Consider the following 57671-nt stretch of genomic DNA (forward strand, 5'->3'; position numbering starts at 1 on the left):
TCGGCGGAAATCGACTCCAAAGCCAATTTAAAAAGCCTGGTGCTGGTCGATGCGGCGCTGCGCATCGAGTGCAATGGCAACCAGGTACAGGTTCAGGCCTTGTCCAATAATGGTGCCCAGCTACTGCCTTATTTGCAGCAACACCTAAGCGATGCCAGCACAGAGTTGCAAAATGACACCCTGAATATTTGCTACCCAAGTGTTAACCAAAACCTTGATGAGCATGCCAAGCTCAAGGCCGCTAACGCTTTTGATACCCTAAGACAATGTATTGAGCGTATCGACAGCAACGGTGACAACCCCTTCTCGGTGTTTCTCGGTGGCGTAATGGGTTATGACATGGTCGCCAATGCGGAGGCTTTACCCAGCGTGCCCACCAAGGAAAACACCTGTCCCGACTATGTTTTTTATCTGGCAGAAACCCTGGTGGTGATTGACCATCAACAACAAAGCACAGAAATTATCGGCAATGTCTTTAATGGCCCCGAGGTTCATGCCAATTGTTTTGAGGTTGGACAACAGGTTGAGCGCCTTAATGCGCTCTGTGACGACCTGAACGAATTCACGCTAGCGAGTACAACAAATCCCTTATCGCCAAGCCAGGCTCAGGTCGATATTGACGACGCCCTTTTTATGGCCCAGGTTAGCCAATTGCAGCAGCATATTATCGATGGCGATATTTTCCAGGTCGTGCCTTCGCGCACCTTTACCCTGCCCTGCACTGAGCCGCTGGCCGCCTACGCCAGATTGAAGCAGCAAAACCCCAGCCCTTATATGTTTTACCTGCGCGATCAGGATTTCAGCCTGTTTGGCGCTTCGCCTGAGTCAGCACTGAAATATTGCGCCAGCAGCAACCAGGTTGAGGTCTACCCTATTGCCGGTACCCGACCACGTGGTAAAAACGCCGACGGCAGTATCAATCTCGACCTCGACTCACGTATCGAGCTGGATCTTCGTGATGATGCCAAGGAACGCGCCGAGCATATTATGCTGGTTGATTTGGCTCGTAACGATGTCGCCCGCATCAGCAAGGCTGGCACCCGCTATGTTAAGGAGCTGCTTAAGGTCGACCGCTATTCTCATGTGATGCACCTGGTATCGCGCGTTGTCGGTCAATTGAAGGATGATTTAGATGCCCTGCACGCCTATCAGGCCTGCATGAATATGGGCACCCTGGTCGGCGCCCCCAAAGTCAGCGCCGCCCGTCTTATTCGTGAGGTAGAGCAAAAACGCCGTGGCAGTTATGGCGGTGCCGTTGGTTATCTTACCGGCGATGGCTCCATGGACTCCTGTATCGTCATTCGCAGTGCCTTTGTAAAAGACGGCTATGCCCATGTCCAAGCTGGTGCCGGCGTGGTGTTTGACTCAGACCCACAAAGCGAAGCAGATGAAACCCGTGCCAAGGCCAGTGCCGTGCTAAGCGCTATTGCGGCTAGTCAATCTGCTCGCGAAAAGGAGACAAGGGCATGAAATATAAGATTTACTTCTTAGATAATATCGACTCATTCAGTTATAACCTGGTAGATGAGTTTGCCCAGCTAGGACAAGACCTGGTGGTGTATCGCAATACCGTCGATGCCCAGAGCATTTATCAGCGCATGTGCGCCGAAACCCAGCCCGTGGTGCTGGTGCTCTCTCCCGGCCCGGGCGCGCCAAGCGATGCCGGTTGCCTGATGGCCTTAATTGAGCTGTGCCGTGGTCAATTTCCCATACTTGGCATTTGCCTTGGCCAGCAGGCATTGACTCAGGCCTATGGCGGCACTGTCGGTCACGCCAAGGAAACGGTACACGGTAAGTCATCGGCTATTTCCTTGGCACCACATCCGGCGTTTAGCGGCTTTGGCGATACCCTGGTGGTAGCCCGTTATCACTCCTTGGTGGCAACCAGCGTACCGACCCAGCTTGAAGTGATCGCCGAGTACGACGGCATGACCATGGCCATTTGCCAGGCGCAGGATAAGGTGCTCGGGTATCAATTCCACCCGGAGTCGATCCTCACGCCCAATGGCGCCCAATTACTGCGCCAAAGTCTAGACTATTTGACCGCTAAGGAGTAAGCCATGGACCTGTTAGCACAACTATACCAACAGCAGGACCTGAGCTTTGCCCAGGCAGAAGCGCTGTTTAACGACATTATGCAAGGACGTGTGGACGATATTACCCTGGCGGCCATCCTCACGGCACTCAAAATCAAGGGCGAATGCAGTGACGAAATCGCCGGTGCGGCCTCGGCCATGCGCGCCAATGCGGTGCCCTTTCACACCCAGGCCAAGGACTTAATCGACAGCTGCGGTACCGGCGGCGATGGCGCCAATACCATAAATATCAGCACCACCGCCTCTTTAGTAGCCGCAGCCTGTGGCCTTAATGTGGTCAAACACGGTAATCGCAGCGTCTCCAGCAACAGCGGCTCTTCCGACTTGCTTGCAAGCCTGGGCGTCAATATTAATATGACCCCAGAGCAGGCGGCTAATTTGCTTGAGCAAACCGGTTTTACATTTTTATTTGCGCCCCTGTACCACAGCGGTGTAAAACACGCCATGGCGGTGCGCACCACCTTAAAAACCCGCACCCTGTTCAACCTGCTTGGTCCCTTGGCAAACCCGGCCAAACCTCAGGCGCAACTGCTTGGCGTGTACGACCCGGCCTTATGCCTGCCGATGGCAAAAACCCTAAAGCAACTGGGTTGCCAACGCGCCATGGTAGTGCACGGCAGTGGGACCGATGAAATTGCCCTGCACGGCGACACTAAAGTCGTAGAGCTAAATGATGGCCAGTTGCGCGAATATACCTTAAGCCCCAGCGACTTTGGCTTGGCACACTTTAGCCTGGACGAACTCAGCGGCCAGGGCCCAGAATATAATGCCAAGGCCACGCGCGCGATTTTAGCCGGCCAAGGGAGCGACGCGCATAACGGAGCCATTATTGCCAATGTCGCCGCCCTGTTGGTTATCAATAATAAGGCGAGCAGCTTTAAGGAGGCCGCCGAGCAGGTGCGCCAGGTTTTGGCCAGCGGCCAGGCACAACAGACACTTAATGCCATTATCGAGGTGAGCCATGGCTAATGTTTTAGAAAAAATCGTCGCCGACAAGCGCATCGAAGTGGAAGCGCGTAAACAGGCACGCCCGCTGGCAAGCTTTAACGCGCAAATCGTGCCAAGTCAGCGCGATTTTTATGCCGCCTTAAGTGCGGCGCCAACGAGTTTTATTCTCGAATGTAAAAAGGCCTCGCCCTCAAAGGGCTTAATTCGCGAGGTGTTTGACCTTGATGCCATCACCTCTGTGTACAAGCACTATGCCAGCTGCATCAGTGTGCTGACCGACGAAAAGTATTTTCAAGGCAGCTACGATTATCTGACCAAGGTACGTACCCTTGTTGATCAACCGCTGATCTGTAAAGACTTCTTTATCGACCCCTACCAGGTTTATCTGGCGCGCCTGCACGGCGGCGATGCCATTTTACTCATGCTTTCGGTGCTCGATGATGACACCTATCTGGAGTTGGCTGCGCTGGCGCACTCCTTAAATATGGCGGTGCTGACCGAGGTCAGTAACGAAGAAGAAGTCACTCGTGCTCTGGCCCTAGATGCCAAGATTATCGGCATCAATAACCGTGATCTTAGGGACTTAAGCACGGACTTGGCCACCACGGAGCGCCTGCGCTCACTTATTCCTGAAGATAAATTGGTGATCTCCGAGTCCGGTATCTACAGCCATCAGGATGTTAAGCGCCTAAGCCCCTTGGTGGATGGCTTCCTGGTAGGCAGCTCACTGATGGCCCAGGCAGATTTAGAAGGCGCCTGTCGCAGCCTGATCCTTGGCGAGAATAAGGTCTGTGGCCTGACTCGCATTCAGGATGCTCAGGCCGTGTACCAGGCCGGTGCCTATTATGGTGGCCTTATTTTCTACCCGGGCTCGCCCCGTTATGTGGATATCGACTGCGCCTCGGCCATAGTCGACAGCGCACCGCTGCGCTATGTTGGCGTGTTTGTCGATGCCGATATTGCGCAGGTCAGCGAGTACGCCAATCGCCTTAAATTAGCTGCGGTGCAGCTACATGGTCATGAAGATGAGAATTATATTCGCACCCTGCGTAACACCCTGCCCCTGACCTGCCAGATCTGGAAGGCTCAGGCGGTGGCCGACTCCCTTCCCGAGGGCATTGCTGGGGTAGACAGAGTGCTGTACGACACCTATAGCAAAGCCGCCAAGGGCGGTACAGGCGTGCAGTTCGACTGGAATTTACTCGGTGGCGCCACTGCGCCCTACATGCTCGCCGGCGGCATTCAAGCAGACAATATCGGCAGTGCCCAGCAAACCCAGGCTTTGGGCTTAGATTTAAATTCCGGGGTGGAGTCCTCACCCGGGAAAAAATGTATTAATAAGATTAACGCTGCCTTTGCGGCAATTAGGAATTACTGAGGTAGTTATGAAAAATTCAGCCTATTTTGGCGACTTCGGCGGCATGTATGTGCCGCAACTTTTGGTCCCGGCGCTTAAGCAGCTAGAAGATGAATTTAACAAGGCGCAACTGGATGCCAGCTTCCAGAAAGAGTTCCACTCATTGCTAAACGAATATGCCGGCAGGCCAACGCCACTGACTCTGACCCGCAATCTGGTCAAAAACCCTAAGGTAAAGCTCTACCTTAAGCGAGAAGATCTGCTCCATGGCGGCGCCCATAAAACCAACCAGGTGCTTGGCCAAGCCCTGCTTACCAAGCGTATGGGCAAAAATGAGGTGATAGCGGAAACCGGTGCCGGACAGCACGGTGTGGCCACGGCCCTGGCCTGCGCCTTACTCGGCCTTAAATGCCGCATTTATATGGGCGCTAAAGACGTTGAGCGCCAACAGCCCAATGTGTTTCGCATGCGTTTAATGGGCGCCGAAGTGATCCCGGTCACCGCCGGCTCCGGCACCTTGAAGGATGCGGTTAACGAGGCGCTGCGCGACTGGTCTGCCAACTATAAAACCGCGCACTATCTATTGGGCACAGCGGCGGGGCCGCATCCCTTCCCGACCCTGGTGCGTGAGTTCCAAAAAATGATCGGTGAAGAAGCCAAACAACAGGTATTGGCGGCGGAAGGCCGTTTGCCGGATGCGGTGATCGCCTGCGTTGGCGGCGGCTCAAATGCCATCGGCATGTTTAACGACTTTATCGACGAGCCTGGCGTTAAACTAATCGGCGTTGAGCCTGCGGGTAAGGGCCTGGACAGTGGCGAGCACGGTGCCACCTTGTGTAAGGGCACCAAGGGTGTGCTGCACGGTGCCTACACCTATATTATGCAAACCGAGCAGGGGCAAATTGAAGAGTCCTACTCGGTATCCGCAGGCCTGGATTACCCTGCGGTGGGACCGCAGCACGCCTATTTACATGAAACCGGGCGCGCCCAGTATGTGGGCATTACCGATGATGAAGCCCTGGATGCTTTTAAGGCATTGGCTCGCAATGAAGGGATCATTCCGGCGCTTGAGTCCAGCCATGCCCTAGCCTACGCCTTAAAGTATGCCGAGCAGCAAGAGCAGGACACCATTTTAGTGGTTAACCTCAGTGGTCGCGGAGATAAGGATCTGGCCCATGTCCACACTGTGTTACAAGCAAAAGGAGAGCAGTAATGAACCGCTATAGCACCACCTTCGCCAACCTAAGTGCCAACAACGAAGGTGCCTTTGTGCCCTTTGTCACCATAGGCGATCCCAACAAGGAGCAAAGCCTGGCGATTATTAAAAGCCTTATCGATGGCGGCGCCGATGCCTTGGAGCTGGGTATTCCCTTCTCCGATCCCATTGCCGACGGCCCGGTGATACAACAGGCCAATATTCGCGCCTTGGCGGCAAATATCGATACCGATACCTGCTTCGATATCATCAAGCAGGTGCGCGAGTATAACGCCGATATTCCCATCGGCCTGCTGCTGTATTCAAACCTGGTGTTTGCCAAGGGCATAGATAATTTTTATCGGTTGGCCAAAGAAGCGGGTGTGGACTCCATTTTGGTTGCGGATGTGCCTTTGCATGAATCCAAGGTCTTTCGCCGTGCGGCCATGAGCCAGGGCATAGCGCCTATTTTTATCGCCACGCCCAATGCCGACGATGACACCTTGCGCCAATGTGCCTCCTATGGCCGCGGCTACACCTATTTGCTCTCTCGCGCCGGGGTCACAGGCACAGAAACCAAAGCGCAGATGCCGCCCCAGGAGTTAGTCACTAAGTTGAGCGAGTATCACGCCGCTCCAGCCTTGCTGGGCTTTGGGATCAGCACCCCGGAGGATGTAAGGCAAGCACTGCAAAGCGGTGCAAGCGGTGCCATCAGTGGCTCGGCCGTGGTTAAAATCATTGCCCAGCATCTGGATGATGAAGCGGCCATGTGCCAGGCACTGCGCGAATTTTGCGCCGAGATGAAGGCGGCGACCCGCTAAGCTTGTAATCGGTCTTTAAGTGCCTTGGCGCACTTAAAGGCCACCTTGTTTTGCCCGGCAATTTCAATTTGTTCGCCGGTTTGCGGATTGCGGCCCATCTTGGTCGGATGATAGCTTAAGGAGAAGTTGCCAAATTTGGGAATAAATACCGCATCACCTTCGTGTAATGAACGACTAATGGCATCGAGCATGGCCGTAAGTGCCGCAGCGCATTGCTTTTTCGTTAAACCGCTGTGTTGCCCCATGGCATCAATAAGCTGTTTTTTGTTCACTTGAATCCCTACTAAAAACTATAAAGGCGCGCAGCCTAAAAGCGCAGCCCTTAAATGTCAAACCCAGCCTTTACCCTTGAGCTTAGGCGCCGATGCTGGTAAAACACCTGCTACCAGAAGTAATGGATGTGGCTATGAGCACACTAATCGAATATATCCCGCTAATTTTATTTTTTGCCGTTTATAAAATGGTCGATATCTATTGGGCCACCGGGGTCTTGGTCGCTGCCAGCGCCATACAAATGGCCTACGCCTATTTTAAGGAAGGAAAAATCGGCACCCGCCACTGGGTGTTTTTCGCCATCGCCCTGGTGCTTGGCACCATGACCATCTTGTTTCGTGACGAGCACTTTATTCAGTGGAAGGCGACCTTCATCTACGCCATCTTGGCACTGACGCTTGTTATTTCGCGCTGTTTTTTCAAAAAGAACCTGGTACAAAAAGCCTTGGTTGGGCTCTTAAATTCCGTGGCGGAAAAGCAAAATGACAGCAGTGCCGACAGTAACGCCGGCAGCAGTGATGCCAACAACATCTTGGTACCGCAAAAAGTGTGGGAGCAATTGAATATTTTTTGGGTGGTGTTGTTTAGTGCCATTGCCGCCCTCAATATCTATGTGGCCTATAACTTCTCCCTTGATTTTTGGGTGAATTTTAAGGTCTTTGGGCTGATGGGGATCACCTTTGTTGCCATCATCTTTACCATAGTGCGCGTCTACCCCTATTTTCCTGACGAACAGTCATAACCCTGCCTCAATCCATTGCTACACTTAATGCATCGCGCTGTAGCAATGGAGCGTTTCCTTGACTAATACCCAGTATCGCTGGCTTGAGCTTTTCTGCGTTTTTATCATATTGCCCCTGGTGGGCCTTGGCTTGCGTGAACATTTACAAAACTGGCTGATCCCGGCGCTGATCATTCTCACCGCTGTGTGTTGTTTTATTCTTCTGACCGACCCTCATTTTAAACGCTTTCGTATTACCTCCATGGGCCAGTTTCCGGTAGTGAAAAAGCGCATGGCCACGTTTTTTCTGACCGGCGCCCTGCTCTCTGGGGTCTTGTACGGCATTATCAATCAGGAAAACTGGTTTAGTTACCCACTGCAATCGCCCATGAGCTGGTTGATGCTGCTCATCCTCTACCCCTTGCTCTCAGTCTTGCGCAGGAGTTGATTTTTCGCACCTATTTCTTTCATCGCTATAAACCTATTATTCCCAATAAGACCAAGCGGGTGTGGCTAAGCGCCGCCGTATTTGCCCTGGCCCATGTGGTCTATGGCAATCTGGTGGCTGTGCTGTTGGCGTTTTTTGGCGGCTTATTGTTTTCTTACACCTATGCGCATTCGCGCTCGACTATCGCCTGCGTGCTTGAACATAGTTTATGGGGCTTGTGGATGTTTACGATTGGGGCGGGCAGTTATTTGGATGCGGGCGCCATATAGGCACCCGCGCTTGATTTAGAAACCAAAGATACTTACGGCGAAGAACTTGGTTGCCACGGTATTAATAAAGATCAGCAATAAGATCACTGGGATAAAGGTCGACAGTGAAAAGTTCACGTACTTTTCCATAAAGCTGCCGGCATAGCCGTCAGAGCCTTGTGAAAGCTCTTCGCTTAGCTTGGCCTTCTTCCAGCGATACATAACGAAAATACAGACCATCAGACCGTTGAGCGGCAATATGGTGTCATAAAAAACATCATAAACCACATCGAACATGCTCTTGTCGCTGCCGCCATAATTGGTCAATTGTGTCAGCCAATCAACCATGCCAAACGACAGGGTGCAGCCCACGGTCAGAATACCTATGGCACCGGCTAACACCACAAGCGCTTTTTTACGGCTGTAGCTCTTTTCTTCAATCAAGGTCGCGGTAGGTACTTCAACGATCGACACCAAAGACGTGATGGCGGCGAAGAACACCAATAAGAAGAATACAAAGGCGACGATGGATGCACCCACGTAACCTATATCGGTTTGCAGTGCCAGCAGAATTTTCGGCAGGTAAACGAAAATCATGGATACAGAAGAGTCGGATAACTCGCTTGGATCCGTGTTCGGATTAAAGCTGAAGATAGCCGGAAGCACCATAAGACCTGCGGTAAAGGCCACCAAGGAATCGGTGATCGCCACCATTTTCGCGCCACTGACGATATCATCTTTTTTCGAGATATAAGAGGCGTAGGTCATCAGGATACCCATGCCCAGCGACAGTGAGAAAAACGCCTGAGATAACGCGCCGTTTAGCACACTGGCATTCATTTTAGAAAAATCAGGTACCACATAGTAACGCACCCCGGCCATGGCGTTGTCCAAGGTCAGTACATAGGCCACCAGGGCAATCAATAAAACAAACAGAGCGGGCATTAAAAACTTTGCCGCCTTTTCGATGCCGTCTTTTACGCCACCGACTAGGATAAGGTTGACCACCACGGCCACCACCAGCATATAGGCAAAAACGCTGTATTCATTAATAAAGCGCCCAAAGTTACCCGGATCGGCCAGGGCTTCAAGGTTACCGAAGGCAGTTTGTGCCAGATAGCCGAAGATCCATACGGTGATAACCATATAGAAAACGGCAATCATAAAGGGAGTCAATACAGCTAAAATGCCGGCACCACGCCAACGGGGTGAATTTCCCGATAGCTGGCGATAAGCACCGTAAGGGTCTTTTTGCGCCTTACGACCCATGGCCATTTCCGCCATCATCACAGGAAGACAAATAAAGGCCACAAACAGGGCATAGACGATTAAGAAGGCACCACCACCATTCTTAGTGGCCGATACAGGGAAACCAACCAGGTTACCGATACCAACCGCCGAACCGGCGGCTGCGAGAATAAAGCCCAGTCGCGAGCTAAAGTGTTCACGTTTTTCGCTCATAGAAAAACCTTGTTATTGTTTTAACCCGACTCTAGCAGTGTTAAACCGGCCTTTTCAAGCTTTATAGACGTATTTGCCCGAGTAAATCGGTGTGCATTTGTTTACAGCGTAAATTACGTGCATTCGTGTTAATACATGCCCTTTTATTCGTCAAGCGACTATGTCATTGCACGATAAAAATTTACAAGCGCCCTCAATGCTGGCTATCATAAAAGTAATTCATACCAAATACTTGGTTTTATTTATGTTGTACATGATTTACTCAACCGATGTTGAAAATTCGCTGGAAAAACGCCTTGCTGCTCGCCCTGCTCATTTAGCCCGTTTACAGGAGCTTGATAGCCAGGGTCGCTTGCATGTAGCCGGTCCGCTGCCTGCTGTTGACAGTAACGACCCAGGTGACGCCGGCTTTACCGGCTCACTGGTTATTGCCGAGTTCGACTCGCTGCAACAGGCACGGGAATGGGCCGCCGAAGACCCGTATATCGCCGCTGGCGTTTACGACAATTCTGTGGTTAAACCATTTAAAAAAGTACTCGGCGCATAAGTTCAGTAAAGGTTAATTGGTGTTTCGTATGCTAACCAATATGCCACCGCCTGTAGCTATGCCTACGGCTTAGCCTTTGGGATTATCCTCGGACTAATCCAAAGGATAAACCACAGGTTAACCCATATTAGGTTACCGAAGATTCACCGGGAGCTCTTTGAATCATGTTAAGACTAATCGCAGCCATCTTTATCACATTTACACTGTCTCTCTCTGCGGCCCATGCTGGTTCGCCCGCTAAGGTGGTCGATAAGAAGCAGGCAGTGGCGATTGCGAAAGAAGCCGAAAACGGTAAAGTTTTAAAGATTTCGGAACAAAAGGATAAATTTGTTGTTCGAATCTTAAACCCCAAAGGCCGAGTTATCGACATTATTGTCTCTAAACGCACGGGACAAGTTGAGAAGGAAAATAATTAATGCGTATTTTAGTCATCGAAGACGATTTGCATTTAGCAGATAACTTACGTAGCGCTTTAGAAAAAGAGCGTTATAGCGTGGATTTATGTAATGACGGCGAAGCCGGTTTATTCCACATTTGCGAATACCCGCTGGATATGGCGGTGGTCGACCTGGGTCTGCCAAAAATTGATGGTATCGAAGTAATTAAACAAGCCCGAAAAAACGGCGTTGATATTCCTATTCTAATTTTGACCGCTCGCGACCGCTGGCAGGACAAGGTAGAAGGCCTAGATGCCGGTGCCGACGATTACCTGACCAAGCCTTTCCATGTTGAAGAGTTGATCGCCCGTTGTAACGCCTTAATTCGCCGCAGCGCCGGACAGGCCAACCCGGAAATTAAAAATGGTCCTATCCGTATTCATACCCGCTCGCAGCAGGTCTGGGTTGACGACCGTGAGCTTAATTTAACCGCTTACGAATACAAGGTGTTGGAATACCTTATGGTTAATCCGCAAAAGGTAATTTCAAAATCGGAATTGACCGAGCACATTTACGATCAGGACTTTGACCTGGACTCCAACGTTATCGAGGTATTCGTACTGAGGTTACGTAAAAAGCTTGACCCTGAAGGCACGCTAAACCCTGTTGAGACCCTGCGTGGTCGAGGATACAGGTTGCGCTCCCAGTGGTAGTCAATCAGGTTTCACTGAAAATAAGACAAGGATTTATCCTTGTCTTTTTGTTGATCGTGGCAATGCCAATTCTCTTTGTCTCCATCGGCAATGCCTATCGCGCCTCCTTGATTGAGGCCACCGAGAAAACCCTCGAAGCACACCTCTACTCCTTAATTTCCGAAGTAGAATACTCGGAGCAAGGGGTGGAAATGCCACGCAGTATTCTTGCCCCAGAGCTCAACCGCGTTACCTCAGACACCTATGCGATGATCTACGCCGGTGAGCAACAGCTCTGGCAAAGTGAATCGGCGCTCAATACCGACTTTAAACCGGATCTCTTTATCACAGAAACCGGCAAGTCCGATTTTCGCCTGGTCACCCACAAGGGTAAAAAATATTGGCAGTTATCGCTTACCGGCATTCTTGGCAATCTCGACCAGGATATAGAAGCGCGCTTTATCCTGGTAAAAAGCAATGATGCCATTTTGCGCCTGATGGAGGGCTTTAAACAAACCTCCATTAACTGGATGCTGATCATGGGTGTGGTGATCACTGTATTGATGATTATCGGCTTTATCTGGAGCTCTCGTCCCCTGCAACGTCTGGATAAAGAAATTAAGGCCATAGAAAGCGGCGACAGCATGAGCATTAAGGGCCATTATCCGGTGGAGCTGCAAACCATTAAGGCGGATCTGAATCTGCTACTGGAATCACAGCTGCGACAAAAAGAACGTTATCGCGCTTCCTTAAGCGACCTCGCCCATGCCCTGAAAACCCCATTGGCGGTATTAAAGTCCAGCCCGCTGGCACAAGATAGTGATGCCCAGGAGCAACTCGACCGCATTAATGTGATGATCGAACACCAATTAAAGCGGGCCGCCACCGGCGCCTCCGATACCTGGAAAAAACAAACCCTGATCAAACCGGTTGCTGACTCCATCTTTAACGCCATGAGCAAGGTATATCGCGATAAAAATATCCAATTTAGCGTTGAGGTTAACAATAACCACTTCTTCCTTGGCGATAAAACAGATTTAATGGAACTGCTTGGCAACCTGGTGGATAACGCCTGTAAGGCCTGCGACTCAAAGGTGAGCCTTAAGGTAGTGCAGAAGAAAAAGCGCCTGCGCCTGATTATTGAAGACGATGGTCCCGGCGTTCCAGAGAATAAGCGTGAATTATTATTACAGCGCGGTACCCGCCTGGATAGCTATGAAAGCGGGCACGGTGTCGGTATGGCCATAGTTGCCGATTTGGTCAATGGTTACCATGGTCACTTAACCATAGGCGACAGCCCTCTTGGCGGCGCCCTGTTCGAACTAGAGTTTGATTATCAGGAAACCAGTTAATCGCGGTGACACCCTATACACAGCGCTTTGTAGCTTTCCTGGCCAGCCAAAAACTGGAATAAGCGTACTAGGCCAATAAGTCGATGCTATCTAGCTCGACTTATACCAGTTCTGTTAAGTATGTGATCAGAGATAGCGTTGGATAAATGATATGCTAACAAGGCGGAATTTTTCTTATGTAGTAACTCTACATAGAAAAATTCCAACGCAGTTAGCATGATATTTAGCCCGCTAGAATGATTAGCTATTTAAGTGAATTGGTATTATTGGCAACTTGTGCATCGCTGCCTAACAAGGTGGCTATCCAGCGCCCTTCTTCACTCTCTTCAAGGGCAATCTTCACCACCATGGTCAGCGGCACAGACAACAGCATGCCGACACTGCCAAGCAGCCAACCCCAGAAAATTAACGATAAAAACACCACCAAGGCCGACAAGCCCAGGCCTCGCCCCATAAAACGCGGCTCTATCATGTTACCCATCACAGTATTGATAAGGATATAACCACCACCCACTATGGCTGCGGTCAGCGGACTTTGGGTAATAAGCGCCAGCAACACCGCGGGTACGGCGGCAATAATAGAACCTATATTGGGAATATAGTTAAACATAAAGGCAACCACACCCCAAAGCAGGAAGTAGTCGATATCAAGCAGCCACAGCATAAAGGTGACTAAGATACCAGTGGCCAGACTCACCAGGGTTTTAATCGCCAAATAGGAATTGATAGAGGCAAGAAAGCGGTCTATTTGCGCCATTTTCATGTCCGGATCATCCATCGCCAGGTGGATTTTATTGCCTATGCTTGGCCCTTCAAACAGCATAAACACTACAGTGACTATGATTAAAAACAGGTTCGCCATCACGCCACCGAAGCCGGTGAGCATATTGGTGGCTACATCTATCATTTTGGCCGGGTCGAACATGGCCATAATTTGCGCCTTATCAAGAAAAATATTGTATTGCGCCAGGGTATTGACCAGCCATTCAAACTCGTTTTTTAACTGCTCTTTGTATTGAGGTAATTGCGCCGAAAAGTCATTAACCGACTGCCCTACCAAGCCTGCCAGGCTCAGAATCAAGCCAAAAACCAACATGATCACCAGAACAATGGCCAGCCCTTTAGGAATACGATAACGCCCCAAGGCATTGATCAGGGGGCTGCAGATCACCGCAATAAATACCGAGAGAATAAAGGGCACCACCAAGGGGCTGGCAATTTTAATCCCGGCCAAGACGATCACCAGGGAGGCCAACACCATTAAACTTTTACTTGCTCCAATAAAGCTAGGCACAGTTAATTCCTTTTTGTTTTTCTGGGGGTTAATTTGCGGTTTTTGAGCGCTAAATCGAAACAAACCTGATCGCGAAGCGACCTAGGCCCGTATACATCTTTCTTATTAACGCCTAGTTTAGGCGACTTACTAATGAAAATAAACTCTTGATATGGGACAAAAAATAGACGTAATCGGCACAGAGCCAGAAATGTCCTACACTTGTATAGAGCGGCTTGGCGTTATAGCGACATGAACATTCTTATTACCGGGGCCACCGGACTAATTGGCTCCGAGCTTTATAAACATCTGTTAAACCATCACAGCGTGACGGTACTTACGCGCACGCCCGCTAATGCCTATCTGAAACTTGGGCACCGCATCGAAGCGGTACGCAGCCTAGACAAGGTTGATTTCAATGATACCGATGTGGTGATCAACCTAGCCGGTGAGCCCATAGTCAACAAACGCTGGACGCCAGAGCAAAAACAGCGGGTCTATGACTCTCGTATTGCCCTCACAGAGGAAATTGCCGAGCGTATAAACCAGGCCGAGAAAAAGCCAAAAACCCTGATCTCCGGCAGTGCCATAGGCTATTACGGCCGCCAAGGCGAACAGGTGATTGGCGAAGATTATGAACATTGCTATGACGAGTTCAGCCACCGGCTGTGCAAAGACTGGGAGCAAGCGGCACAAAAGGCACAAACCCGAGTCTGTTTGCTGCGTACCGGCATTGTGCTTTCCGCCCGTGGCGGCGCGCTGACAAAAATGTTGCCGGCATTTCGCTGTGGTCTCGGTGGGCCTTTGGGCGATGGTCACCAGTATATGTCCTGGATCCACCTTGATGATATGGTGCAGGTGATCATGTATTTAATCAAATACGACCATATCAGCGGCCCCATCAATGCCACCGCCCCACACCCGGTGAGTAATGAAGAATTCAGCAAAACCCTGGCACAAATACTGCGCCGTCCTGCCTTTTTGCGCATGCCCAAAGCAGTGCTGCGACTGTTAATGGGAGAAATGGCCGATCTTATGCTGTACGGACAAAATGTGCAGCCCAAACGCATGCTCAAAGAAGGCTTTCGCTTTCGCCATCCCGAACTAAGACCGGCTCTTGCCCAAATCCTCAGCCGCCATTAGCGGCTAAGGCAAAAACAACCCCACTACATGATTTTACGCAGCAAACCACTGGTGTTTTTATTCAGTGTGCGGGCGATCATGGTGTAGCCCAGCACAGCGACAAATAAGGCACCGGATAAGGGGCCAATCAACCAGATATCCGGATGCAGCTTGCCCGGCAGTTCAAACAAGGTGCGCTGTACGATAAACAAGGCAATATCACTACTTAGCGCCGCAACCACACCGGCCACCAAACCGAGCAAGAGAAACTCATACAGGGTTGCATGACGAATAAGTTGTCCGCGAGCCCCCAGGGTACGAAGTATCACCACCTCCTGCATGCGCTCACCCAGACTCGCCTGTACCTGAGAAATAAGCACCAAGGCGCCGCAAACCACAACTATGGCAAGCACAAAACCAATCGCCAAAGAGACCTGCTCTATGGTTGAGCGAATTTGATCGACAAAGTTATCGACATCTATGGCTGTAATGGTCGGATACTGACGCAGCAATTGAGTAAAAGCCTTGCTTTCCCCCTCATCGATGCGCGCCGCGGCTATATAGGTTGCGGGGAAATCCGCCAGTACATCCGGGCTTAAAATCATAAAGAAGTTCGGCTTTAAGGTGGACCAGTTCACCTCGCGGAAGCTGGTAACCTTGGCCTCAAAGCTCTGTGCGCCAATTAAAAAACTCACTGAGTCGCCAAGCTTTATATCCAAACGTTCGGCCATGGACTGCTCCACCGACACCTCGCCGCGGCTTTGCTCGTCAAACCATTGCCCGCCACTTAAGGTATTATGACTTGGCATCTCACTCACCCAGGTAAGATTGAGCTCGCGGCCCACTCCCGAGCGCGCTTCCTCGTCTTTTTTCTCGTTGTCCTCTAACGACACCTCTCGGGCCACGGGCTCGCCATTGATGGCATTAACACGACCGCGAATAGTGGGGTAAAAACGTGACACTTCTATATTCTGGGCCGCGAGGTAATCACCGACCGGCTGCTTTTCTTCCTCTGTGATGTTCACTAAAAAGGCGTTCGGCGCATCCGCTGGCAGCTGAGATTGCCAGTCATTGATCATGTCGTTTTTCAGTACGATTAAAAACAGCAGCAACTTAATGGCCAGTGCAAAACTGATCAGTTGTACCGCATTGGCGTTGGCCCGCTTTTGAATCGAGGCAATGGCCAAAGACCAACTGTTTCCCGGGCTTAAGCCGAGCTTACGGCCACCGCCAAAAATCAGCTTGGAAAGGATAAAGAGCACTAAGACCACCGCCGCCGAGGATAAGAATAAAATGATAGTGATCATAATCTTACCGCTGAACAGCCACATTAAAGCAAAGACGGTAAAGGCAGACAGAGTAAGGTGAATTTTACTCACCAATAAACGGTCACCCAGGTTGCGACGCAAGACCCTAAGGGGGGGAATATCAAAAAGATCCAGCAGTGGTTTAATGGAGAACATTACAGCGCACACCACACCGATAAACACCGCACTTAACCAAGGGCGTATTGACGCCGGGGGCAACTGCACATCCATATTGGCGGCCATGTAATTGCCCGCCGCATACTGCAAGCCATACCCTGCCGCCAAGCCAAGCAGCAGCGAAAAGCCACATACCAAGGCCAGGTGCAGCAGGTAGATATTGCGAATTTGCGAGCGCGCTCCGCCTAAGGTTTTCATCATGGCCACCGGGTCGTACTGGCGCTCACAATAACGCTTTGCCGACACCGCAATGGCCACGGCTGCGAGAATAATGCCAAGCAGGCCCGCCAGCAGTAAAAACCGCTCCGAGCGCTCAAGTGAGTTGGAAATGGGTGACTGTCTGTCTTTAACCCCATACCAGCGTTGATTCTCGGCCAGTTGGGGTTTTAACCACTGATAAAAGGCCTCAATCTTGTTGCTCTCGCCGGCATACAACTGGCGATAAAACACCCGACTTCCGGGCTGGATGACCTTGGTTTTTTCAATGTCTGCTTCGTTGAGCAGCACACGACGACTGCCGGAGAAAATATTAAAGGGCGCGTCCGGCTCTTCACTTAAAATGGCACTGACCGTAAAGGTCGCGGCGCCAAGCTCTACGCTATCGCCCACCGCCAAGTCCAGTGAATACATCACCGACTCATTGAGCCAAACCGTGCCTAGCTCTGGACCGCCCTTGGCCACCTGCTCCTGGGCATCGAAATCCCCTTTTATCAGCAACTCCCCCTTAAGGGGATACGCTTGTGAAGCCGCCTTGATGGCCGCCAATTGCATGCGCTCATTGGCAAACAGCATGGTATCGAAAAAGGTCAGCCGGGCAGTTTGCAACCCCATATTTTGCGCCTGCTCTTGATAATTATCAGGCAAAGCATGGTTACTGGCCAGGGCCCGGTCGGCGGCGATAAAGGCATTGGACTTTTGCAAAATAGCCTGGCCGATACGGTCGGTCACCGACGACAGAGTGAGTACAGTCATCACCGCCAGAGCAATGGCGGCACAGATCACCGTCAGCTCGCCACGGCGTAATTCTCTAAAAAATAATCGTATCGCCAACTTAGCCCACATGCGCGCGCTCCTGTGGCTCACGTAGTTGGGTTAGCTCACCGCCCTCAATATGCAAGATGCGCTCACAGCGATGGGCCAGAGCTTCATCATGGGTTACCAGCACTAAGGTGGTGCCCTGCTGCTGATTAAGCTCAAATAATAATTCTTCAATCAGCTTGCCGTTTTTGCTGTCAAGGTTGGCCGAGGGCTCATCGGCAAAGAGAATTTTTGGAGTGCCGACAAAGGCGCGGGCAATGGCCACCCTTTGCTGCTCACCACCGCTGAGTTGCGATGGGTAATGTTCAATACGATGACTCAAGCCCACTTTTTCAAGCAATGCCAAGGCCTGCTCTTTGGCGTCTTTTTGATTGGCCAGCTCCGCCGGTAACATCACGTTCTCAAGGGCACTTAGGCTTTGTACCAGCATAAAAGACTGAAACACAAAACCGACCTTTTGCGCCCGCAAGGCTGCACGGCCTTCTTCATCAAGACTCTCAAGGGCGTCGCCATCAACAATAATGCTTCCGGATGTGGCTCTATCCAGCCCCGCCAACAGGCTTAGCAAGGTTGATTTACCCGAGCCCGAGGCGCCTACTATGGCCACCGACTCGCCCGGCTTGACATTAAAGCTGATGTCGCTGAGGATCGTTAAATCGCCGTCAAGCGTATTAACGGACTTGGTTAATTCTTTGACTTGAATAATGTTTAATTGAGATAACGCTGACATATGAATGCTTTAATCCTACGTATTTTGCTCGTCCTATTAGTTGTCACTAAACCATTTATGGCCTGGGCTGACAACCAAATCCTGATCCTAGGAGACAGCTTAAGCGCTGCCTATGGTCTAAAACAACACCAAGGTTGGGTGCAATTGTTACAAGATACGTATGAAGAGCAAAAAAAGCCCATTAAATTAATCAATGCCAGTATCAGCGGCGAAACTACCGGTGGCGCACTAAGGCGCCTAGAGGGCATTTTAGCCAGCCACCAGCCCAGCCATGTGCTGATTGAACTGGGCGGTAACGACGGCCTGCGTGGATTCCCTATTCCCAAGATGCAGCAAAATCTCACGGCCCTGATCAAACAAAGCCAGGCGGCCGGTGCCGAAGTGGCGGTGATGGCCATTCGCATCCCGCCCAATTATGGTCCCCGCTACACACAAATGTTTGAGGCCAGCTTCGCCACCGTGGCCGAACAACAGGGCGCTCATCTGCTGCCATTTTTTGTCGAGCAAGTCGCTACCGATGGCTCCTTGATGCAAAACGACAATATTCACCCCAATGCCGAGGCTCAGCCGCTGCTGCGCGATATTATGGCCGAGCATATCGAGACCTGGTTAGCCGCTCCCCAATTAAGTTCAACTAACGCGGCTAAATAAGACGCAAAAAACGCTGTGATAACAGCGCTTTTTCAATAGTGGATAAAAAACCTTATCGATATGAATAATTTATAGGCAAACGATTCAACACCCACTTGCAATTGCAAAAATTATCCGTACTATTGCAGTCCTAGTCGGCATATAGCGCAGCTTGGTAGCGCACTGTCATGGGGTGTCAGGGGTCGCAGGTTCAAATCCTGCTATGCCGACCATTCTTTTCTCTCCCCAGTCAAATCTTAATTCGTTCTCGCACTCAAGGTGCGCTTTATTTCCTAAACAAACTTTTTAACCTCTCAAAAAACATTTTTTCTTAGCGAAAACCTTACGTCCTTGTCTGTGGTTCCGTTTAGCCTTATTCCGAGGTTGTGCCCGTGTGTTGCAAATCCGCACCAGGGTAACGACAAAACAATCCACGCCCTTACGTGATTAAGTTGATACGCTTAAGCGGTCAACTTTACTCCAAGGGGAACCTGATGCGTTTAACTAACTTACTGTTTTTACTGTTAACTCTATTTTTAGCACCGCTGTTTTGCTCGCAGGCTTTGGCCGCAGGCTCGGCACAGCAAGCAAAGGACGAGGCCGCTATTAAAGCCCTCTTTGCCAGCTATATGAATAAGTACAACGGTTATATACAAGGAAAGTCGCTGACGCATGTAGAGCAATTATATATGCCTCAGGTCATGCTCATGTCCAGTGCCAATCCACCAGTGGCAATGCCCGCCAAAGACTTCAGCAAGCAGGTGGTGGGCTTTCTCGACAGCTTAAAATCCAAGGGAGTGGCCTCGGTCAACTGGCAACAGGTTAATGTGCGCCTGATAGATAAAAACATTGCCATAGCCACCAATGTGGCTGTTCGCTATCGCGATAATGGCGAGGTATTCAATAAAGTGGGAGCAACCTACTTCTTGTACAAAACAGATGAAAATTGGCGTATTGCTAGTTTTGCGGTACATGAGCATACTGGAGTGCAAACTCTTTGATGTGATACATGGTTATGGAAGATTGGGATGCATATCGCCTGATACTGGCAATTCACCGGGGCAAGACGCTACGCAATGCGGCAAAAATACTGGCGGTGAATCACACCACGGTGGCAAGACGGCTGGCACAACTCAATCACAGCCATGGCTATACCCTGGTGGAGTCTGCCCCCTCAGGGTACGCACTCACTTTGGCAGGGCATGCCTTATTGCAAACCGCGCAGCAAGTTGAGGCACTGGTACTCGCAGACAGGCATGCACAACGCGCAAAATACCTAGAACACAGCGGTCAAATTACCCTGTCTCTTCCCCCTGCCATTGCCCAGTACCTGCTTCTTGAAGATTTGGGAGCCTTTGCTAAACGCTACCCACAGATTCGCCTGGTGATGCAATGCAATTATCACCTTGTTGATATTGATAACTGCGAGGCGGATATTGTCATTCGCGTCGCCAATGAACCATGTGATCATCTGGTTGGCCATCGCGCCGGCGCCGTGTATTTAAATTACTACGCCCAACGGGATTACCTCCTTAACAAAACCAGTGACGAGTACGCATGGCTGGTTGGCACAGCCGATAGTGCTCAAACAGATTGGATTAAGAACAGTCCATTTCCACACGCACCGGTGAGCTTAGTGATTGATGATTTAATAGTGCGCCATGATGCCGCCAGCAAAGGGCTTGGGCTTATACGCGGAGCCTGTTATATCGCCGATACCATGGAACAACTTACGGTAGTTGGAGATTCTGAGCCCCATGAATTTGCCCAAATGTGGGTTTTAACACATCCATCGCTTGTTGATGTTCCCAGAATCAAATTGCTAATGGGCGAACTCTACACTTTACTTAAGCAAAGACAGCATCAATTAATGGGGCGCGCCGCAAAGTTTATCTCTTAGGACCCTTTATTTATGGGTTTTAACCCAAAGATCGTTAACTAAACTAACAATAAGTCACTTTGCTAACAGGCCTATACAACCTACTATGCTATTGCTCATTGCTTTCGCCGTACTCTCTATCGCCGTGTCGTTTATGTGCTCTATTTTAGAAGCGGCATTGCTCTCCATTACACCTAGCTATATTGCTAAACAAAAATTAGAGAACCCGGTTCGCTATCAGGCACTGAAAAATCTCAAAGAAAGGATTGATCAACCGCTGGCGGCAATTCTCACCCTCAATACGGTGGCGCATACGGTCGGCGCTGCCGGGGTTGGCGCCCAGGTCACGGTCGTCTTCGGTAATGGTTATTTGGGTATCGCCTCAGCGGTCATGACAATTCTTATTCTCGTGCTATCAGAAATTATCCCAAAAACCATAGGCGCCCTGTTCTGGCGCCAGCTAGCCGTGGTATTGCCGCCAATACTCGCCTTCTTAATCTGGACACTCAAACCCTTTATTTGGATTTCGGACAAAATAACCCGTTTACTCGGTGGCAGTGCCAGTGAAGAAGATCTGCGCTCAGAAATTAAAGCTCTGTCCTCTCTTGGCACCGAGCTTGGTAGTGTCGATGAGACCGAGCACAGAGCGATAAGCAACATTCTCGATTTACATACCATCAAGGTGCGCGAGGTTATGACGCCTCGCATCGTCTGTGAAACGCTCAAACCTGACTTGCCCCTTGATGACATTCGCGACAAGGTGCTCAAAAGCCAGTTCACCCGCTTTCCCATCCTGGATGAAGACGAGGCTCCCCACGGCATGCTTTTTAAGTCGGATCTGATTATGGTAGGCGACAAAAAATTCGCGATTGAGTTTGCTCGACCAGCTAAGGTCGTCTCTGACAACACCAGCTTGGAGCAATTGCTTACCCAACTCCTAGAAGATCAGCATCATATGTGTTTGGTGTATGACGAGTACGGCTCGTGGCAAGGATTAATAACCATGGAAGATATTATTGAGACCATTATCGGCCGCTCAATTGTCGATGAAACGGATCAAATTGCCAACATGCGTCGCTATGCCCGACGACGCTGGCAGAAGCAGAAAAAAGCACAAAAGAAATCACAGGAATAATGTTTAAGGCAGGTCATCTCGCCAATTAGCGATAAGTTGTCAATAACTAAAGCGTTTAAAAATAGTATTTTGGGGCGCTGATTTATTGTGCACAAAATTTAAAAAATCTTTTTAAAACAACATTCATCACCTATAGTGTCGTATTCGTTACGTAATGATTTCGGGTGCATGTCGCAACCCTAACGTATTGCTGGAGAGGGTCTATTGCTAATTTGAAGTCCAGTTAGCAAGGAGACCCACAAGATGAAAATGAAAGTAAATGTTCAGGTCATAAAAACCCTGCGTGATAGCCGCTGTTACTCGCAAGAGCAGCTGGCGGAGATGGCAGGATTGAGTTTACGCACGGTACAACGAATCGAAGCCAAGGGCGTTGCCTCATTGGAGTCGATAAAAAGCATGGCCGCAGCGCTGGATATCGATTGCCAGCAATTATTGGCTTTGGATCACAGTGTCCATATGCAAGACAGCGCATGTGCTGCCGGTGCGCCTGAGCACACTCAACCCTCTTCCACAGAGACTGGCTCAGAACCTGTCGCTGTGCAGGCTTCACAAGACCCGACTGCCGCTAAGCCGAAAACCAACAGGCACACCTATCTGTGGAGTATACTATTGGTCATTGCCGCCAATGCCTTCGGCTTTTGGGGCATTTTTGATGCCTACAATGCCGGGCGCATAGATCAGGATACCATGCGTTTACTAAAAAACCTGGTGTCGCTGGCGCTGCTCTTTTCGGTGGGCCTGCTGGCCTACAAGGGCTACAAAGAAGGTATCTTTAAGTAATAGTCGCTTAACCAAAGCATCGGCGTTCTCCTTGCTAACTCCACTTTAACCAAAGGAGAAAACCCATGTTTAACAATAAATTAAATATAAAACTTATCAGCGTAACCATAGCAGCCTTTTTCATATACGTGCTTGTTGCAGGCATAGTATTGGTTCAGTTATGGCTACCCGATGGCATCGCCCAAGAGCAAGCCATGATACTGGCCGAGCAGGACGTAGGCTTGCAAATTCAGAGCATGCTTGCAGGCCTTATTGGTTGTCTGCTTGTTGCTGCGATGAGTGTGCGTTTTGGTAAGGAGCTGGGATATAAAAATACCCTGGTGTGTGGCATCTTCCTCACCCTTTACGGAATCTTAGGAGTGTATTTGCACCCGCAACATGCTCTTTGGGCGCAATTTATAAAGGTGCTGGCACCACTGCCTATTACCCTGCTCACGGCCATGCTGCTTTGCAACATGCGTAAATGCTCCCTCAAAACCGCATAATACTTTATCCGCCCAACTAGGTGGCGACACAAGATGGCATAGCCATGTGTCGCCCCGCTCGCACACCCAGCACCGACGTTAAACTGTAATTCTCGTTCATTCACCGCCAATTGGTTAATTTTAATAGTGAAATAAGGTAAAAAGGCGCAACTTTGCGAATCTAGGAGAGCAATATGTCGCGTATTTTTAGTCTTAGTGCGGTTGCCGCCACACTCTTGAGTGCTCATGTTTATGCAGCAGATTTTAATTTTACTGGCCTAAGCGGCGCAAAAACCTTAGTGGTTATGCAAACCAAAGGGCAAGACTTACCTGCGGGTCAATTATCTGCAGCAACTCAGGCGCAACTGAAAAAAGCAGCGGACGCCGCTCAATTTGATGCCAGCCAGGGTAGTACATTTGAGCTTCTAGCACCTATTGACTCGAACTATGAGCGCATTTTGGTTGTGGGTTTGGGTGACAAGGATGAGTTAAACGCTGCCAATCTGGCAAAACTAGGTGGTGATATTCATGGCCAACTTAAAGCCGATAAAATCACTCAGGTTGACTTGGCCTTTGCCGAGGTACAAGGCCAATTAAGCAATGCGCAACTGGCAGCCCAGTTTGCCCACGGTGCCAACCTTCGCGATCACAGCTTCGATGTCTATAAAAAAGACGCCGATAAAACCACCGTCAGCTATCACTTTAGCGTTGCCAACGCCGAGCGCGCTCAAGCGGCCTACCAAGCCCTGAGTCATATCGAGCAAGGCGTATTTCTAGCCCGCGATCTAACCTCAGAAGTGGCCACAGAAATGACCCCGGTCGAATTTGCCAAAGCCGCTAAAGAGCTTGAGCAATACGGTGTCAAGGTAACCGTACTTGAGCCAAAACAGCTTAAAAAGCTGGGCATGGGTGCCTTAGAAGGCGTTGGCCGTGGCAGTGAGCATGGCGCTCGCCTTGTTGTTGCCCATTACAAGGGGTCAGATGAAGCGCCTATCGCCCTGGTAGGTAAAGGCATTACCTTTGATTCCGGCGGCTACAGCATTAAAAGCGGCCCGTCTATCGCACGCATGAAGTCAGATATGGCCGGTGCCGCCGCGGTACTGGGCACGGTTAAAGCCATGGCGCTGAGCAAGGCCGATGTCAATGTCGTTGCCGTCATGGGTATGGCAGCGAACATGGTTTCTCAATACGCCATTGCCCCGGGTGATGTACTACGCACTGCCGAAGGCTTAAGCGTAGAAGTGGTGAACACCGACGCCGAAGGCCGCCTGGTGCTAAGCGATGCCATGTGGTACGCCCGCGAGCATTATAAGCCCGAAATCATGGTGGATGTAGCCACATTAACCGGCTCTAAGGTACGCGCTCTGGGCGATCGCTACAGCGCCGTATTCTCTGAAGATGATCAGCTTATCAGCGAGCTTACCGCCGCCGGTAAGGTAGTGAATGAGCAGGTATGGCGTCTGCCGCTGGGCTACAAAGACATGCTGAAGTCGGATATTGCCGACTTACAAAATGTCGGCTCGGGCGGTCCGGGTGCAACTACTGCCGCTTCTTTCTTACAACACTTTGCCGGTGACACCCGTTGGGTACATATTGATATCGCCGGGAATGCCCTGTCCAGCAAGGCCAAAGGCGAAGTGAATGTGGGCGGCACAGGTTACGGTGTGCGCCTGCTGAGCGAGTGGATTTTAAAAACCAAATAAGCGCACAGATGAAAAAGGTGGCTAAGGCCACCTTTTTTGTTGGTTGGGTAACCAGCTGGAAAGCCTAGCTAAAAGGCCGGGTTAGAAGAAACCCAAGGCATTGTCTGAGTAGCTGACCAAGAGGTTTTTGGTCTGCTGATAATGTTCCAACATCATCTTGTGGGTTTCTCGCCCTACTCCGGACTTCTTGTAACCACCAAAGGCCGCATGAGCAGGATAATGGTGATAACAGTTAGTCCAAACGCGACCCGCTTCTATGGCGCGGCCCATGCGATAAGCGCGGTTCATATCCCGTGTCCATAAACCGGCGCCCAGACCAAACTCGGTGTCATTAGCGATGGCAATGGCATCGGCTTCATCCTTAAAGGTGGTAACACTCACTACCGGGCCGAAGATTTCTTCACGGAATACCCGCATCTGATTGGTGCCCTTAAACAGAGTCGGCTGAATATAGTAACCCTGACTAAACTCGTTATCGAAACGCTCCGCATCACCGCCAATAAGCACCTCGGCGCCCTCGTCGCGGCCAATGCTAAAGTAGCTCATGATCTTATCGAATTGCTGCTGCGATGCCTGGGCACCGACCATGGTTTCGGTATCAAGCGGATTACCGCGCTTAATTTGTTTGGTCCGCTCGACCACCTTGGCGATAAACTCATCATAGATACTCTCTTGCACCAATAAACGCGATGGACAAGTACAGACCTCGCCCTGGTTGAAAAACGCCAGCACAGCGCCTTCCACACACTTATCGATAAACTCATCCGATTGCTCAAGCACATCTTCAAAGTAGATATTGGGTGATTTACCGCCAAGCTCCACCGTTGACGGGATAATGTTTTCGGCGGCACATTTTAGGATATGCGCACCGACCGGGGTGGAGCCGGTAAAGGCGATTTTGGCGATGCGGGTACTGGTGGCCAGGGCTTGGCCGGCCTCGGCGCCATAGCCGTTAACCACATTAAGTACACCCGGGGGCAGCAAGTCGCCAATTACCTCGACCAGCTTTAAAATCGATGCCGGAGTTTGCTCGGCGGGTTTTAGCACCACACAGTTACCAGCAGCCAGGGCCGGCGCAAGTTTCCATGCAGCCATCAGCAGCGGGAAGTTCCACGGGATGATCTGTCCGATTACACCCAGGGGCTCATAGAAATGATAGGCCACGGTGTTTTCGTCGATATCACCGATACTGCCCTCCTGGGCACGAATACAACCGGCAAAATAACGGAAGTGATCCACCACCAAAGGAATATCCGCATTCAGGGTTTCTCGCACCGCCTTGCCGTTATCCCAGGTTTCCGCCACCGCCAACTGTTCCAGATTAGCCTCGATACGGTCGGCAATTTTCAGCAGCAGATTGCTGCGCTCGGTGACCGAGGTTTTTCCCCAGGCGGCTCTGGCCTGATGCGCCGCATCCAATGCCAGCTCGATGTCTTTGTCGTTCGAGCGCGGCACGCGGCAGAAGACCTCACCGGTAACCGGCGTGGTGTTATCAAAATAATTACCATCCACAGGCGGCACCCAGGCCCCACCAATGTAATTCTCGTATTGGGCGGCAAAAGACACCAGGGCGTCGGTTGAATTAGGTTTTGCATAGATCATTGTTATTGTCCTTCTTTGCTGCAATCCCTTTAACGCTAGACCAATTTGCCGATAAAAACTTGATTGGCATTCCATCTTGCTTGACTCCAAGTACACTTTTTGGCCATGCTAGAGCACGCCTTAAACAAGCTATGGTCATAGCAAAGGAGCCTAGCCATGCCAGCAGCCACACACCCAGATGCAATTGAGCGCCTCGATACCTTGGTCGATCACCGCTCGGTGTTTAACGCCGATGGCGTGCAACTGTGTTTATACGACACCTATGAGCACAGTGACGGTGTGCCCTTTAAGGCAGACGAAATTATGTTTTGCGCCATGATCCAAGGGCGTAAGGTGATGCACCATTCGAGCCTGAGTCAGGGCCAGGACTTTATCCCCGGACAGAGCTTTGTAATTGCGCCACAAGAGCATGTAGCCATAGACTTCCCCGACGCCACCTTGAGCACACCGACCCGTTGTTTGACCATAGAAATAGACACCCAAAAGCTGCATCAGGTAGCCGGGCAAATGCGCCTGCGAAGCGATAGTGAGGCGTCCACGCAAACCGCCACCTTGCAGCTCAATCACAGCGCCAGCACCCAGGGCGTGTATCAAAGATTAATTGAGGCATTTAGTGAAAATGAGAAAGACAGAGGCTTACTCATTGAGCTTGCCAGCACCGAATTACTGGTGCGCTTACTGCGTGAGCAAGAGCATAGCAAGTTACTAAGCTGTGCCCAGCAAGACCCTCAAGCCACCCTCTGGCATGCTGTGGTCGCTCATATTGAGCACAACCTCGGCGGCCTTATTGATGTCGATACCCTGTGCAGCCTGGCCTGTATGTGCCGCAGCAAGTTTTTTAACGCCTTTCGCCAGCGCTTTGGGGTCAGCCCTCAAGCCTATATTCTTAAGCGCCGCTTAGAGCGGGCGCAGCTGTTGCTCAATCAGGGCAAGTCGGTTACCAATGCCTGCTTTGAAACCGGCTTTAACAGCGTCAGTCATTTTAGCCGCAGCTTTAAGGGCCATTTTGGCGTATCGCCGCGGGGCTATCGCCAGCAAGGAGTGAGTTAAACGAAAAAGGCCGCATATGCGGCCTTGTTAGAGAAAATTAGCGCTTGGCTTAGTCAACCAAGTCTTCGGTGCCGACAATCAACCAAGGCGCCGCTTCGCTGTTTTTACGCTCCATATGCCAAATCTCATCGATACGCTCCTTGGCATGGGCAATACGGTCCTGATACTGGCCGCTAAAGTGGATGCTGATAGCCCACACATCATTGTCGCAGCTGGCGCGAACAATATTGGCATCAACAAACAACACTTCGGTGAGTACCTCGCCCTGCTCGGCGCGCAGCGCCTTAAATTCCTCGATAAGCTCGGGAGCCAAATACTCCGACACCACGCCAAAGTTATTGTCATTCCATGCCTGCTGAATGGTGACATAGTGCTCTTTGGCAGCGCGTATAAAGCCGACCTGGTCAAAGTTTGGCGGTAGTTGCATGGGCACAGAGCTAGGTTGCGGCTGAGGCTGAGCCGAGGCGCTGCTTTGCTGCCACAGACCCTGGCTCGCATAGGCCTGGCCATGCGGCGTCGCCATCATGGGACGCGGCTGGTTTTTACGCATCGCCGAGCGAATAAACTTAAAGAGTAAAAATCCGATACCTGCAAGTAATAGAATTTCCAGCAGTTGCACGCCTTCAAAGTCATCACCCATCATGGCGGCAATTAGACCACCGGCCAGCAGGCCGCCAAGCACACCGGCCATAATGCCTTTTTTGCTCGAGGTTTTCTTCGCCGCCACCGTGCTGGTGTCCGTGGTTTGCTGTTTTTGTGTGGTCTGAGTTTGCTCGGTCTTACCGGTCGTGCGTTTCGAGCCAAACTTTTTACGCGCCTGGGCATCGAAGCTGGCGGTAAACAACACGCTCAATAGCGTTAACATAATTACCAGATTTTTCATGGTTATCCTTAAAAATAAATACTGGCGGCAGTGTACCTTAGCCCTAGGCTAAGGCAAGCAATTCGGGATATCAGGCAAGCTATATGCCCAGTTTTTAAGCATAAAAAGGCCCGTAAAATACGGGCCTAAATGCTCTGAAAAACCTAGAAGGAGTTATTCAAAAAACAGCTTAGTACGTGCTTTTTTACCCACTTCCGTCATGGTTTCGGCGTCATATAAACGACCGTTTATCATGGTGTATTGCACCTTATCGGACTGACGAATATCGCTGAGGATATCGCCGTCAATCACAATTAAGTCCGCCAGTTTACCTGCTTCCAAAGAGCCCAGGTTTTTATCCAACCCTAAGGTTTTGGCCGGGTCTATGGTGGCGGTGCGGATCACCTCAAGGGGCGTCATGCCGCCTTGGGCAAACATCCACATTTCCCAATGCGCTGCCAGGCCTTCACGTTGACCGTGGGCACCCACATTCACTAACACCCCCTGGTCTTGCAACTCGCCGGCAACACGGGCGTTATTGAAGTGGTTGTAGTGATGTTCAGGCGCCTTGGTGCGACGCATAGAGCGTGGCAATAACTGGTTTTTAGGGACAAATTTACTTAGACGCGGGTGGTTCCACACCTCGGTTTTATCGTACCAGTAGTTCTCACCCCAGATACCGCCGTAAGCCACGCCAAGCGTAGGCGTATAAGCCACGTCGCTTTGCGACCACAGCTGACGAATATCATCATAGATATTGGCCGCCGGAATAGAGTGCTCTATGGTGGTATGGCCATCGATCACCATGGTGAGGTTATGCTGCAATAGTGAGCCACCTTCAGGTACCACCATCATGCCCAATTCGCGTCCTGCTTCAACCACCTGCTGGCGCTGATCGCGGCGCGGCTGGTTGTAGGATTTAACGCTAAAGGCACCTACCTTCTGCAAGCGCTCAAGATGGAATTTGGCATCATCCAGAGAATCAACGTGCGAGGTGTAACCCGGCATATTAGCACCATAGAGGATAGTACCGGTGGAGAAGATACGTGGGCCCACTATCTCGCCGGCTTTTTGCATTTCGCTGGCAGCGAAGATTTCCGTAGTATCGTTACTTGGATCGTGAATAGTGGTGACACCCAGGGATAGACCGGCCAGGTTTTTCCAGTTCTGCTCGGGAATAATTTCATCACTACCTTGGCCGCCGTGGGCGTGGGCATCAATGATCCCCGGCATAATAGTTTTTCCGGCCACATCAATTATCTTAGCGCCTTCAGGGATCTGCACATCGGCCTGTGCACCTACGGCTTTAATATGCTTGCCATCGGTTAAGACCACGCCGTTATCGATAACCTGCTCACCCTTCATGGTGATCACCTTGGCACCAACCAGGGCAATCATGCCCTTAGGCTCGGCCATGGCTTTTTTGAAACCAATATTTTCGCCGCTTTTCACCTTAAAGTCGGCATCGGCATCGCCTTTAATATTGAACATGCCATCGAGAGAGGCATGGTAAAGCTCAGGGCCCAGGCTCCAGTACAGGCGATCGCTGCTACCGCTCCAGCTGATGTTCTCACCAGCGCGCACAGAAAGCTGTTCAACCGGGAACTGGCTGTCTTTCGGGCCTATACTGATGGTTTTGCCACGCTCAACGAAAGGCGTTACATATACCTTGAAGCGCTCGGCAAACGCCAGGTACTGACCATCGGGCGAGATGCGGAATTCGGTGGCATGCTCGGACTCATACAGCTTACGAATTTTCTTACTCTCTAGCTCAACCACGCTGAAGGTCGGCTTAGGCCAAGGGCTCATCACATAAACGCGGTCATTGTCTTTACCGAATTGCGGCTGATAGCCGTGCTCGGTGATTAGCTCAGGCTTTTTCGGCTTATCTATATTGACCGCATAGATACCCGGTTTAAGCGACCACTCCGGCGCCAGCAAACTGCTGCCGGATGACTTTCTAAAGACCAGGGTTTCACCATCCGGGCTAAATGCCGGTTCCACATATTTGCCCGGCTCTGTGGTTAGGGTATCACCGCGGCCCGAGCGTGCAGAAACAACACGCACACTGCCCTGCTTTTCGTCGTCCCAGGTAACATAGGCGATTTGCTTACCATCACGTGAGAAGGTTGGGAAAAACTCAAAGTGATCGTCTTGCTTGGTCAGGCGTTTAACCTTGCCCGATTCAAGGTCGCGCTTGTAGATATGACCCATGGCCTCGAAAATCGCGGTTTCACCGTCCGGCGACACCTGCACATTGCGCAGCATTTTTACGTCAAATTCATCGGTATCCAGGTTTTGCGTAAAACGCAGCGCCTTTTGAATCGACTTGGTGGTTTCAACCTCAAAAGCGATTTCTTCGCTCTCGCCATTGTCTAGGTCCAGCTTATGGATTTTACCGCCGGCCCAAAATACCAGTGAGTCATTGTCCGGCGTCCAGGCCATGGTTGGATACACGCCGTGAATGGCCCAGGTTTCCTGCATATCACGCTCAAGCTTATCGTACAGCTTGGTTTCTTTACCTGACTCTAAATCATAGAGGTAAAGCGTGCTTTGGAAGTCATCGCGCTTGATATAAGCCAAGGTCTTGCCATCGGGCGATGGCGTTGGACGAATAGCGCCGCCTGTGCCGCTTAGTATGGTCTCAATTTCACCGGTTTCGCGGTCATAACGCTTAATTTTGTAGATGCCTTGCACCGAGTCTTTGGAATAGTGGAAGGTCTTACCTGGGGTGTCGTCCTGAGAGAAATACACATAACGGCCATCCGGTGAAAACGCCGGCTCGCCCAGGTCTTTTTGGTCATTTGGGCGCTCCGTTAACTGCACACCCGAGCCACCGGCCTTGTGATACATCCATACTTCACCGGCACCCAGCGAACGACTGGCGGTAAAGTGTTTACGGGCAACGATAAAGTCGCCGTCCGGGCTCCAGGCCGGGCTATTCAACAGGCGGAAGGATTCTTTGGTCACCTGGGTTTGCTCTGAGCCATCGACCTTCATCACCCAAATATTGTCGCCACCGCCTTGGTCTGAGGTAAAGGCGATATGTTGGCCATCAGGGCTAAAGCGCGGCTGCATTTGCCAGCCGATGTCCGAGGTCAGCTGAGTGGCCTTACCGCCGCTAATCGGCATGGTATAAATATCACCGAGCAGGTCAAATACCAGGGTTTGACCATCAGGGCTGATATCCACGTTCATCCAGGTGCCCTGGTTGACGCTGATTTTCGCATCCAAAAATTCGCCCTGTGGGCTGTCTACTTGCCATTTTTGTTCTTCTTTTGCGGCTTCCTCGGCATAAGCATTTGGCTGCGCCAAGGGCAGAGCCAGGGAAATTGCCAGTGCCAAGGCACTGTATAATGGAGTCTTCATAGAGTTCTCATCGGATTTAGTTATTATCACCCCCTACTAAAACAAAATGTGTGACAAAGGGAAAGTCAGTTGGGGTTAATGGGCGAAAATGAGGGATGGATGTCCCCCCATTGCTCTCATTGCTAGGTTTGTGTTTAATCAAGCTTAGCTTATGCGTCAACTAGCGCTGCCAGTCACTGGGATCAAACTGATAATAGTCTTTAAGGACATTAAAAAGCTCGGCATCAAACTGGCGCATGGCGGCGGGCTTCTCGATAAAGGTTTCGGTGGCTACGGCGAAAAACTCCGCCTCATTGGTGGCTCCATAACCATGCATAACATGAGGCATATTGTAGGCGATATGGCTCTTAAGCTTATTAAAGGCGCGCGAACACACCTCACCCCAACGCTGGTAGCTTTGCCTATTTGCCAATAAAGGTGTGCCATTGGTTTGTCCGGTCACCTGGTCGAGTTGATGGGCAAATTCATGAAACACCAGGTTGTGGCCATCGCCGGGCAAGCGATTGCCCTCAAGCACATCATGCCAGCTTAATACCAGGGTGCCGCCAGGCCAGGATTCGCCTTCACGTACCACCTGATGGTAACTGACCAGACCGGCCATATCACGCTCGGTCACATCGGCATAATAGGCACTGGGGTACAGCAATATCTCTTTAACATTGGGATACAAAGGCCAGGGTTTATTGAGCATAAGCAGACTGGCATTGGCCGCCACTACCAGCTTCATGGCCTCATTGACCCTTAAGCCATCGCGACCTAAAAAACGTTTTTCTCCTAAAAACCAACAGATATGACGCTCCAGCTTAGCCCTATCTGCATCCGTCATGGCGCGATAGATAGGCATGGCCCTTTGCAGTAACTGCTGTTGTGCCTGGTTTAAAGCGGCACCTTGATATTTACGTCGCCATAGACGCAAACGCAACTCGTCCTGGCGCCAATACACAAGCACAAACACCAGCATCAGGCCTATCAATAAGACATTTATCATCTGTTAATTCCTTGACATAGTTACTTGTAAATATGACCCTTAGCCCGCTATTTCAATCTCAACGACACAAATTCACGAATAAAAACACATCATGACGCTTCCCATCTACGCGATAGAGCAGGCCTTTTTAGCCGCCCTAGAACACCACAATGTCATAGTTCATGCTCCCACAGGCAGTGGTAAGTCAACCTGCTTACCCCTTTGGGCCAAAGCTCAGGGGCGCGTTTTGGTCGTGCAGCCTAGACGCATCGCCGCCACTTCTCTGGCGGACTATCTGGCGATGCAAAGGCAACAAAAGCCTGGGCAAGAAATTGGCTTTGCCATTCGCTTTGAGGCCCAACTGAGTGAGCAGACTCAAGTGGTGTTTGCCACTCCAGGGGTGGCCTTGCGCTGGTTTTTCGAAAATAAACTAAGCGATTATGATGTGGTGATGCTGGACGAATTCCACGAGCGTCGCTGGGATACAGATCTGTTATTGGCACTGCTAAAGCAGCATAACAGCCATCGCCTAATCGTCACCTCGGCCACCCTCAATGATGATCGATTGGCCGGCTATTTAGGCGCCAAAACCCTGCACAGTGAAGGCCGAATTTTCCCAATAGACTGTGAATATCTGGCTGACAACAGCCAAAGTATGCCCTCGCGTTTTGACTTGGCCCCACGGGTGCGCCAGGCCTGCGCTTATGCGTTAGAGCACAGCAACAAAGATATCCTGGTATTCTTACCCGGCCGCGCGGAAATTAACAGCTGCCTCAGTGCCTGTCGCGACCTGCCCGCCGAGGGCATTGCCCTGCATGGTGCCAGCCCAGTGAGCGAGCAACGCTGTGCCATGCTAGAAGGCATGCAGCGCCGCATTATATTCGCCACTAACGTTGCCGAAACCTCACTGACGGTACCGGGAATAGAGTGTGTGATAGACTCCGGCCTTGAACGGCGTACCCATCTGCGCAAAGGCAAAACCGTGCTTGGGCTCGATGCCATAGCCAGAGACTCACAGCTACAGCGTAAGGGGCGGTGTGGGCGCACCGCACCGGGTCTTTATATCGCGCTTTTTGGTGAGCATGCACCGCTATTGGCACAGACGCCGGTAGAGATAGAGCGCGAAGCCCTGGATGAGTTGGTTTTGGCCAGCGCCTGTGCTGGTATCGCCATAGATAATCTTGAACTGCTGACGCCGCCGGCACCTTCCAGTCTGACTCGGGCAAAACAGACCTTGAGCAAGCTCGATGCCATTGATGCCCAAGGCCTGGCCACCGAGTTGGGGCGACGCATTTATCCCCTGCCCGTGGATGCAGAGCTAGGTTACCTGATAGAAAAAATGCCCAGCTCCACCTTGCGCCAGGCCATGATAGACTTGGCTGCGGTTATCGCCACACCGGCGCAGCTTTATTCGCTGCCAAACCAAGACACACTTGCCGAGTTAGCCAAGGCCTTGGGTGAGCACCTTAAACACAGTGATATCGCCCTGTGCATTGCCGCGCTGCGCGGTCAGTGCAATGAGCACCTGCACATAGAAGAGACGGCTCTGACTGAAGCACAAACCTACAGCAATTATTTACGCTCGGCCTATCAATTGCCCGAGATTGAACGCTGCGCCCGTTTCGATTATCAGGCGCTGATACAAGCCATAGCCAGGGCGCGCCCGGATTGTATTTTTGTGCGCCGAGATAACCGCCGCGGCGGCTTTGGCAATGGCGAACTGGAAATTCGCCCGGCAAAAAACTCCTTGTTAACCGAGGAACAAGAAGCTGCTCTGGTCCTGGCCACCTTTGCACTGGCGGGCAAAGGCAAAAAACACGCCGATACTTTGGCAACCTTATGCGCGCCTTTGACCTTAAAGCAGGTGTTGGAATTTGCCCCGACCACACCAAGACTCAGCAACTATTACTGGCATCCTGATGAGGTAAATACGGACGAGGGACTGGCGGGTGAAATAAGAGCCACCCTGACATACAGCTACGCCCAAGTTACCCTTACTAGCATGGATACCCGGGTAGACGATGAGCAGCTACTACCTGCGCTAACCGAGCTGATATTAGATGGCACCTTATTTCCCGGGGTTGCTCAGCAGGTGAGCGACGCCCTTGCCTACCATAATCTCTATCTGCTTTATCACCAGCAGGAGCAAGGCCTTGCCACCGCTGGCGAGCATTTACGAGCCAGACTTGTTGAATTAGGAATTCAAAGCCAGGAAGATTTAATGCTTATTGAGGCGGAAGATCTATATTACCAAGGGCTTGAACCCTGGCAGAGCAAGGAGTTTATGGAGCGTTTTCCGCTGCAACTGGTGTTGCCGGGGATGACTCTAGATATTGAGTATTTATTTAAGGCCAAGCGGGTCATAGCCCATTATCACAGCGGTGAGCGCAAAGACCCCCCCAAACGCTGGGAGTTACCCAGTTGGAGCGGTCTGCAAATTCGTTATAAAAAAGCCAGTAAGGTGGTAGATATTCGCTAATACCAATTCTGTTGAGTATGTGATCAGATATAGCGCTGGATAAATGATGTGCTAACAAGGCGGAATTTTTCTTATGTAGTTATTCTGCATAGGCGAGCAGACCGAAGCAATGCTTCGCAGCTTAGCGAGGTAAGCGCATGGATGCGCGATGTAACCAAGCTTCATGGATGAATCTAACCGCAAAGATAAGCAGACCCTAGCTATTTAAGTGAATTGGTTTAAGGCAGCTCTTCGCACAAGAGGTAATCCCTGCGGTGCCCCAGGCAGCGATTGCGTCCTTGCTCTTTGGCCAGATACAAGGCTTTATCGGCGTGTGATAACAATCTATCGGCATTGACCGCGCAGTCGATATCGGCGGCGCCAATACTGACACTGACCTGCAGACCGCGGGCCAGCACCGAGTAATCATAACTGGCTATCTGATGGCGAATGCGTTGTGCCCAGCACAGCGCCCCATCCTCATCAAGGCCTGGGAATAAGATGGTGAACTCTTCACCGCCCCAGCGCGCAAACAGCGCTTGTGGCGGTAAACAGCGGGCGATAATCTGCACCACGGTGGCAATGACCTGATCACCAACCAGGTGCGAATAATGATCGTTAATTTGCTTAAAGTGATCTATGTCTAATAACAGCAGGCTCAGCGGCTGCCCGTCACGTTGCGCTTGGACAAAATGCACCACTAACCACTGGTCGAAGGCACGGCGGTTAGCAATGCCGGTCAGCTGGTCGTGAGTGGCCTGATGCTCAAAGGCCTGCGCTTGCTTCGCCAGCACCTGAGTTTGCTCCTTCACCCGCTTTTTCAATCTCGCTTCGGAGCGTTTAAGGTGATAAAAACGCAGTCGATAAACAAGCAGCAAGAGCAATAACAAGAGCGCCACAACAAATATCTTAAAGCCTAAAGTTTGCCAGACCTTGGGCGCTACTTTAATCTCTACCGCAGCACCGCTTGCTTGCCAGATGCCATAAGGATATCGGGCGCGCACCTCGAAGCGATAACTTCCCGGTGGCAAGTTAGTGTATTCGGTAATATGCAGGTTGCCACGGTCAACCCAGTGTTGCTCGTAGCCCAATAACCGGGTTTGATATTCAATACGCTCGGTCATCACATAACCGAGTCCCGCATAGGTAAAAGAAATACGGTTATGCTCCGGGGGCACATCAACCACGGTATTTTGATAGGCCTGTTGCGGATGGCTATCGAACTGCACCGCCTCTATGCTCACTGGCAACGCCATATTAGCCATACGGGTGAGTTTATTGGGGTCCACCATGACGGCGCCACGCGCAGTGGCTACCCAGACATTATTGTCGTTATGCAAAATAGCCGGATACTGAGAACCGCCATTGGCTTGCGAGCTCAGCATGCCATCCCCCTGATCAAACAAGGTGTATTCCATTTGCCGCGCGGGCTGCTCCATACTGGCGATGATACTTGCACGGCTAACGCGCATAACGCCTCGGTTACTGCTAAGCCAGAAGTAATCGAATTCGTCCACCACCACGGCAAACAGTTTATCAACGGGTAAGCCTTGCTCCTTGCCCACCTTCTGCAATTGTCCGGTCTCGCCGTTATAGCGTACCAGGCCGCGGTCAGTGGCCATCCATACCTGCCCAGGCTCCATTAGAAAGCCAAAGGCATACTCTGTATCGAATTGCTCATCTAACGACAATCGATAAAACTGGCCCTGCTCGAAGTAGCCCAAGCCAACCCCAGTACCAACCCAAATACGCCCCTTATAATCTTCGCTTAAGGCCATAATAAAGTTGCCCGGCAAACCGTCCTCATCGGTAAAGAACTGCAACTGCCCGTGCCTATCTCGGTGCACTAACCCCCCTGCGGTGCCTATCCAAACACCACCGTCATCCTGCTCCAAAACGGCGCGCACTTCATTGCTGGGCAAGCCGGTATCACGGTTTAAATAGCTGGTTAACTTCCGCCCATCGAAATACATCAGGCCGTCGGTATAGGTGCCGACATAAATACCGCCGTCACTGGCCGAGGTCAGACTTAATACCGAAATGGGCGCGCCAGGGCGCTGCCCCAGGGGCGTGGCTCGGCCATTTTGATAGCGATTTAAACCATTGCTGGTGCCAAGATACAGGTATCCGTCGCTATGACTTAACAGGGTTCTTACATAATCGCCGGAGAGCCCCCGCGAGTGGCTTAGAGTGGTAAAAGGAGCCTGACGCAGGCGAAATAGTCCGGCATTGGTGCCAATCCAGATACTGCGTTCCTGGTCTTCTAATAAAGAAAGAATACGGTTGCTCGGCAGGCCAACATTGGCATCGAGTTTTTCTAGGCCAAACTCACTGTAGCGAAACAAACCGTGGTTAATGGTGCCAAACCAAATATCGCCACGGTAATCGACCATCACCGCCGACACAGACTCATGCTTAAGCGCTTTATCCAGCAACTTGAAGCCTCTGTTCTCCTCACGCCAAATGCCCTGCTCAGCACCGACAAGCAAGCGCTGGTTATGATCCAGCGCCAGCTTATAAGTCATGCCATTGAGGGCATTGTTAGTCGTTTCAGGGCGCTGCATTTGCCCGTTTTGATAAACATATAAGCCATCACTGCTGGCCACCCACACCTTATCGCCCTGCTCGAGAACATGGTAAGTGCTGGCTCCGGTGAGAAAATGCAGATCTTGCCCTTGATAGCGACGCACTACGCCTCCGTCTTCAAGCGCCAGCCATAATGCGCCATCGCTTACACGCAGCGCAAAGTTGATCATATAGGCTGCAGCTGGCAAGGCCTGCCAAAAGTTGCCCTTGACGCTGCTCACACCGCCGCGAGAGCCGGCTACATACAACTCATGAGTTTGACTATCCAGGCTCAGGCTGCGTATCCCGGAATCGGGTAAACCCGTTTCCTCACCGCGAGTAAACAAGGTGAATTTACGGCCATTAAAGCGCGCCACCCCTTCCCAGGTACCAGCCCAAATATAGCCATCAGGAGTCTGTGCTAGGGCATTAATACTGTTGTGAGGGAGGCCATCACGGGTATCCCAGGTTTCAGCAAAATAATGACTCAGGGGGACATTTTCAGGGACGTTAACAGCCGCATTAGCAAACACAGGGGCAACTTCAGAGCCGGGGGAGCTCGTAGGGATCTGCTCAACTGCCTGTAAAGACGCAGCAAGAGTCAAAAATACAAAAGTAAATATGCTGAAAATTAACGTCATGGAAATAAAAGTAAAGCGCACCTAGCCTATTTGAATTCTTAATTCTTGGTTTGAGGCAACATTAACATAAGATGAACGTATCACTTTACACGCTTGTGGCGTAATTACAAAGGATTACCTGATCATTTAGCGTCCACCTTCACATTTTTCATGGCTTAACTGTTAACTAGCCGGTTAGGTAGCGCTGCGGATCGCGAAATTTTTGCTGTAATTGTCCAATAAACTGGCCGCTATGCAGGCCATCCATCAGCGCATGGTGCACATCTAAAGATAAGGTCATGCTGCCGGTGCCCTTATCATATTGGCCAAATACCAGCTTAGGCACACCGCTGGCATTACCCTCATGGGTGGCATGAGAAAAGGCGGAAAAGTTAAGCCAAGGCAGCACGGACACATGAATTAAATCACAGCGCCCTTCACTTTCGGCAAAGCCTTCACTAAACAAGGGCTGTTGTAAGGCTCGGGTCTTGGCCTGAGCGTGCTGCTGACAATACTCGCTAAAACCTTGCACCGAAGGCAAATAACTAAAACGGAAGGTGTCATCGTCCGCCAATTGCACCACGCTGATACTGGGGTTGGCACAATGCACCGGACGGCCATCGACAATGCGCAGACCCATGGGCCAATATTCGGCGGCGCTAATATGTGCTAAATAAAGATAGGCTAAGAAAAAAGACTTTTGCTGAACACGACAATAATCGTACAAGGGTTCGGCCCTGAGGCTGACGCACACATTAAAGTAAGGTTGTTGGAAATCTTTAAAAAAGGAAAAGTGCTGCTGCCTTTCCCAGTTATCTAAATCGACATGAGTGTAAGATGTTGACATAAGGTAATTACGTATAAAAAAGGCACGCTCTGGAGCATGCCTTATTCATCATTGCGGCGCAATCTATTACGCGCAAGTAATACCAATTCACTTAAATAGCTAATCATTCTAGCGGGCTAAATATCGTGCTAACTGCGTTGGAATTTTTCTATGGAGAATAACTACATAAGAAAAGTTCCGCCTTGTTATCACATCATTTATCCAGCGCTATATCTGATCACATACTTAACAGAATTGGCATAAGAAAAGATTAAAGCCCGTTGGCAATAATTTCTTCAGCCAGTTCGTCAGCAACCACGTGCGTAGAAACCTGTTCAACGTCTGAACGTTGGAAGATTTCGATCAGGGTATCGTAAATGCCCTCAACGTGCTTGGTAGCCGCTTCTGCGCTGTAACCTTCTTCTTTCGTCTCGTAGTATACGTTGATGATACCACCAGCGTTGATCACGTAATCCGGTGCGTAAAGAACGCCCTTCTCACGCAGAATTTCACCGTGACGAGACTCGGCTAGCTGGTTGTTTGCACAACCGGCAATGATGCCAGCCTTAAGGCGTGGAATGGTATTGTCGTTTACCGTTGCGCCCAGGGCACAAGGTGCGTATACGTCTACATCCAGGTCATAGATTTCATCGATGCCCACGGCAGTCGCATTGAACGCATTAACAACACGGGCAACCGACTCTTCATTGATGTCCGTTACGAATAGCTCAGCACCGGCATTGTGCAGGTGTTTACATAGGTCGTAAGCAACCGCGCCCAAACCTTGTACTGCCACCTTGACGCCCTCAAGGTTTTGGTGACCGTGCTTGTGCTGATACGCTGCTTTAATACCTAGGAATGTACCTAGCGCGGTGAAAGGCGAAGGGTTACCACTTTTACCTTCAAGACCCATTACATAGTTGGTCTCTTTGTGCATAACCATCACATCACCTGTGGTGATGTTTACGTCTTCGGCCGAGTAGTAGCTACCACCCATACGCTCTAGTTGCTTACCAAAGGCACGGAACAAAGCTTCCGATTTAATCGTTTTCGCATCACCTATGATCACCGACTTACCACCGCCGAACGGTAAACGCGCTACCGCGTTTTTGTAAGTCATACCCTTAGACAGGCGCAGAACGTCTGTTACTGCGTCTTCATCACTGGCGTAGTTCCACAGACGACAACCGCCTACCGCTGGACCTAGCTTGGTGTTGTGAACTGCGATAATTGCCTTAAGGCCTGATTCTTTATCGCTACAAAATACCACCTGCTCGTGGTTATCGAAGTCAACTTGATTAAAAACAGCCACTATTATTCTCCGAACTTTATACCCGAGATACGGGTGCGCTGAAATTGCCGCTGACTCTATCACTAAGTCACGTCTCTTACCACTCAATGAGATGATAAAGTCTCGACTGGTTAACAATGCAAATATTGCTTCCCACTTACCTTAATTATTTGAAAAAAATATGCAGCTAAATACCAAAAAGCAAATTTTGGAACCACTTCAGCCAGCTTAGTAATAACATCTACCCCTTAGGTAGTGACGTTTACGTCAACGGCAATAATGATGTAAATATTTTAATACGCATTGGGGAATTGTCTAACCCCGAGGTGGCGGGAGCTGGCGCCGAAAAAGCGCCAGCCCAAGTTTACTGGTCAGACTTGATGATATTACTGAGTGTATTTCGCCATCCAGGTAAATACTTGCTCATACCAGTGTTTAAGATTATCCGGATTGCGGATCCAATGGTTTTCATCCGGGTAAACCACCAGGCGTGAGTCGATGCCCTTGCGCTGCAAGGTAGTAAAGGCACCCAGGCTTTGCGCATAAGGCACACGATAGTCCTTCAGGCCCTGAATCACCAGCATAGGAGTTTGCCAGTTTTCAACAAAGTTGGCCGGGTTATAACGCTTATAGTCCGCGTCTTTAGCCCAAAATGGCCCGCCCATTTCATGCTCAGCAAACCACAGCTCTTCGGTGCTTTGGTGGAAACTCGGCATATCGAACAAACCGGCGTGGTTTACCAGGCAGTTAAAGCCGGTCGGCCAGTTGCCTGCTATCCAGTTCATCATATAACCGCCGTAAGAGGCGCCGAGCGCACAACCGTTATCGGTATCAAGCCACTTATAGTTGCTCTTCACATAGGCCAGACCTTTTTGTAAGTCCTCAAGCGGCTTACCGCCCCAATCCCGGGAGATAGAGTTGGTGAATTCCTGGCCGTAGCCCACCGAGCCATGGAAATCTATCATCACCACGCCATAACCTTGTGCCGCCCACAACTGCGCATTCCAACGGCTATGGAACATATTGCCGAATGAACCCTGCGGGCCGCCGTGCACTAAAAACGCCAGCGGGTAACGTTGCTGCGGGTCGAATAAGGCCGGTTTAACCAAATAACCATACACCTGCTCATCGTTGGCGCCGGTAAACGAAAATTGCTCCGTCTCACCCAGTTGCAGGGTTTCTAGGTTGGCTTTATTCACCTGAGTCAGTTGACTCAATCCGGCACCATCGCGATTAATACGATACAGCTCTTTGGGAGAATTAAGGGCGTGGCGGGAGAAGATGATCTGCTGACCCTGCACCTGCACATCGCCGACGTAACCGTCGGAGAACAGGCTGCGCACATCGCCAAAGGCGGTGCTGATTTCAAATAAGCTGGTTTGTCCTAAATCTTTGGCGGTGGCATAGATTGCACGGCCATTAGGACCAAAGCTAAAGCCCTCGACGCTTCTGTCCCACTGCTGTGCCATGGACTGGCGCTCACCAGTGCGCAGGTCAATCAATTGCAGGGTAAACTTATCCGCTTCAAAGCCGGGTTTACTCATGGCCTTATAGGCAAGATAACGACCATCACTGGAAAACTGCGGGCTTGAGTCCCAGGCTTTATTTTCCTCGGTCAGGTTACGCACCGCACCGCCTTCAATGGCTACTTCGAACAAGTCAAAGTTGGTGCTCCAGGCATTGTCCTTGGCCTTCACCTTGGCGCTAAACACCACCTTTTGCCCATCCGGACTAATGGCTACTTCTTCCATGCCGGAAAATGGTTTGGCCGGCACATCAGTTTGCCATTGCGGCGTCAGGTCTTTGGCATCTTTAATGATCTCCTTGCCCATGCTGGCAACAAACAAATGTCTGACCTTATCATCATTCCAGTGATCCCAATGACGCACCATCAGGCTATCGTAAACCTGTGCATTATGGGCAACACTCTGCTGTTGCTTCTCTTTGTCGAGTGAGCAGGCAAGCGTGTCACATTCGGGATACACATCAAACGTCACCACCAAGGAGCGGTTATCAGCGCTCAAACGATAGCCTTCGATATCCAGCGGGAATTGGGTGATAGGCTTGGCTTCACCGCCGGCTAATGGCAAATACCAAAGCTGCTGTGAGCCGGAGCGCGACGATAGAAAATAGATGCCCTTACCGTCGGCACTAAAGCTGACGTCCGACTCGGTGCCGGCGCTGTAGGTTAATTGCTTTACTTGTGGCGGTTGCGCTTGCAGCGACGAGGCCATCGCACCAATTGCGTTTAGCGCCTGGGCGTAAAGCTCACTACCCTCAGGCGTTTTAATGGCGTAGATCAGGGTATTACCATCGGGTGACAGCGCCACGCTGTGAATTTTGTTTAGGTTATTAAGTTTATCTACCGTCAGTACATCGGCCTGAGCACTTTGACTGAAAACACTGAGACTGAGACCACTTAGCGCCAATGCGGCGGCGATACGAGTTGTTGTTATCATTATTTTACTCCATAAAAAAGAGCGCAAAAGCGCTCTTTTTCTAAGGTTTAGACATTACTTTAAAGCGCCGTCCAATTCTTCGATTTTTGCTTTCCAAATAGCTGGACCTTGAGTGTGCGCATTGGCACCTTCGCTGTCTACCGCTACGGTTACAGGCATGTCTTCCACTTCAAATTCGTAGATGGCTTCCATACCCAGGTCTTCGAACGCCACCACGCGGGCTTTCTTGATTGCTTTAGCAACCAGGTAAGCGGCGCCGCCGACGGCCATCAGGTAAACCGCTTTGTTTTCTTTGATTGACTCAACGGTTGCCGGGCCACGCTCTGCTTTACCTATCATGCCGATAAGGCCGGTTTTCTCCAGCATCAGGTCGGTGAATTTATCCATACGCGTTGAAGTTGTTGGGCCTGCTGGGCCTACCACTTCGTCGCCGACGGCATCAACCGGGCCCACGTAGTAGATAAACTTGTTGGTGAAATCCACACCCTCTGGCATGCCTTCACCGCTTTCGATCATGCCTTGCAGGCGTTTGTGCGCAGCATCACGACCTGTGAGGATTTTACCGCTTAGTAGCACGGTCTCACCCATCTTCCACTCTTTGATATCTTCTTTGGTCAGGGTATCAAGGTTTACGCGACGCGTGTCTGCACCCACTTCCCAAGTCACTTCTGGCCAGTCTTCAAGCTTTGGCGCTTTAAGGTCGGCCGGACCGCTGCCATCTAGCGTGAAGTGTACGTGACGGGTCGCCGCACAGTTAGGGATCATCACCACCGGCTTAGAGGCCGCGTGCGTTGGCGCGGTTTTAACCTTGATATCAACAACCGTGGTTAAACCGCCCAGACCTTGTGCGCCAATACCTGTTTTGTTGGCACGCTCAAAGATTTCCAGACGCAGTTTTTCTTCTGTAGTTTCGGCGCCACGCTCCATTAGCTCGTGAATATCAACCGGATCCATAAGAGATTCTTTTGCCAGTACCGCGGCTTTTTCTGCGGTACCGCCGATACCTATACCCAGCATGCCCGGCGGACACCAGCCTGCGCCCATGGTTGGTAAGGTTTTTTCAACCCACTCGGCGACATCGTCAGACGGGTTAAGCATGACCATCTTGGTTTTGTTTTCAGAGCCGCCACCCTTAGCAGCGATCATCACTTCCACTTCACCACCTGGTACCAGGTCGATGTGCACAACAGATGGCGTATTGTCCTTGGTGTTCTTACGTGAACCAGCAGGATCGGCAACGATAGAGGCACGCAGTGGATTATCCGGATTTAGGTAAGCGCGACGGGTACCTTCGTCAACCATTTGCTGCACCGTCATGTCCGTTTTATCCCACTTCACGTCCATACCCACTTTTACGAAACAGGTCACGATACCCGTATCCTGACACAGTGGACGTTTGCCTTCAGCAGACATACGAGAGTTAATTAGGATTTGTGCAATGGCATCTTTTGCCGCTTTGTTTTGCTCTTTGTTATATGCTTTTTCAAGCGCCTGAACAAAATCCAATGGGTGATAAAACGAAATGTACTGCAACGCATCGGCAATGCTGTCGATGAAGTCTTGCTGACGAATAGTGCTCATAAATCTTCCTTCATACTGGGTCGTGGTGCCATTAACAAGCAATGGCAGGCACGACAACTCGGTGACGTGCGCACGGTGAGAGACCGCGACTTCTGAAAAAGTGTAACTTATGATACCCTCCCAGCCCGTTTCGGGCTAGCTCTTCGAGTTGAAGATAATGACAAAATCGCAATTGCACTGCATCAAGGCGCCAATACAGGCACAACCCTGTGATGTTTTTACCCATTTTCACCATTTGCCGGGGGCTATTTTCCTCGACTCGGCAAGCGATAGCCATGTCAATAGTCGCTATGACATCATCGCCTTTGCGCCTACCAAGTGGCTCAGTGTTGAAGATGGCAAGGCTATGTTGGACAACCAGCCCCTAGAACAAGACGTTTTTGTGCAAATGCAGGCCGAGCTCGGCACACTATGCCCGGACAGAGCCCCTTATGGCCTGCCCTTTAACGGCGGTTGGCTTGGCTATTTTGGCTATGATCTGGGTCGCTTATTGGAGCGACTGCCCGAAACCGCCGAAAAAGATATTCACCTGCCCGAGATGCAAATTGGTTTGTATCTCGATGCGCTGATTTTTGATAAGACCGCCAAGCAATGGTATTACCTGGCGCAGCCTAGTATCGACGCCGAAGCCGGATTACAAAAATACCTCAACCAGCTTGAAAAGGCCCCCAAGGCCGGTGACTTTGCCCTGAGCTCAAAGTGGCAATCGAATATGAGTTATGCGTTTTATGCGCAGCAATTTGCCAAAATTCAGGACTATTTGCGCAGCGGCGATTGTTACCAAATCAACCTGGCACAGCGCTTCTGCGCCCAGTACCAGGGCTGTGAATGGCAAGCCTATCAGCGTCTGCGCGAGCATAACAGAGCGCCCTTTTCCGCTTTTATTCGCCTAACCCAAGGCGCCATTTTGTCCATCTCGCCGGAGCGCTTTATCGAGGTAAAAGGCAAGCAAGTGGAAACCAAGCCCATCAAGGGCACACTGCCGCGCAGTAAGGATGCGCAAGAAGACAAGGCGCTGGCCGAGCAACTTGCGAGCTCGCCAAAGGATCGCGCCGAGAACGTCATGATAGTGGATTTGCTGCGCAACGATTTAGGTAAAGTAGCCAAGCCCGGCAGCGTCACCGTACCCTCGCTGTTTGCTATCGAGAGCTTCCCGGCGGTGCATCATTTGGTCAGCACGGTGCAATCCCAACTGGCGGAAGGTAAAACCGCCATAGATCAGCTGCGCGCCGCTTTTCCAGGAGGCTCGATCACCGGAGCGCCGAAAATCCGCGCCATGGAGATCATCGAAGAGCTGGAGCCACACAGACGCAGCGCCTATTGCGGCTCTATCGGTTATCTCAGCGCCTGCGGCGATATGGACACCAGCATTACCATTCGCACCTTGGTTGCGAACGAAAATAAGCTCTACTGCTGGGCCGGCGGCGGCATAGTCGCGGACTCAAATGTTGATTTGGAATACCAGGAAACCTACCATAAGGTAAATAAAATCTTACCCGTATTAGAGTGAGTATCGCCTTTTGCCAGCCAGTACCTGTGCCCAGTTGATCAGCCGCTTTAACCTCTCGCAGGTTACAGTTCCGCAGCCTAAGCGCCACCCAAAACGGCGCAGCGCTGTGGTTATGCTGCTTAGCGACTCGCCCCAGGGCGCTCAGGTCCTGCTGTGTAAACGCCCTCGCCATTTACGCAGTCACCCCAGTCAATTATGTTTTCCCGGCGGCAAGCAGGAGCGCCAGGACGCCAGTCTCAGGCACACGGCGCTGCGCGAGCTGCATGAAGAACTCAATATTGACGCCCGCGAGGTGGATATTATCGGTCACCTCGGGGATATTGAAACCCTCGGCGGCATGGTCATTACCCCCTATCTGGCCTATCTGCACCCCGGTGCCCATTGGCAACTGGATCGCAATGAAGTGGATGCCGCATTTTTTATGCCCTTTTCAACCCTGGTTGAGCGCCAAAACTGGTACCCTCTTCGCGTTGAGCGCAGCGGTTCCCCCTTAGAATTTCCTTTACTGAACACGCCCTACGGAGTGCTATGGGGCGCTACCGAGCGCATCATCAACCAATTCATTCAACAGCTTGGCCTGAACAGCTAAAAAACACCGCAAAGAAAATCAGTTCCCGGGATTACATCTATAATTATTTAACGTTATCATGGCCGACCGTTCAAAGGTTATGTGAGTAATAGGTTATATGATCAGTGCATTCGATATGTTCAGCATTGGTATTGGACCCTCCTCGTCGCACACAGTAGGCCCTATGCGTGCCTCGCGACTGTTTGTCCAAGCTCTTGAGCAGCAAGGTAAGCTTAAGGATGTTACCGAAGTTAAAGCCGAGCTGTTTGGCTCGTTAGGCCAAACGGGGGTCGGCCACGGCTCGGGTAAGGCGGTGATCTTAGGATTAGCCGGCTATGATCCTGAAACCGTTGATGCCGATGCGGTACCGGATATCCTAGACAAAATCGAGCAAGAGCAAGTCATTCACCTCGACAAAAAGCATCAGGTCAAATTTCCCAAGCAAGGCGCGATTGTCTTCCATCGCCGTAAAACCTTGCCCAAGCATTCTAATGCCATGGAGCTGATAGCCTTTAAAGACAAAGAGATTATCGCCTCCCAGGTGTACTACTCCATCGGCGGCGGCTTTATCGTCAGCGATGAAGATTTCGATAAAGAAAAACAGGCGGCACTGGATATTCGCGAGCAAAATCCGGCGCCCTACCTCTTTGATAGCGCCCAGGAGCTTTTAGAGCTGTGTAAAGAGTCAGGGCTAAGCGTCTCCAGCCTAATGATGGCCAATGAAAAAACGCTGCGCAGCGAGAGCGATATTCGCGATGAACTCTTCCATATCTGGGAAGTAATGAAAGCCTGTACCGAGCGCGGCATACGCACGGAAGGTATTTTACCCGGTGGCCTTAAGGTACGCCGTCGCGCCCCAAGCCTGTATTTAAAGCTCAATGTTGAGAGCAATAACGACCCACTGCGCGCCATGGACTGGGTTGATTTATTCGCCTTGGCGGTGAATGAAGAAAATGCCGCCGGCGGCCGCGTAGTAACGGCGCCGACCAATGGTGCGGCGGGTATTTTGCCTGCGGTGCTTATGTACTACCACACCTTTATCAAGGAAGTGGATAAGGAAATCGCCACCCGTTACCTGCTCACCGCAGCGGCTATTGGCATCCTGTATAAGAAAAACGCTTCTATCTCCGGCGCCGAAGTAGGCTGTCAGGGCGAAGTGGGCGTGGCCTGCTCCATGGCCGCCGGTGCGCTCACCGAAATCATGGGTGGCAATGCCACTCAAGTTGAGAATGCTGCGGAAATCGGCATGGAACACAACCTGGGCCTAACCTGCGATCCGGTTGGTGGTCTGGTGCAGGTACCTTGTATCGAGCGTAACGCCATGGGCGCGGTGAAAGCCATTAATGCCTCTCGTCTGGCCATGCGTGGCAGCGGCGAGCAAAAAGTGTCCCTGGACAAGGTGATTAAGACCATGTGGGATACGGGCAATGATATGAAAACCAAGTACAAGGAAACCGCCCGTGGTGGTCTTGCGGTTAATATTATTGAGTGTTAACTCGGCTTCGAGTTACAAATAAAAAAGGCGACCTAGGTCGCCTTTTTTAATACGCTCAAAAGCGCCAGCGCTTAGCGTACCGGCAGCTCAATATTGGCAAACATGGCATCCACATCGTCCTGGTTGCGCAACAAACAGGCTTTTTCTACTCTGTCTTTAGTCAGATGCGGGGCAAAACGCTCGATAAAGTCGTACATATAGCCGCGCAGGAAGGTGCCCTTTCTAAAGCCAATCTTAGTGGTGCTGGCTTCAAACAAATGACTGGCATCGATACAGACCAGATCTGTGTCGCTCACCTGATCTATGGCCATAGAGGCAACCACACCCACTCCCAATCCTAAACGCACATAGGGTTTTAATCACATCCGCATCGGTGGCGGTAAAGACGATATGCGGCTCGTGACCATGGGCGTTAAAGGCCTTGTCCAGCTCGGAGCGACCGGTGAAACCAAAGACATAGGTGATAAGTGGATATTGGGCAATATCGGCTATGGTGAGGCTATGGGCCTTTTTCGCCAAGGGGTGATCCTTAGCCACGACAATACTGCGATTCCAGTGATAACAAGGCAGCATCACTAGATCCGAATACAAATGCAATGCCTCGGTGGCAATGGCAAAATCCGCATCACCGCGGGCGGCGGCGTCAGAGATTTGCTGTGGCGTGCCCTGATGCATATGCAAGGACACCGCCGGATACTTTTTCATAAAGCCCTGGATCACACCAGGTAAGGCATAACGGGCTTGAGTATGGGTGGTGGCAATATTGAGTTTACCCTGATCCGGCAAGGTATGCTCATTGGCCACGGCTTTAATGCCCTCAACCTTAGAAAGAATTTCTCGAGCAATATTAATAATGTCGTTACCGGCGCTGGTAACATGGGTCAAATGCTTACCACTGCGGCCAAATATCTGCACACCGAGCTCGTCTTCAAGCATACGAACTTGCTTAGAAATCCCCGGCTGGGAGGTATAAAGACTCTCTGCGGTGGCGGACACATTGAGGTTATGATTAAGCACCTCAACTATGTACTTTAGCTGCTGTAATTTCATGATATTTACTTTCTTTTATTATTTTACTTAAAAACAAACACAAGCAGCGGCCACAAGGGGCAGCGCTGGGCGCCGCAACGCGTATGTCAATTTAGACAGCCAAACGACGAATCGGTAAACGTCAAAATGAGCCAACTATTGCGGAGGGTTAGGCTAGCATATTTAATTGCCACTCGGTACTGTTGATTTAGCTGTCAGCCCCAGAGGTCTTACCATTACGCACACTGTGCTTACGCTAACACCCTCATGTTAACAGCGAGTACATTATCGCAAGGGAAGAAAAAAGCCGCTTAACAGCGGCCTTCTTAATTAAGACAGGAAGATAAACTTGAGCACAAATAAGGCACTGAGTATCCAGACACTGATACTGACCTCGTTGGCCTTATTACAAACCACCTTCACCGCGGTATAAGCGATAAAGCCTAGCGCAATACCATGGGCAATCGAGAAGGTCAGCGGCGTCATTAGTAATACAACGGCCACAGGGATGGCGTCTGTCATATCGTCCCAATCAACCAGTTTCAGGTTTTGCAGCATCAAGATAGAAACATACAAAATCGCCCCCGCAGTGGCATAGGCCGGCACCATGGAGGCTAATGGCGCAAAGAACATCATCAATAAGAAACACAGGCCCACCACAACGGCGGTTAAACCCGTGCGTCCACCGACGGAAACACCGGCCACCGACTCAATATAAGAAGTCGTAGTTGAGGTGCCCAGCATGGAGCCGGCTATGGTAGCGCTACTGTCGGCGCTCAATGCACGACCCAGGCGCGGCATACGCCCTTCATCATCGGCCAGGCCCGCTTTTTGCGTTACCGCAACCAAGGTGCCCGAGGTATCAAATAAGTCAACGAATAGGAATGCAAAGACCACACTGAGCATAGAGAGCTCAAGGGCACCGGCGAAATCCAGTTGCATAAAGGTCGGCATAATAGATGGCGGCGCCGAGACAACCCCCTGATACTCAACCAAGTCCAACCCAAGGGCCACCAAGGTAACCAGCATAATACTGATCAAAACACCGCTTTTGATATCGCGATACAGCAAGGCGGCAATAATAAAGAAGCTCAAAATAGCCAAAAGCGGACCACTGCTGGTGATATCGCCCATCTGCACCAGGGTCGCCGGGCTGGCAACAACAATGCCGGCATTTTTTAAGGCGATCAAGGCTAGAAATGCACCTATACCCGTGGCGATGGCTCTTTTCAACACTAAGGGAATGGCGTTGATAATCCATTCCCGCACCTTAAACAGGCTTAGCAGTAAAAAGATACTGCCCGACATAAAGACCGCGCCCAATGCCGCTTGCCAGGTGTAACCCATGCCCAGCACCACACCATAAGTGAAAAAGGCGTTCAGCCCCATTCCCGGCGCCAAGGCCAGCGGGTAATTGGCCCAAAAACCCATAATAAAACAGCCAATTGCTGCGGCAATACAGGTAGCGACAAAGGCCGCGCCTTGGTCCATCCCCGCTTCCGCCAGCATCGCCGGGTTAACAAAAACAATGTACACCATGGTGATAAAGGTAGTGATACCGGCAATCACCTCACGTTTCACAGAGCTTCCATGCGCTTTGATCTTAAAAACACTCTCTAGCATTGGTCTTTTTCGAGCTAATAAACAAGCCGGCAATGCTAGCACAAATACGGACAAATGACCGCATAAATAGCCGCTTTAACCCATATTTCCGTGCAAACTTTTAATCTCGGCTAAAAAATACCGTTTAAAAAAGAGGCAAAAAAAAGCTTGCACCCAACAACTGTATAAACTACTGTATATAAATACTGTATAAAACACTGTATATCGTTTACTTTACCCCCAGCGAGGCATTTATGTTACATACAGCAGCGGTTCGACACGTAAAAAGCTATCAGCAAGAAAACCCGGCGGCCATTAACCTGGTGCATACAGAAGATGAGATCTCGGCGTCTTTTGAATTACTGAAAATTATCCATCGCTACAATAGCAGTAATGGTTGGACCCTGCTGGTTGCACCGGATCATATCCCCAGCCGCGACCTGCTAGATTCTTGCTCTATCGACACCAGTAAGCTCTTGGTGATCCGCCGCAAACACATTGTTGATTGCGAATATATGCTTAATTGTGCACTGCAAAACGGTCGCTTCGCCGCCATTGTTACCTGGACGGATATTGTTAGCTTGGCGCAACTTGAAGCCATGCAACTCAATACCCATCAGGCCAAGGCACAATTATATTGCTTTGCCTCCGATGCTGACGCGGATTCCGATGCCGTTCAGACCACGCTGCCCCAAGCCATGCAAATTTGCTAATACCAGTTCTGTTAAGTATGTGATCGGGTATAGCGCTGGATAAATGATATGCTAACAAGGCGAAATTTTTCTTATGTAGTTATTCTCCATAGAAAAATCACAACGCCGTAAGCATGATATTTACCCCGCCAGAGCGATTAGCTATTTAAGTGAATTGGTATAAAATGCGGCTTTTGCCTTTGTGGGATCATGTATGTGTTATTGTGGGTCTGAGAAACAGTATACCGATTGTTGTGGCCGCTTTATCAGCGGGAGTGAACAAGCTGGTGATGCCCTTACTCTGATGAAATCGCGCTACAGCGCCTTTTGCACCCAGGCCATTGAGTATTTAGTTGCCACTTGCTCGGCGGCAGCCCTCAAGAATAACCAGGCAGAAGATGTCGCCGAATTTGCCGAAGCGGCTAAATTCACCAAACTTGAGATAGTCGACACCGACCTCACTGCCTATCCAGCCGAGGTTGAATTTAAGGCCTATTATCTATTTGCCAATAGCCTGTGTTGTATTCATGAGCGCTCGACCTTTATCCAACAAGATGGTCATTGGCTTTACGACGCGGGTACCCTGATGCCCACAACAGAACGTAAACTCAGTCGCAATGACTCCTGTCCCTGTGGCAGCGAAAAGAAATTTAAAAAGTGTTGTGGAAGCTAGAATAAAAAAACGCCCTCACTGGGGTTGTGTGGGCGTTGAGAAGAGCACTTATTCTCTTGGGCCAACCGGCACCATAATGTGCGCATAGGGAGTTCCCTTCCACATAACATAGGGACCACCTGCATAGGGATCTGTGGGTAAGCTATCCAAAAGAGCGTTATCCGGCATAATAATCATCAAATGTGGACCTTCTACGATCCATTGATTATCTTCCGTCTCCCCTTCTGCATAAGGGTCGGTATTACTGGCACCACCATCTCCAGCCAGCATATAGGAAATACCTACCGCTTTAGCCTGAAACGGCTTTTTATTGGTCCAGGCATCCGCCCACTCCATCCAAGGCCCATCCATACACATGGGTGCGGTACCGCTTAGGCTCGGTGGTGTAGGAAAACAGGTGTAATTACTGCTGCCTTCTTGCAACACATTTTGTTGCCAGTCCATCACTGTTACCTTATCTCTTAACGTCGGCGGTGCGGCGCTCAAAGCATCCTCTAATAAGGCTTGTTTATCTTCATCAGCAATGGCTGAGCCGGCCAAAGCGGCCAGTGAAGCACTCAGCAGTAGAGCGTTTGTTTTGTTCATAACACTATCCTCAGGTGAGTTTTACTACCTTTAATACTGCCTTAATGAGTATAGACGTACCTGACCCAGTGCCCAGTATTTATGGTTTGTGTTGGCGTGTTATGCGCTGACAAATTGTTTCTGTGCTTTCATATCGTGATTTTATCTTAAAAAGCGACAACCTTGATTTGCATAAACTTTCGACAAGATGACTTATATCTATGCGGTTATCGGCATAATTTAGTATTTCTTTAGTTTTTTTCTTTACTTGAAAGCTCAGTTTGCTATTATCGCCGCCGTTGCTTAGGAGGGGTTCCCGAGCGGCCAAAGGGATCAGACTGTAAATCTGACGGCATTGCCTTCGCTGGTTCGAATCCAGCCCCCTCCACCACTTTTCTAAAGTTTAATAAGCACGCATCCATTTTTAGTGGAGGGGTTCCCGAGCGGCCAAAGGGATCAGACTGTAAATCTGACGGCACTGCCTTCGCTGGTTCGAATCCAGCTCCCTCCACCACTTCTTTCTTACTAGTTTCCAGTAAATAAAGCCTAGCTCATCGGTAACGTGCTATAACGCATCGAGCCTAACCATGGCATCGCTTGGTATTAAAACGCCAATTCTAAACTCGTTCCCTGCTCTCGTAACCAGGCCTTAGCTTCTTGCGTCTGTGCACAATGTTGATTAACCAAACGCCAAAACCTTGGACCATGATCCATATATCGAATATGGGCCAGCTCATGCACTAAAACATAATCGATCACCCAGGTTGGTGCCCCCGCCAGCAGAGTATTAAAGGTCAGCCTGTGCCGACGATCACAACTGCCCCAGCGGCGTTTATATACACGTACCTTAATGTCCACAGCCTTTACGCCCATGCGCGATTGCCAATAATCTAATCGCATATAAATAAAGCGCGCTAACTCCTCGGCCATAAATGCCAGTAAGAGCTCTTTGGCTTTCTCCTGCTGATGTCGGACTCGAGCGCTAATACACAGCTCAATGCTGTTATCTTGTAATCTCACCGAGCTGGCCTTAGCACCTTTGATCACCACAGGCACAGACCTACCGAATAAACTTAAGGTTCCATCATCCAGGGGGCGACTTTTAAGCCTGTACAGTTCACCCTGACGATCTAGTTGTTTGCTGATCCAATCTCGTTTACTGGCGACAAACTCGGCGATAAAGCGCTCACAGGTGCCCGTTGGCGCCTTAACCAGAAGTTGTTGGCGTTTGACTATGATGGCGACGGTCGAGCGTTTCCCGCTGTAGGTGATTTGATAGTCCATCGGCACATCGGGTGCCAAATTTGGGAGCACAATAAGGCCTTGTCTAAAATGTTAGCTAATCGTTCGGGTGAATGATATCAGGCTTTTGCAGAAAGTGGTTAGCCGCCCCAAGCCAAGGTTAAAGCAATTTATGCACCGCTTCATATTCAAAGCAGGTGATCTCATGCATATTGGCACTGGGGTCGCGAAAATAAAGTGAATGTGAAACCTGGTGATCCGCCAAAGTTACCTTAACGTCCTGCCCTTCAAGGTGGCGAAGCCAGTGGACAAAGGCCTGCGCATCGGCGGCAAAGGCAATACCATTGCTGCTGCGGCTGCCTTCAAACAATGCCAGGCAAATGGTCTTTGCCTGATCTTGCAGCATAAGTGGACCATCGTCCTGATGGTGATACCAAAATTCCAGCTCCGGGACTATCTCAAAGCCCATCACATTACGATAAAACACCAGGGCCTGCTGCATGTCTTTTACCTGCAGGTGACAATGATGTACTCCTCGTAGTAATGGTGCCTTAGTCATAACTCATCCCAATCTCGTGTCCGAGTTGACGTAAAAAGTCCTGCATATAGGCGGTGCGATGCTCGGCTTCAATGCGAGCACTGTGAGTGTTCATGGTGCTGGCTAAACCCAGTAACTTAACGAAGAAATGATCGAGCGTGTATTTGCCATCATCCGCCTCGCGCTCATGGCAAAAAGGATCGTTAGGATGATACAAGCCGCGGCAAATGGCACCGCCCACCTTCATACAGCGGCTGATCCCCACCGCGCCCAAGGCGTCCATACGGTCAGCGTCTTGCACTATTTGTGCTTCCAGCGTCAGCGGGGTGACATTGGCGCTAAAACTATGGGCAACAATGGCATGATGAATGGCCTCTAAATATTGCGTTTCGTAGCCTATACTATGCAAAAATGTCAGCGCCTTATCGGCGGCCAGCAAAGAAGCCTTGGCACGATCCGGATGGTTTTTCGCTACCGCCACACAATCATGCAGCCAGGCTGCCGGTAAAACCACCGCCATTTCGGCCTGCTCTTGCACACACAAGCGTTTGGCCACCTGCACCACGCGCTCGATATGGGTGATATCATGGGCCGCATCGGCACTGCCGCAATCAAGGATAAATTCTCGGCATTGTTGTTCTAATTGCTGCATTGCTTCGGGCAATATTAGGGCCTGATTATTCACTGTTTCTCGCTCTGTGCTTGGCTTAGTTATAGGCTTATTCAGGCGCATTATAAAATCAGCGCCCAGGTCATTGTAACCGACAATAAAGGACTGATAGCTAATTGGCAAAATTAAATTTGAGTATCGGCCTGCGACTACCTAGAATAGCGCCTCAATTTACTATCAGGAGCTGCAATGGCCGGCGCAATTTATCTTCAACCTGGGCGCGAAAAATCACTTAAGCGCAAACACCCTTGGATTTTCTCCAAGGCAGTCAAAAAAGTGAAAGGCAATTTGGCCCTAGGCGATACAGTGACCGTCTACGACAGCCAGGGTAAATTCCTTGCCACCGCCGCTTACAGCCCAGAATCACAGATCCGAGCCCGCGTATGGAGCTTTGACGAGCACGAGCAAATCGATGTGGAGTTTTTCCACAAACGCCTATTGCGTGCCCTGGATGCGCGCCAACACACCATAGCCGAAGGCGGCTTAACCGGTTACCGCCTGTGTGCGGCCGAGTCGGATGGCCTGCCTGGTATCACCATAGATAAGTTCGCCAACTACCTGGTTTGCCAGCTGCTTAGTGCCGGTGCCGAGCGTCATAAGGGCGATATTGTTGCCGCCTTGCAGCGTATCTTCCCCGATTGCGCCGTCTATGAGCGCTCAGATGTGGATGTGCGCAAAAAAGAAGGCCTGGCGCCGACCACGGGGCCATTAATTGGCGAAGCCCCATCTGCTCCGGTACTGATCGAAGAAAACGGCCTCACCTGCGAAGTGGACATTATCGGTGGCCATAAAACCGGTTTTTACCTGGATCAGCGTGACAGCCGCGCCGCCCTTGAGCGCTATGTCAAAGACAAGGACGTGCTTAACTGTTTCTGTTACACCGGCACCTTTGGCCTGTATGCACTGCGCGGCGGCTGTAAGGAAGTCACCAATGTTGATGTATCACAAAATGCCCTGGATATAGCCAAACGCAATGTTGAGCACAACCAGCTGGACATGAGTAAAGCGCACTTTGTTAAGCAGGACGTGTTTAAGCTGCTGCGCGAATACCGCGAGCAAGGGCGTAAATTCGACACTATTGTGATGGATCCGCCTAAGTTTGCTGAGTCTAAGGCCCAGCTTACCGGCGCTTGTCGTGGCTATAAGGATATCAATATGCTGGCGATGCAATTGCTTAAGCCTGGCGGCACCTTATTGACCTTCTCCTGCTCGGGCTTGATGGAGCAGAACTTATTCCAAAAAGTGGTGGCTGATGCGGCGCTGGATGCGCACCGTGATTTACTAATTGTCGAGCGTTTAAATCAGGCTGCCGATCACCCCATCTCCGGCCCCTACCCGGAAGGCTTTTACCTTAAAGGCCTTGTTTGTAAGGTCTACTAGTCACCTCTGCAACCCAAGAGTGAGTGCCATTTGGCGCTCACTTTTGCTATCGTTTCCGGCTAGCTCACTTCCAGCATCTGCACGCCGACACTATATTGGCCGTCGTCTTCACGGGTGCAACGCACCACACGGGTTAAGGCATTTAAGGGAGCCACACTGGCTGTGGCAGATTGAATTCGTACCTTGATGGTAGCGCCGGGATCGACGGCAGTATCGAGAAATAACTGCATGCCGGAAGCGCTTAAATCGTGGCAAATTGCCGTGCGACTAAACACCTCCTGGCCCTGATTGACTTCAACGGTAGCCTGGGCATCCACCAACATGCGGCGGAAATTGCGTTGCTCTTGATGATAAAGCATAAGGATCTCCTCAAGCTCTTTAAATCAGTGTCTGCAAGCGCTCCATTAGCTCATTCATCGCCAAAGGTTTAACAAAAAACCCATCACAACCAACCTCAAAGGCGTGTTTTTTAGCTGCCTCAGACTCCAGTCCAGACACCATTAAAATAGGGATGTCTTTGGTCTCTGGCGTGTTTTTCAGTATACGACAGGTGTCGAACCCATCCAGCCCGGGCATACATACATCCAGCATGATGGCATCGGGATGAAAAGTAAGCGCTTCTTTTAAGCACTGCTCACCTGATTTTGCGTACTTCAACTCAAACTGCTCACCTAATACATGAGTGTAGAAGGTAAAGTTAAAATACTCATCATCAACAACCAGCAACCTGGCTTTATTCTGTGTACGCAACACGACCTCCGTCCTTGTCTATGCGCTTATCATAATTGTAATTATAACCCAGCAGACATTAAGCTCACTGCGGCTTAAGTCTTACTAAGGTATTCACTTATAACATTAAGGACCCGCTTGGCAGACACCGGATAAGGGGTACCCAAGGTTTGCGCGAATAAAGAAACGCGCAGCTCTTGCTGCATCCAAAATATTTCTGTTAATGCCTCAGGTTGTGGCTCCCCTTTAGGGTGCTTGGCCAGGCATTTTTTATAGGCCTCAGCGACCTTATCCAGCTCCAGGGTGCAGAGACGATCACGATTCGGATCCACCGGCAGTTTTTCCAAACGGCGCTCAATGGCCTGCATATAACGGCTCAGGTCGGCCATTTTATCGGCGCCATGATGACTGACAAAGCCTTTAAAAATCAAGCTCTCAAGCTGGTTTTTTATATCGCCATGGGCGGTGATCATACTGAGATCCACCTTACCGCGCATGCGCTTATGAATGCCATGGGCACGACTGAGCACCTGCTCCACCTGCAAGGCGATAGCA

At 50.6% G+C, this 57671-nt stretch carries 48 protein-coding genes, 3 tRNA genes and 3 pseudogenes (2 of these 54 cut by a window edge); 31 read left to right on the forward strand and 23 right to left on the reverse strand.

Annotation, left to right across the window (positions count from 1 at the left end; translation table 11 throughout):
- The 6 genes in view from C2M35_RS07845 to trpA are tightly spaced (at most 7 nt apart) and all read left to right on the forward strand, a layout consistent with a single transcriptional unit that may run on beyond the window.
- Positions 1–1470, forward strand: the 3' portion of a protein-coding gene (locus tag C2M35_RS07845) for an anthranilate synthase component 1 (protein ID WP_105265027.1). Its footprint begins 126 nt before the window's first position; 1470 of the gene's 1596 nt are visible here — the last part of the coding sequence; its start codon lies beyond the left edge, outside the window; the stop codon is at positions 1468–1470.
- On the forward strand, positions 1467–2057 hold the full coding sequence (locus tag C2M35_RS07850; protein WP_105265028.1) for an aminodeoxychorismate/anthranilate synthase component II: 591 nt from the start codon (positions 1467–1469) through the stop codon (positions 2055–2057). The genes C2M35_RS07845 and C2M35_RS07850 overlap by 4 nt, the downstream gene beginning before the upstream one ends.
- A gap of 3 nt (positions 2058–2060) precedes the next feature.
- Positions 2061–3065: an anthranilate phosphoribosyltransferase gene (gene trpD / locus C2M35_RS07855; protein ID WP_105265029.1), complete on the forward strand. Its 1005-nt coding sequence runs from the start codon at positions 2061–2063 to the stop codon at positions 3063–3065.
- A complete protein-coding gene (gene trpCF, locus C2M35_RS07860) occupies positions 3058–4422 on the forward strand; it encodes a bifunctional indole-3-glycerol-phosphate synthase TrpC/phosphoribosylanthranilate isomerase TrpF (RefSeq protein ID WP_105265030.1) in 1365 nt (454 codons plus the stop codon). The genes trpD and trpCF overlap by 8 nt, the downstream gene beginning before the upstream one ends.
- Positions 4423–4429: 7 nt before the next feature.
- Complete coding sequence (gene trpB / locus C2M35_RS07865) at positions 4430–5614, forward strand: tryptophan synthase subunit beta (RefSeq protein ID WP_105199200.1); 1185 nt, start codon at positions 4430–4432, stop codon at positions 5612–5614.
- Positions 5614–6417 (forward strand): tryptophan synthase subunit alpha, encoded by an 804-nt coding sequence (trpA, locus tag C2M35_RS07870; protein ID WP_105199199.1) that lies wholly within the window; start codon positions 5614–5616, stop codon positions 6415–6417. The genes trpB and trpA overlap by 1 nt, the downstream gene beginning before the upstream one ends.
- Here the strand turns inward: trpA and C2M35_RS07875 are convergent.
- Positions 6414–6689: an HU family DNA-binding protein gene (locus C2M35_RS07875; RefSeq protein ID WP_105212917.1), complete on the reverse strand. Its 276-nt coding sequence runs from the start codon at positions 6687–6689 to the stop codon at positions 6414–6416. The genes trpA and C2M35_RS07875 overlap by 4 nt on opposite strands.
- Before the next feature lie 134 nt (positions 6690–6823).
- Between C2M35_RS07875 and C2M35_RS07880 the strand changes: the two genes are divergently transcribed.
- Both C2M35_RS07880 and C2M35_RS07885 read left to right on the forward strand, forming a co-directional pair.
- Entirely contained in the window at positions 6824–7432 is a 609-nt protein-coding gene (locus C2M35_RS07880; protein WP_105213133.1) for an inner membrane-spanning protein YciB, read from the forward strand.
- A 58-nt stretch (positions 7433–7490) separates the two neighbouring features.
- Positions 7491–8128, forward strand: a pseudogene (locus tag C2M35_RS07885) (CPBP family intramembrane glutamic endopeptidase).
- 15 nt (positions 8129–8143) lie between these two features.
- On the opposite strand, the gene C2M35_RS07890 reads toward C2M35_RS07885, so the two are convergent.
- Positions 8144–9568 carry a sodium-dependent transporter gene (locus C2M35_RS07890; RefSeq protein WP_105265031.1) on the reverse strand — a complete coding sequence of 475 codons (1425 nt, stop codon included), beginning with the start codon at positions 9566–9568 and terminating at the stop codon, positions 8144–8146.
- Positions 9569–9812: 244 nt separating this feature from the next.
- On the opposite strand from C2M35_RS07890, the gene C2M35_RS07895 reads away from it, so the two are divergent.
- From C2M35_RS07895 to C2M35_RS07910, 4 genes are all read left to right on the forward strand, one after another.
- Complete coding sequence (locus C2M35_RS07895; protein WP_105265062.1) at positions 9813–10115, forward strand: YciI family protein; 303 nt, start codon at positions 9813–9815, stop codon at positions 10113–10115.
- Positions 10116–10279: 164 nt separating this feature from the next.
- The gene (locus C2M35_RS07900) at positions 10280–10531 is read left to right on the forward strand and encodes a PepSY domain-containing protein (RefSeq protein WP_105199195.1); all 252 of its coding nucleotides are present in this window, start codon (positions 10280–10282) and stop codon (positions 10529–10531) included.
- A complete protein-coding gene (locus tag C2M35_RS07905; protein ID WP_105199194.1) occupies positions 10531–11205 on the forward strand; it encodes a response regulator transcription factor in 675 nt (224 codons plus the stop codon). Before C2M35_RS07900 ends, C2M35_RS07905 begins: the two co-directional genes overlap by 1 nt.
- Positions 11199–12536 carry an ATP-binding protein gene (locus tag C2M35_RS07910; protein WP_105199193.1) on the forward strand — a complete coding sequence of 446 codons (1338 nt, stop codon included), beginning with the start codon at positions 11199–11201 and terminating at the stop codon, positions 12534–12536. The genes C2M35_RS07905 and C2M35_RS07910 overlap by 7 nt, the downstream gene beginning before the upstream one ends.
- A 244-nt stretch (positions 12537–12780) precedes the next feature.
- Here C2M35_RS07910 and C2M35_RS07915 read toward each other — a convergent pair whose 3' ends face one another.
- A complete protein-coding gene (locus C2M35_RS07915; protein ID WP_442792495.1) occupies positions 12781–13797 on the reverse strand; it encodes an AI-2E family transporter in 1017 nt (338 codons plus the stop codon).
- A gap of 264 nt (positions 13798–14061) precedes the next feature.
- Here C2M35_RS07915 and C2M35_RS07920 point away from each other — a divergent pair, with 264 nt between their 5' ends.
- Positions 14062–14952, forward strand: coding sequence for a TIGR01777 family oxidoreductase (locus C2M35_RS07920; protein WP_105265032.1), 891 nt, complete (start codon positions 14062–14064; stop codon positions 14950–14952).
- Positions 14953–14975: 23 nt separating this feature from the next.
- Here the strand turns inward: C2M35_RS07920 and C2M35_RS07925 are convergent, their stop codons facing one another.
- On the reverse strand, positions 14976–17477 hold the full coding sequence (locus C2M35_RS07925; protein ID WP_105265033.1) for an ABC transporter permease: 2502 nt from the start codon (positions 17475–17477) through the stop codon (positions 14976–14978).
- On the reverse strand, positions 17467–18183 hold the full coding sequence (locus C2M35_RS07930) for an ABC transporter ATP-binding protein (RefSeq protein ID WP_105212921.1): 717 nt from the start codon (positions 18181–18183) through the stop codon (positions 17467–17469). The genes C2M35_RS07925 and C2M35_RS07930 overlap by 11 nt, the downstream gene beginning before the upstream one ends.
- Here C2M35_RS07930 and C2M35_RS07935 point away from each other — a divergent pair, their 5' ends adjacent.
- From C2M35_RS07935 to C2M35_RS07970, 8 genes are all read left to right on the forward strand, one after another.
- Positions 18184–18834, forward strand: a complete 651-nt coding sequence (locus C2M35_RS07935) for an arylesterase (RefSeq protein ID WP_105265034.1) — start codon at positions 18184–18186, stop codon at positions 18832–18834.
- A gap of 135 nt (positions 18835–18969) precedes the next feature.
- A tRNA-Pro gene (locus C2M35_RS07940) sits at positions 18970–19046 on the forward strand.
- A 261-nt stretch (positions 19047–19307) separates the two neighbouring features.
- Positions 19308–19814 (forward strand): hypothetical protein, encoded by a 507-nt coding sequence (locus tag C2M35_RS07945; protein ID WP_105265035.1) that lies wholly within the window; start codon positions 19308–19310, stop codon positions 19812–19814.
- A gap of 14 nt (positions 19815–19828) precedes the next feature.
- Complete coding sequence (locus C2M35_RS07950; RefSeq protein ID WP_158677941.1) at positions 19829–20713, forward strand: LysR family transcriptional regulator; 885 nt, start codon at positions 19829–19831, stop codon at positions 20711–20713.
- 85 nt (positions 20714–20798) lie between these two features.
- The gene (locus C2M35_RS07955; RefSeq protein WP_105265037.1) at positions 20799–21827 is read left to right on the forward strand and encodes a CNNM domain-containing protein; all 1029 of its coding nucleotides are present in this window, start codon (positions 20799–20801) and stop codon (positions 21825–21827) included.
- A gap of 243 nt (positions 21828–22070) precedes the next feature.
- The gene (locus tag C2M35_RS07960) at positions 22071–22607 is read left to right on the forward strand and encodes a helix-turn-helix domain-containing protein (protein ID WP_233999470.1); all 537 of its coding nucleotides are present in this window, start codon (positions 22071–22073) and stop codon (positions 22605–22607) included.
- Positions 22608–22672: 65 nt separating this feature from the next.
- Entirely contained in the window at positions 22673–23092 is a 420-nt protein-coding gene (locus tag C2M35_RS07965; RefSeq protein ID WP_105265038.1) for a hypothetical protein, read from the forward strand.
- Positions 23093–23265: 173 nt separating this feature from the next.
- Positions 23266–24774 (forward strand): leucyl aminopeptidase, encoded by a 1509-nt coding sequence (locus C2M35_RS07970; RefSeq protein ID WP_105265039.1) that lies wholly within the window; start codon positions 23266–23268, stop codon positions 24772–24774.
- Positions 24775–24855: 81 nt separating this feature from the next.
- On the opposite strand, the gene exaC is transcribed toward C2M35_RS07970, so the two are convergent.
- Complete coding sequence (gene exaC, locus C2M35_RS07975; RefSeq protein ID WP_105265040.1) at positions 24856–26376, reverse strand: acetaldehyde dehydrogenase ExaC; 1521 nt, start codon at positions 26374–26376, stop codon at positions 24856–24858.
- Between the two features lie 156 nt (positions 26377–26532).
- Between exaC and C2M35_RS07980 the strand changes: the two genes are divergently transcribed.
- Positions 26533–27426 (forward strand): helix-turn-helix domain-containing protein, encoded by an 894-nt coding sequence (locus tag C2M35_RS07980; RefSeq protein ID WP_105265041.1) that lies wholly within the window; start codon positions 26533–26535, stop codon positions 27424–27426.
- Positions 27427–27475: 49 nt separating this feature from the next.
- Here the strand turns inward: C2M35_RS07980 and C2M35_RS07985 are convergent, their stop codons facing one another.
- From C2M35_RS07985 to C2M35_RS07995, 3 genes are all read right to left on the reverse strand, one after another.
- On the reverse strand, positions 27476–28309 hold the full coding sequence (locus tag C2M35_RS07985) for a Tim44 domain-containing protein (protein ID WP_105265042.1): 834 nt from the start codon (positions 28307–28309) through the stop codon (positions 27476–27478).
- Between the two features lie 153 nt (positions 28310–28462).
- A complete protein-coding gene (locus C2M35_RS07990; RefSeq protein WP_105265043.1) occupies positions 28463–31657 on the reverse strand; it encodes an amidohydrolase family protein in 3195 nt (1064 codons plus the stop codon).
- 160 nt (positions 31658–31817) lie between these two features.
- Positions 31818–32645: a M90 family metallopeptidase gene (locus C2M35_RS07995; protein WP_105265044.1), complete on the reverse strand. Its 828-nt coding sequence runs from the start codon at positions 32643–32645 to the stop codon at positions 31818–31820.
- A 91-nt stretch (positions 32646–32736) separates the two neighbouring features.
- On the opposite strand from C2M35_RS07995, the gene C2M35_RS08000 reads away from it, so the two are divergent.
- Positions 32737–35103, forward strand: a complete 2367-nt coding sequence (locus C2M35_RS08000; RefSeq protein ID WP_105265045.1) for a DEAD/DEAH box helicase — start codon at positions 32737–32739, stop codon at positions 35101–35103.
- A gap of 218 nt (positions 35104–35321) precedes the next feature.
- Here the strand turns inward: C2M35_RS08000 and C2M35_RS08005 are convergent, their stop codons facing one another.
- From C2M35_RS08005 to C2M35_RS08025, 5 genes are all read right to left on the reverse strand, one after another.
- A complete protein-coding gene (locus tag C2M35_RS08005; RefSeq protein WP_158677942.1) occupies positions 35322–38309 on the reverse strand; it encodes a ligand-binding sensor domain-containing diguanylate cyclase in 2988 nt (995 codons plus the stop codon).
- A gap of 145 nt (positions 38310–38454) precedes the next feature.
- Positions 38455–39114, reverse strand: coding sequence for a CatA-like O-acetyltransferase (locus tag C2M35_RS08010; protein ID WP_105199176.1), 660 nt, complete (start codon positions 39112–39114; stop codon positions 38455–38457).
- Positions 39115–39364: 250 nt separating this feature from the next.
- Positions 39365–40405 (reverse strand): Leu/Phe/Val dehydrogenase, encoded by a 1041-nt coding sequence (locus tag C2M35_RS08015; protein WP_105199175.1) that lies wholly within the window; start codon positions 40403–40405, stop codon positions 39365–39367.
- 365 nt (positions 40406–40770) lie between these two features.
- Positions 40771–42843 (reverse strand): S9 family peptidase, encoded by a 2073-nt coding sequence (locus C2M35_RS08020; RefSeq protein ID WP_105265047.1) that lies wholly within the window; start codon positions 42841–42843, stop codon positions 40771–40773.
- Positions 42844–42897: 54 nt separating this feature from the next.
- Positions 42898–44424 (reverse strand): fumarate hydratase, encoded by a 1527-nt coding sequence (locus C2M35_RS08025; RefSeq protein WP_105265048.1) that lies wholly within the window; start codon positions 44422–44424, stop codon positions 42898–42900.
- Positions 44425–44581: 157 nt separating this feature from the next.
- Between C2M35_RS08025 and pabB the strand changes: the two genes are divergently transcribed.
- From pabB to C2M35_RS08040, 3 genes are all read left to right on the forward strand, one after another.
- Positions 44582–45934: an aminodeoxychorismate synthase component I gene (gene pabB / locus C2M35_RS08030; protein ID WP_105265049.1), complete on the forward strand. Its 1353-nt coding sequence runs from the start codon at positions 44582–44584 to the stop codon at positions 45932–45934.
- Between the two features lie 10 nt (positions 45935–45944).
- Positions 45945–46523 carry an NUDIX hydrolase gene (locus C2M35_RS08035; RefSeq protein WP_105265050.1) on the forward strand — a complete coding sequence of 193 codons (579 nt, stop codon included), beginning with the start codon at positions 45945–45947 and terminating at the stop codon, positions 46521–46523.
- A gap of 97 nt (positions 46524–46620) precedes the next feature.
- Entirely contained in the window at positions 46621–47997 is a 1377-nt protein-coding gene (locus C2M35_RS08040; RefSeq protein ID WP_105199170.1) for an L-serine ammonia-lyase, read from the forward strand.
- A 71-nt stretch (positions 47998–48068) separates the two neighbouring features.
- On the opposite strand, the pseudogene cysB reads toward C2M35_RS08040, so the two are convergent.
- Together cysB and C2M35_RS08050 are read right to left on the reverse strand one after the other, a co-directional pair.
- Positions 48069–49047: pseudogene (gene cysB / locus C2M35_RS08045) on the reverse strand (HTH-type transcriptional regulator CysB).
- 309 nt (positions 49048–49356) lie between these two features.
- On the reverse strand, positions 49357–50649 hold the full coding sequence (locus C2M35_RS08050) for an NCS2 family permease (RefSeq protein WP_105199168.1): 1293 nt from the start codon (positions 50647–50649) through the stop codon (positions 49357–49359).
- 233 nt (positions 50650–50882) lie between these two features.
- On the opposite strand from C2M35_RS08050, the gene C2M35_RS08055 reads away from it, so the two are divergent.
- On the forward strand, positions 50883–51341 hold the full coding sequence (locus tag C2M35_RS08055; protein WP_105199167.1) for a hypothetical protein: 459 nt from the start codon (positions 50883–50885) through the stop codon (positions 51339–51341).
- A 193-nt stretch (positions 51342–51534) separates the two neighbouring features.
- Positions 51535–51993 carry a YchJ family protein gene (locus tag C2M35_RS08060; RefSeq protein ID WP_105199166.1) on the forward strand — a complete coding sequence of 153 codons (459 nt, stop codon included), beginning with the start codon at positions 51535–51537 and terminating at the stop codon, positions 51991–51993.
- Positions 51994–52041: 48 nt separating this feature from the next.
- On the opposite strand, the gene C2M35_RS08065 is transcribed toward C2M35_RS08060, so the two are convergent.
- Positions 52042–52578 carry a hypothetical protein gene (locus C2M35_RS08065; protein WP_105199165.1) on the reverse strand — a complete coding sequence of 179 codons (537 nt, stop codon included), beginning with the start codon at positions 52576–52578 and terminating at the stop codon, positions 52042–52044.
- 285 nt (positions 52579–52863) lie between these two features.
- Here C2M35_RS08065 and C2M35_RS08070 point away from each other — a divergent pair.
- Together C2M35_RS08070 and C2M35_RS08075 are read left to right on the forward strand one after the other, a co-directional pair.
- Positions 52864–52948 (forward strand) — tRNA-Tyr (locus tag C2M35_RS08070).
- Positions 52949–52986: 38 nt separating this feature from the next.
- Positions 52987–53071 (forward strand) — tRNA-Tyr (locus C2M35_RS08075).
- 89 nt (positions 53072–53160) lie between these two features.
- Here the strand turns inward: C2M35_RS08075 and C2M35_RS08080 are convergent.
- The 3 genes from C2M35_RS08080 to C2M35_RS08090 form a co-directional block, all read right to left on the reverse strand.
- Positions 53161–53871: a M48 family metallopeptidase gene (locus C2M35_RS08080; protein WP_158677943.1), complete on the reverse strand. Its 711-nt coding sequence runs from the start codon at positions 53869–53871 to the stop codon at positions 53161–53163.
- A gap of 88 nt (positions 53872–53959) precedes the next feature.
- A complete protein-coding gene (locus C2M35_RS08085) occupies positions 53960–54358 on the reverse strand; it encodes a VOC family protein (RefSeq protein WP_105199163.1) in 399 nt (132 codons plus the stop codon).
- A complete protein-coding gene (locus C2M35_RS08090) occupies positions 54351–54989 on the reverse strand; it encodes an HD domain-containing protein (RefSeq protein WP_199774401.1) in 639 nt (212 codons plus the stop codon). Before C2M35_RS08090 ends, C2M35_RS08085 begins: the two co-directional genes overlap by 8 nt.
- A 207-nt stretch (positions 54990–55196) precedes the next feature.
- On the opposite strand from C2M35_RS08090, the gene C2M35_RS08095 reads away from it, so the two are divergent.
- Entirely contained in the window at positions 55197–56387 is a 1191-nt protein-coding gene (locus C2M35_RS08095) for a class I SAM-dependent methyltransferase (RefSeq protein ID WP_105199162.1), read from the forward strand.
- A gap of 59 nt (positions 56388–56446) precedes the next feature.
- On the opposite strand, the gene C2M35_RS08100 is transcribed toward C2M35_RS08095, so the two are convergent.
- From C2M35_RS08100 to hrpA, 3 genes and pseudogenes are all read right to left on the reverse strand, one after another.
- The gene (locus C2M35_RS08100; protein ID WP_105199161.1) at positions 56447–56746 is read right to left on the reverse strand and encodes a PilZ domain-containing protein; all 300 of its coding nucleotides are present in this window, start codon (positions 56744–56746) and stop codon (positions 56447–56449) included.
- A gap of 19 nt (positions 56747–56765) precedes the next feature.
- Positions 56766–57140 carry a response regulator gene (locus C2M35_RS08105; RefSeq protein ID WP_105199160.1) on the reverse strand — a complete coding sequence of 125 codons (375 nt, stop codon included), beginning with the start codon at positions 57138–57140 and terminating at the stop codon, positions 56766–56768.
- A gap of 71 nt (positions 57141–57211) precedes the next feature.
- Positions 57212–57671, reverse strand: a pseudogene (hrpA, locus tag C2M35_RS08110) (ATP-dependent RNA helicase HrpA) (it continues 3444 nt past the right edge of the window).

The sequence above is a fragment of the Pseudoalteromonas sp. T1lg76 genome (assembly GCF_002964725.1).
GTDB lineage: Bacteria > Pseudomonadota > Gammaproteobacteria > Enterobacterales > Alteromonadaceae > Pseudoalteromonas.

Excerpts from the sequence above, each read along its gene's own strand:
- C2M35_RS07850 (WP_105265028.1), top strand. The coding sequence starts at position 1,467 with ATGAAATATAAGATTTACTTCTTAGATAATATCGACTCATTCAGTTAT.
- trpD (WP_105265029.1), top strand. The coding sequence starts at position 2,061 with ATGGACCTGTTAGCACAACTATACCAACAGCAGGACCTGAGCTTTGCC.
- trpCF (WP_105265030.1), top strand. The coding sequence starts at position 3,058 with ATGGCTAATGTTTTAGAAAAAATCGTCGCCGACAAGCGCATCGAAGTG.
- trpB (WP_105199200.1), top strand. The coding sequence starts at position 4,430 with ATGAAAAATTCAGCCTATTTTGGCGACTTCGGCGGCATGTATGTGCCG.
- trpA (WP_105199199.1), top strand. The coding sequence starts at position 5,614 with ATGAACCGCTATAGCACCACCTTCGCCAACCTAAGTGCCAACAACGAA.
- C2M35_RS07880 (WP_105213133.1), top strand. The coding sequence starts at position 6,824 with ATGAGCACACTAATCGAATATATCCCGCTAATTTTATTTTTTGCCGTT.
- C2M35_RS07890 (WP_105265031.1), bottom strand. The coding sequence starts at position 9,568 with ATGAGCGAAAAACGTGAACACTTTAGCTCGCGACTGGGCTTTATTCTC.
- C2M35_RS07895 (WP_105265062.1), top strand. The coding sequence starts at position 9,813 with ATGTTGTACATGATTTACTCAACCGATGTTGAAAATTCGCTGGAAAAA.
- C2M35_RS07900 (WP_105199195.1), top strand. The coding sequence starts at position 10,280 with ATGTTAAGACTAATCGCAGCCATCTTTATCACATTTACACTGTCTCTC.
- C2M35_RS07905 (WP_105199194.1), top strand. The coding sequence starts at position 10,531 with ATGCGTATTTTAGTCATCGAAGACGATTTGCATTTAGCAGATAACTTA.
- C2M35_RS07915 (WP_442792495.1), bottom strand. The coding sequence starts at position 13,797 with ATGGTGTTGGCCTCCCTGGTGATCGTCTTGGCCGGGATTAAAATTGCC.
- C2M35_RS07920 (WP_105265032.1), top strand. The coding sequence starts at position 14,062 with ATGAACATTCTTATTACCGGGGCCACCGGACTAATTGGCTCCGAGCTT.
- C2M35_RS07925 (WP_105265033.1), bottom strand. The coding sequence starts at position 17,477 with ATGTGGGCTAAGTTGGCGATACGATTATTTTTTAGAGAATTACGCCGT.
- C2M35_RS07930 (WP_105212921.1), bottom strand. The coding sequence starts at position 18,183 with ATGTCAGCGTTATCTCAATTAAACATTATTCAAGTCAAAGAATTAACC.
- C2M35_RS07935 (WP_105265034.1), top strand. The coding sequence starts at position 18,184 with ATGAATGCTTTAATCCTACGTATTTTGCTCGTCCTATTAGTTGTCACT.
- C2M35_RS07945 (WP_105265035.1), top strand. The coding sequence starts at position 19,308 with ATGCGTTTAACTAACTTACTGTTTTTACTGTTAACTCTATTTTTAGCA.
- C2M35_RS07950 (WP_158677941.1), top strand. The coding sequence starts at position 19,829 with ATGGAAGATTGGGATGCATATCGCCTGATACTGGCAATTCACCGGGGC.
- C2M35_RS07955 (WP_105265037.1), top strand. The coding sequence starts at position 20,799 with ATGCTATTGCTCATTGCTTTCGCCGTACTCTCTATCGCCGTGTCGTTT.
- C2M35_RS07960 (WP_233999470.1), top strand. The coding sequence starts at position 22,071 with ATGAAAATGAAAGTAAATGTTCAGGTCATAAAAACCCTGCGTGATAGC.
- C2M35_RS07965 (WP_105265038.1), top strand. The coding sequence starts at position 22,673 with ATGTTTAACAATAAATTAAATATAAAACTTATCAGCGTAACCATAGCA.
- C2M35_RS07970 (WP_105265039.1), top strand. The coding sequence starts at position 23,266 with ATGTCGCGTATTTTTAGTCTTAGTGCGGTTGCCGCCACACTCTTGAGT.
- exaC (WP_105265040.1), bottom strand. The coding sequence starts at position 26,376 with ATGATCTATGCAAAACCTAATTCAACCGACGCCCTGGTGTCTTTTGCC.
- C2M35_RS07980 (WP_105265041.1), top strand. The coding sequence starts at position 26,533 with ATGCCAGCAGCCACACACCCAGATGCAATTGAGCGCCTCGATACCTTG.
- C2M35_RS07985 (WP_105265042.1), bottom strand. The coding sequence starts at position 28,309 with ATGAAAAATCTGGTAATTATGTTAACGCTATTGAGCGTGTTGTTTACC.
- C2M35_RS07990 (WP_105265043.1), bottom strand. The coding sequence starts at position 31,657 with ATGAAGACTCCATTATACAGTGCCTTGGCACTGGCAATTTCCCTGGCT.
- C2M35_RS07995 (WP_105265044.1), bottom strand. The coding sequence starts at position 32,645 with ATGATAAATGTCTTATTGATAGGCCTGATGCTGGTGTTTGTGCTTGTG.
- C2M35_RS08000 (WP_105265045.1), top strand. The coding sequence starts at position 32,737 with ATGACGCTTCCCATCTACGCGATAGAGCAGGCCTTTTTAGCCGCCCTA.
- C2M35_RS08010 (WP_105199176.1), bottom strand. The coding sequence starts at position 39,114 with ATGTCAACATCTTACACTCATGTCGATTTAGATAACTGGGAAAGGCAG.
- C2M35_RS08020 (WP_105265047.1), bottom strand. The coding sequence starts at position 42,843 with ATGATAACAACAACTCGTATCGCCGCCGCATTGGCGCTAAGTGGTCTC.
- C2M35_RS08025 (WP_105265048.1), bottom strand. The coding sequence starts at position 44,424 with ATGAGCACTATTCGTCAGCAAGACTTCATCGACAGCATTGCCGATGCG.
- pabB (WP_105265049.1), top strand. The coding sequence starts at position 44,582 with ATGACAAAATCGCAATTGCACTGCATCAAGGCGCCAATACAGGCACAA.
- C2M35_RS08040 (WP_105199170.1), top strand. The coding sequence starts at position 46,621 with ATGATCAGTGCATTCGATATGTTCAGCATTGGTATTGGACCCTCCTCG.
- C2M35_RS08050 (WP_105199168.1), bottom strand. The coding sequence starts at position 50,649 with ATGCTAGAGAGTGTTTTTAAGATCAAAGCGCATGGAAGCTCTGTGAAA.
- C2M35_RS08055 (WP_105199167.1), top strand. The coding sequence starts at position 50,883 with ATGTTACATACAGCAGCGGTTCGACACGTAAAAAGCTATCAGCAAGAA.
- C2M35_RS08060 (WP_105199166.1), top strand. The coding sequence starts at position 51,535 with ATGTGTTATTGTGGGTCTGAGAAACAGTATACCGATTGTTGTGGCCGC.
- C2M35_RS08065 (WP_105199165.1), bottom strand. The coding sequence starts at position 52,578 with ATGAACAAAACAAACGCTCTACTGCTGAGTGCTTCACTGGCCGCTTTG.
- C2M35_RS08085 (WP_105199163.1), bottom strand. The coding sequence starts at position 54,358 with ATGACTAAGGCACCATTACTACGAGGAGTACATCATTGTCACCTGCAG.
- C2M35_RS08090 (WP_199774401.1), bottom strand. The coding sequence starts at position 54,989 with ATGCAGCAATTAGAACAACAATGCCGAGAATTTATCCTTGATTGCGGC.
- C2M35_RS08095 (WP_105199162.1), top strand. The coding sequence starts at position 55,197 with ATGGCCGGCGCAATTTATCTTCAACCTGGGCGCGAAAAATCACTTAAG.
- C2M35_RS08100 (WP_105199161.1), bottom strand. The coding sequence starts at position 56,746 with ATGCTTTATCATCAAGAGCAACGCAATTTCCGCCGCATGTTGGTGGAT.